The sequence below is a fragment of the Arthrobacter sp. 35W genome, from assembly GCF_000482545.1.
GTDB lineage: Bacteria > Actinomycetota > Actinomycetes > Actinomycetales > Micrococcaceae > Specibacter.
The window spans coordinates 1,880,196-1,937,866 of the sequence record NZ_KI519454.1 but is presented as its reverse complement, the minus strand read 5'-3'; the positions used below and the strand labels follow the sequence as shown (position 1 = coordinate 1,937,866).

Genomic DNA, 57,671 nt, shown 5'->3' with positions numbered 1-57,671 from the left:
GGCCACCGTACTGATGGCGCTGTACTTCCGCACCTGGAAGATGTCGGTCTCCGCCGTCGCCGGCCTGCTGGTGGTCATGTTCGTCACGGCCGGTGTCTACGCGGCCAGCAACTTCGAGGTCACCCCGAGTGCCATCATCGGCTTCCTGACGATTCTGAGCTACTCGCTCTATGACACGGTGGTGGTGTTCGACAAGATCCGCGAGAACACCGCCGACATCACCAACTCCACGCGGCGCACCTTTGCCGAGGAGGTCAACCTGGCCATCAACCAAACCCTGGTGCGCTCCATCAACACCATGATGGTGGCCATCCTGCCGGTTGCGGCCATCCTGTTCATCGGTGCCCTGCTGCTCGGTGCCGGTACGCTGCGCGACCTGTCGCTGGCTCTGTTTGTCGGCATCATCGTCTCCACCTTCTCCACGATCTTCATCGCCGCCCCGCTCTACGCGGCGCTGCGGGCCAAGGAGCCGGAACTGGTCAAACAGGCCAAGAAGGTCGCCTCGCGCCGGGCAAATGAGTCCGCTGCAACGGCCGCCAACGGTGCCGCCGACGGCGCATCGCCGGTGAGCGTCTAACGCTGAAGTCCGGCTGTGGCCGGGTCTGCCTCCCCTGTGGGACGGCGGACCCGGCCACAGCTCTTTAACCGGGCATCCGTGCGGCATCTGTTTGCGGCACTGTTTTGCGGCATGTGCCGCTGAGGTCGACGGCGCACTGGACATGAATTGGGAGGGTCCTTTCACGGGCTTACACTAGAGGAATTCCCTGCCGGGCCTCCGGCAGGAAATCCGTTGGGTGCAAGGTGAGGACAGTGGCAGTGGACGAGCAAGAACCGGCAGCCGGAAAGGTTGCCTCAGTGGCATCCGGCGCACCGGACACCGCCCGGAGCGCTGCAGTTCAGAGCGCCAATGGCACAGCCGTTACTACAAACGGCGGCGCCTCCGTGGCACCGGCCCCCGACACCGTCGTGCGCGCACCCCTGCGCCCCACCTTCCCCGGCCGGCGCGAACGGACGCGTGCCCGGCTGGCGCGGCTCACCGGCTGGTCCACGGGCAGCTACTCGCCGATCCTGGAACCACTGCTGCGGATTGTGCGGGCCAACAACCCCCGCGAAGATTTCGACCTGATCCAGCGTGCCTTCAGCGTTGCCGAGAAGGCCCACGAGGGCCAGAAGCGCAAGAGCGGGGACCCGTACATCACCCACCCGGTGGCCGTGGCCACCATCCTGGCCGAGCTGGGCATGACCGGGCCTACCCTCGCGGCGGCCCTGCTCCACGACACCGTGGAGGACACCTCCTACACGCTGGAACAGCTCAAGGCCGATTTTGGGCCCGAGATCGCGATGCTGGTGGACGGCGTCACCAAGCTGGACAAGGTCACCTTCGGCGAGGCGGCACAGGCCGAAACGGTCCGCAAGATGGTGGTCGCCATGGCCAAGGACATCCGCGTGCTGGTGATCAAGCTGGCGGACCGGCTGCACAACGCCCGCACCTGGCGCTTCGTCTCCGCCGAGTCCTCCGGCAAGAAGGCCCGCGAGACGCTGGAGATCTTTGCTCCGCTGGCCCACCGGCTGGGCATGAACACCATCAAGTGGGAGCTGGAGGATCTCTCCTTCGCGGCGTTGTACCCAAAGGTGTACGAGGAGATCGTGCGGATGGTGGGGGACAGGACCCCCGAACGCGAACGCAGCCTTGCCGTGGTCCGCAAGCAGATCGCCGAGGACCTGCGTGCGGCCAAGATCAAGGCCGCCATTTCCGGCCGGCCCAAGCACTACTACTCCATCTACCAGAAGATGATCGTCCGCGAGAAGGACTTCGATGACATCAACGACCTGATGGGCGTCCGCGTCCTGGTCGACTCGGTGCGCGACTGCTACGCGGCCCTGGGTGCCATGCACACGCGCTGGAACCCGCTGCCCGGGCGGTTCAAAGACTACATCGCCATGCCGAAGTTCAATATGTACCAGTCGCTGCACACCACGGTGATCGGACCCGGCGGCAAACCGGTGGAAATCCAGATCCGCACGCACGAGATGCACCAGCGTGCCGAATACGGTGTGGCCGCCCACTGGAAATACAAGACGGCGCCCAAGGGCGGCCCCGGCGCGGCCATGGGCAACGACGATATGAACTGGCTGCGGACCCTGGTGGACTGGCAGCAGGAAACCCGCGATCCGGCCGAGTTCCTTGACTCGCTGCGCTATGAAATGAACGCCCAGGAGGTGTTCGTCTTCACCCCCAAGGGTGAGGTCATGGCGCTGCCGGCCGGATCCACGCCCGTGGACTTTGCCTACGCCGTGCACACCGAGGTGGGGCACCGGACCATCGGCGCCCGGGTCAACGGCAAGCTGGTTCCACTGAACAGCGTGCTCAACCACGGCGACTCCGTGGAGGTCTTCACCTCCAAGGCCGAAGGTGCCGGCCCCAGCCAGGACTGGCAGAACTTCGTCAAGAGCCCCCGCGCCCGGAACAAGATCCGGCAGTGGTTCTCCAAGGAGCGCCGCGAAGAGGCCATCGAAAAGGGCAAGGAACTGCTCACCCGCGCCATGCGGAAGCAGAACCTGCCGCTGCAGAAGCTGATGACCCATGATGCCCTGCTGGCCGTGGCCCAGGACTTCAAGTACGTGGACATCTCCGGCCTCTACGCCGCCGTTGGCGACGGCCATGCCTCGGCCCAGTCCGTCGTCGAGCGCCTCGCCATCCAACTCGGTGCCAACCAGGATGCCGAAGAGGAAGCTCCGGCGCTGCCGACGCATCCGGCCGCCAACCGTCCGCGCTTCTCCGAATCCGGGGTGATCGTGCACGGCGTGGGCGATGTGCTGGTCAAGCTGGCACGCTGTTGCACGCCGGTGCCGCCGGATGCCATCACAGGTTTTGTCACCAAGGGCGCCGGCGTCTCCGTGCACCGCTCGGACTGTTTGAACCTGGTGAACCTGCGCAAGGAGCCCGAACGCCTGGTGGAGGTGGAGTGGGCGCCGACGCAGACCAGCGTGTTCCTGGTGGAGATCCAGGTGGAGGCGCTGGACCGCAAGAGCCTGCTGTCGGACGTCACACGAGTGCTCAGTGAGAACCACGTGAACATCCTGGCCGCCAGTGTCCACACCTCGCGGGACCGGGTGGCCATGAGCCGCTTCGCCTTCGAGATGGGTGATCCCAAGTACCTGCACCACGTGCTCAATGCGGTGCGCCGCATCGATGGGGTCTTTGACGTCTACCGCACCACCGGGGCCCAGCGCCGCGCCTAGCTAGCGTCTGGGTCTCCGGGAAGCGGCAATGGCCGCCAGCAGCGCCAGTGCCGGCCGCCGGCCGCGGGCGCCGGCGGCAGCATCGACGGCGGAACGCACCAGGCCCAGCGGGCAGTTGAGCACGGCCGTGGTGGTGATCGCCTCCAGAATGGGCCTGGACTCGCGAGGGTCCAGGCACAACGCCACATCCACGGCCGTCCGCAGCGCGGTGGTGACGCGGATGGTACCCAGCAGCGGGGCATCGAACGGCCCCAGTGCCACCTCGTGCAGGCGGCAGCCGCTAAAGAGCGGCAGCGCGCTGCCGCGCTCCCGCCGTCGGATCAGCAGGTCCACCATCTGCGGCGCCGGGGCGCAGCCGTACACCCAGGCCGCCGCCTGCCGGCCCACTGCCGCCTTGGACGCCAGGGCCGCGGGCACTTCTGCCGCCAGTGCCGCCGCACGCAATGCCGGCGTCAGCACTGTTCCAGGGCGGACATAGGCATCCCCATAGACACGCCGGAGCACTCCGTCCAGTGCCATGGACGCCAGCTCCGGGGGAGTGAACAGGACGCCCGCAAGGAACAGCTGTGTCTCGTTTCCGGGGGTGGTGGCGGGCGTCATTCCTCCAGCATGGCCGCGGGGCGGGGTATGCAAAAGGCCCCCGGAACGAATGTGGATAACATCGTTCCGAGGGCCTCTCGTGTTGGGGCCACGCGCCCGAGGACCCCGCTGCGGGCTCGCTAGCGAGCCCGCAGCGGGAGGGCGTGGGGACAGTTAGGCGAAGTCGCTGGCTGCCTTCTGGATCTGCTCCAACCACGCCTCGCGGGCGTCGAGGGCTTCCTGGGCGGCCTTGATCTTGCGCTGGTCGCCTGCCTTCTCGGCAGCGGCCAGATCGTCCTTGAGGCCGGCGATGGTCGCCTCCAGCTGGCTCAGGGCGCTGTTGGTGCGTGCCTTGGCCTCCGGGTCGGTGCGGCGCCAGTTGTCATCCTCGGCCTTGCGGACAGCGTCCTCCACCTGGCGCAGGCCGGCTTCGATGCGGCCCATGTCGGCGCGGGGGACCTTGCCGGCTTCTTCCCAGCGGTCGCGGATGGACTGCAGAGCCTTCTTGGCAGCGGCCAGATCGGTGATCGGCAGCAGCTGTGCGGCCTCGGCCACCAGCGCCTCCTTGACCACCAGGTTGGCACCGAACTCCTCGTCCAGGGCGTCATTGGCGCTCTGGCGGGCGGCGAAGAACTTGTCTTGGGCGCCGCGGAAGCGGGCCCACAGGGCGTCGTCGTCCTTGCGGCTGGCGCGCGGGGAGGCCTTCCAGGCGTCCATCAGACGGCGGTACTCGCCGGCTGCGTAGCCCCAGTCGGTGGAGGTGGAGAGCTCTTCGGCGGCCGTGATCAGGGCCTCCTTGGCAGACTTGGCAGCGGAATTGTTGCTGTCCAGGGCGGAGAAGTACGCGCGGCGGTGGCGGTCGAAGACCGTGCGGGCGCTGCGGAACCGCTTCCAGAGGGCTTCCTCCGTGCTGCGGCCCAGGCGCAGGCCGTTCTTCTGCGCGGTCTTCCACGTCTCGAAGAGCTCGTTCATCCGGGCGCTGCCGGTCTTCCACTGGATCGTGGCGGGGTCCTGGCCGGCAATCTGCTCGGCCTCGGCGACGATGGCCTCGCGGGCGGCAAGCTCAACGTTGCGTGCGGCGTCGTGGGCGGCGCGCTCGACACCTTCCAAACCCTTGATCGCGACGTCGAGGGCATCAAGGCGGGCCAGCGCGGAGTTGATGTCGCCCACGCTGTTGCGCTCGTTCAGCGCCTCGCGCAGGTGCTTGACGGTTTTGTGCATGTCGGTGGTGGGGGCCTTGGCCTCCACGCGCTGCTCCAGCAGCGTCACCTGTGCGGCGATGTCGTCGAACTTGCGGGCAAAGTAGGCCAGAGCCTCATCCTTGCTGGCGCCGGGGTACTGGCCCACCGGGTGCTCGGCACCATCCAGCAGAAGAACCACGTGGCCGTCCTCCTCGGCGCGGCCCCATTTGGCTGCCTCCACCAGGTTGACGGCGGGCGCTGCCACCGGTGCCGGCGCAGGTGCCACAGCGGCAGCCTTGGGCCGGGCGGCAAAGGCCGCCGGTGACGGAGCCTTCGGCGCGGCAGGTGCCGGTGCGCCGATGGGGGCCGTGGTTGAAGTCTCAGTGGTCGGGGCCACTGCCATGTCGTCGGATTGCTGACTATCTGTCACCGCTACAAGTCTTTCGCTGGAGGGACATCGTGGTAATACCTGCATCGTTTCCCGCTGCCCCGAGGGGCCGTAGGTGCCAATGCAATTGGCAATGCAATTAGTTAAGCGTAAATGAGTCTATCGTTACGGCTGTCACAGGCGCCCCATCGGTGGTTCCGCCGGTGACGCCGGCGCCGGCAATGGCCGTGATGGCGTCCAGTCCGCTCGTGACCTTGCCCAGGATGGTGTACCCGCCGCTGGCCTGGTCAAGGTAGGTGTCCTTGTAGACGATGAAGAACTGTGTGCCATTGCTGTACGTGGTGCCCGCACGGGCGACGGCGATGGTGCCGGCCGGGTAGATGCCGTTGGCGGGGGTGTTCTCCACGGGGCCCCACTGGTAGCTGGGATCGCCGATCCCGTCGCCATTGAGGGAGCCGCACTGGAGCACGCCGAAGTTGTCGGCGGTGGTCAGCCGGTGGCAGGTCTTGCCGGTGAAGAAGCCCTGGTCCGCCAGCGACTTGAAGACGGCCGCGGCCTGCGGGGCCGTGGTGCCGTCAACCTCGACGCCGAGCGCGGAGCCGTTCAGGCTCAGCTGGCCGGTGAAGGTCTTGCCCGCGGCCGTCTCCGGAAGCGGGATGTTGGCGCCGTTGGTGGGCGGCGCCGTCGACGTCGGGCTGGCGGAGGCGCTGGGGCTGGCGGTGGAATCCAGCCCGGCCTCGGCAGCGGCCAGATCGGCGGAGCTGGGGTTGTGGCTGAACACGGTGATCTGCAGGACCACGGCCAGGGCCAGGGCGGCGGCAATGGCGATGGCGGCCACCAGGTTGTCACGCTTGCGGCGGGCCACCTGCTTGTGCTGCAGCTGCTGGTTTGCCTGCATTCGTGCCACGCGCTTCTTCGCCTCGCGGGCATCGCGTTTGGTGCTGACCAACGTGTTCTCTCCATCCGTGGTTGGGCTGTGGGCTGCACCACCGCATAAAATGGCAGCCGCAGACAGTGTACCCAGCACCGCTGTGAGAACCTTAGAAGGGCGCTGGAAGCGGCCTATATGTCGCAGCGCCCGCCCCTTTCATGCAGATCCTTGTGGATTCTGCCCTGTTCGATGGCTGTACGCCTCACTGAAGGAGAGCTCCACCCATGGCACGCAACGCCTCCCTGTCCGGTTTCCCCGAGTGGCTTCCTTCGGAACGGCTGGTGGAGTTGCATGTGCTTGACACGCTGCGCCGCACCTTCGAGCTGCACGGCTTCTCCTCCATGGAGACCCGCGCGGTGGAGACCGTCGGACAGCTGCTGCGCAAGGGTGAGATCGACAAGGAGGTCTACGCCTTGTCCCGCCTGCAGGATGAGGACAACGGCGCCGCTGCCAAGGCGGACCCGAACCAGCTGGCCCTGCACTTCGACCTGACGGTGCCCTTTGCCCGGTACGTGGTGGAGAACGCCGGCTACCTGGCCTTCCCGTTCCGCCGCTACCAGATTCAGAAGGTCTGGCGTGGCGAGCGCCCCCAGGAGGGCCGCGCCCGCGAGTTCACCCAGGCGGACATTGATGTGGTGGCCGACGGCGAACTGCCGTTCCGCTACGACGTCGAACTGGCGCTGGTGATCGTGGAGGCGCTCTCCGCCCTGCCCATCCCGGCGTTCAAGCTGCGGGTAAACAACCGCAAGCTGGCCGAGGGCTTCTACCGCGGCATCGGCCTGGAGGACACCGCCGGCGTGCTGCGCAGCATCGACAAGCTGGAAAAGATTGGCACCGACGCCGTCGCCGGCCTGCTCAAGAGCGAACTCGGCGCCACGGACGAGCAGGCCGCCGCCGCCCTGGCCCTGGCCTCCATCCGCACCGAGGACACCTCCTTTGTGGCCCAGGTGCGCGCCCTCGGCGTCACCGACGAGCTGCTGGAGGAAGGCCTGGGCGAGCTGGAGCAGGTCATCGCCGCCGCGTCGCTGCGTGCGCCCGGTTCCGTCGTCGCGGATCTGTCCATCGCCCGCGGCCTGGACTACTACACGGGCACCGTCTACGAAACGGTCCTGGTGGGCCACGAGGCCCTGGGTTCCATCTGCTCCGGCGGCCGCTACGACGCGCTGGCGAGCAAGGGCAGCCGCAAGTTCCCCGGCGTCGGACTCTCCATCGGCGTCACCCGTCTGGTGTCCCGCATCCTCAGCCAGGAGCTGGCCACCGCCTCCCGCAGCGTGCCCACCGCCGTGCTGGTGACGCTGGCCAACGACGATTCCTGGATCCAGGCGCAGGATGTGGCAGCGGCGCTGCGTTCGCGCGGGATCTCCGCCGAGGTGGCCGCCAAGGCGGACAAGTTCGGCAAGCAGATCAAGTACGCGGACCGCCGCGGCATCCCGTTCGTCTGGTTCACCGACGAAGACGGCGCCCACCAGGTCAAGGACATCCGCTCCGGCGAGCAGGTGGCGGCCGATCCGGCCGTCTGGATGCCGCCGTCGGCCGATCTGCACCCCACCATCACCGTCGCCCCCAACTAGGTAGCACTTATCGCACATTCCGCGCCCCGGAACGTGCGATAACTGTCACCCAGTTGGGCTGCCGGGCGGGCGTTGGAGCCCGCCCGGCTAAACTTGACTGCAGATACCTTCGCTGGGCCGCATCCTGGTCCCGGCACCATCACCTTTGAAAGGAATGCTGTGCTGCGCACACATGACCTTGGCTCCCTGCGGGCCGAGCACATCGGACAAACTGTAACCCTCTCCGGTTGGGTTGCCCGACGCCGGGACCACGGCGGTGTGGCCTTCCTCGATCTGCGCGATGCCTCAGGTGTGGCCCAGATTGTGGTCCGCGAGGAGGATGTGTTCCACGGCCTGCGCAACGAGTACGTTCTGCAGATCACCGGCACCGTAGAGCGCCGTCCGGAGGGCAACGAAAACGCCCACCTCGCCACCGGCGAGATCGAGGTCATCGCCGAGAAGGTTGTGGTCCTCAACGAGGCCGCTCCGCTGCCGTTCCAGGTGGACGAGCACGTGGAGGTTGGCGAGGAAGCCCGCCTGAAGCACCGCTACCTGGACCTGCGCCGCCCCACCATGCAGCGCAACCTGCGCCTGCGCAGCGAGGCCAACCGCGTGGCCCGCGAGCTGCTGCACCAGGAGGGCTACATCGAAATCGAGACCCCCACGCTGACGCGCTCCACCCCGGAAGGCGCCCGCGACTTTGTGGTGCCGGCCCGTCTGGCCCCCGGCTCCTGGTACGCGCTGCCGCAGTCCCCGCAGCTGTTCAAGCAGCTCCTGCAGGTCGGAGGATTTGAGAAGTACTACCAGATCGCCCGCTGCTACCGCGATGAGGACTTCCGTGCGGACCGCCAGCCGGAGTTCACCCAGCTCGACATCGAGGCCAGCTTCGTGGACCAGGAAGACATCATCGCCCTGGGCGAGAAGGTTGTCTCCGCCCTGTGGAAGCTGATCGACGTCGAAATCCCGATGCCGATCCAGCGCATGACCTATCTGGACGCCATGGCCCGCTACGGCTCCGACAAGCCGGACCTGCGCTTCGGCCAGGAGCTCACCGAGCTGACGGAATTCTTCAAGGACACCGAGTTCGGCGTCTTCAAGGCACCCTACGTCGGCGCCGTCGTCATGCCCGGTGGAGCCTCCCAGGCCCGCCGCACGCTGGATGCCTGGCAGGAATGGGCCAAGCAGCGCGGCGCCAAGGGTCTGGCCTACGTGCTCTACAAGGAGGACGGCGAGCTCACCGGCCCCGTGGCCAAGAACCTCACCGAGATCGAGCGCGCCGGCCTGGCCGACGCCGTCGGCGCCAAGCCCGGCGACTGCATCTTCTTCGCTGCCGGTGAGAAGAGCGCCTCGCGCGCCCTGCTCGGTGCCGCCCGTGTGGAGATCGGCCACCGCACCGGCCTGATCGACCCCAACGACTGGGCCTTCGTGTGGATCGTTGACGCGCCGATGTTCGAGCCCGCCGCCGCTGCCGTTGCCTCCGGCGACGTCGCCGTCGGCGCCGGTGCCTGGACGGCCGTGCACCACGCGTTCACCTCGCCCAAGCCGGAGTTCATGGACACGTTCGACACGGATCCGGAAACCGCCCTGGCCTACGCCTACGACATCGTCTGCAACGGCAACGAGATCGGCGGCGGTTCCATCCGCATCCACCAGCGCGATGTCCAGGAGCGCGTCTTCGCCGTCATGGGCCTCAGCCACGAGCAGGCCGAGGAGAAGTTCGGCTTCCTGCTCGAGGGCTTCAAGTTCGGCGCCCCGCCGCACGGTGGAATGGCCATCGGCTGGGACCGTGCCGTGTCCCTGCTGGCCGGCGTGGATTCCATCCGCGACGTCATCGCCTTCCCGAAGTCCGGCGGCGGCTACGACCCGCTGACCGCGGCTCCGGCTCCGATCACCGCGCAGCAGCGCAAGGAAGCCGGCGTGGACTTCAAGCCCGAGGCCAAGAAGGCCGAGTCCTAGCCACCACGCGCTAGTCCAGCCCGACGGCGGCACGCACGTGCCGCTGGACGCCCGTGGCCTCCCGGAATTCCCGGGAGGCCACGGGCGTTTCCAGCTGTGTGAACGAAGGAACCGCCATGCCGAGAAACCCCGATGCCGACGTGACCGCCGTGGATCCGCTGCTGCTGGAGGAACTGATGGACGCCGCCTGGCGTTCGCCCGACTACGACGACGCCGGCCCTTGGGTGCTGCGCTCGGCGGGAGGTGTGACGCAGCGGGCCAACTCGCTGTGGCCGCGCCGCAGTGTGGAGGATCCGGCCGAGGAACTGGCCGCAGCGGCGGCATGGTACCGGGCGCGGCGGCAGCCCGTGATCGTCCAGGTGCTGGCCCATGAGCGCCATGCCGCTCTCAACGAACTGCTGGACGGACTGCGGTTCACCCGCAACTCCGAGACTTTGGTGATGGTCCGCACGGTACCGCCCCCGGTGGCCGCATCGGCCAGTTCCCGAGGCCACGCCGTCGAACTTGCCGATCGCCCCAGCGAGGAGTGGCTGCAGCTCTGGTGGAGCGTGGATGGCAGAGGCGGCCCCGCCGAGCGGGTGGTGGCCGAGCGGATCCTGGCGGCCACGCCGTCGCGCTACGCCACGGTGTACGACCACACTGGCGCAGCGATCGGCGTGGGCCGGCTGGCCGTGCCCGGGCAGACAGCCGGCGGAACCTGGGGCGGCGTCTACGCCATGGCCGTCCGCCCGGATGCCCGGCGGACGGGTGTGGGTGCGGCGGTCCTCGACGCGCTGCTGGCCGACGGCGCCGGCCGGGGCGTGGAGGATATATTCCTGCTGGTCATGGCATCCAACGCAGGAGCCCGCGCCCTCTACGAGACGGCGGGGTTCCGCGAGGCGGCCCGCTATCACTACCGCCAGGCACCGCTGCGCCGCCCGACGTCGTCGTGCTGAATCTGTGCGACAGATAACGTCGTTCTGAGCGCTCAGAGCAACATCTGCTGTCTCACAGTTGAGGGGGCGGGTCCGTGATGAGGATCTGGACGGCGGCGAAGTCCGCCGCGGCCTTGGCCAGGACCGCCGCCCGGGGATCCGGGACGTCCAGCAGCCTCAGCCGGGTGCGGCCTGCGTAGTTCTTCAGCGTGGGCTCGGCGAGGACAAGTTCCAGGAGGGCCTTGTCTCCGCCAAGGGCCAGATACTCCACGGCATGGCCGTCGAAGGCGGCCGCCGCGGCAGCTGCGGTTGACTCCACCAGGGCATCGGCCTGGTTGGCGCGCCGCCGGGCAAAACGCTGCTGCGAACCGCCGCCGGCTGCCGTGCGGGATTGCACATACCGGGTGCCAGCTTTGTGCTGGACCAGTTCGGCGCCCGCGGATACCCCGACGGCGAAGCCGCCGCGGCGGACCAGGATCAGCCCCAGAGCACGGGGCTGGGCGGCAAGGGAGGCCAGCCGTTCGACGTCGTCGGCACCTCTGCCGGGCCGCCCGTCCACGGGCCACGGAGCCCGCAGCAGCGCCGTCGCCCCGTCCGTGGCGGTGAGCAGCAGCCCCTCGTCCGTGGTGTCGGAGTCCAGGGAACCGCCGTGGCTGGCCGCAAACCGCTGCACCCAACCCGGCAGTCGTTCGGCTGACACTCGCGTACTGCGGCTCGATTGATTCACGCGCTAAGCCTAGTGCTCGAGGGGCCCCAGCCGAGCGCAGCGAGGCTGGGGAGAGCACGACGGCGCTAGCGGTCGATCTGCTGGTCCACCCGCGGGCGGGCCGCAACGCCGCCGGCGGCTGGCACTGTCGGGGAGGCCCGATAGCCTAGGGGAGTGACTGATCTCTTTGATTCCTCCCTGGCGGACGCCGACGACGGCGAAGGCGACGTCGACGAGGGAACCGGCGCGCCGGCACGCCCGCGCAGCCCGCTGGCCGTGCGGATGCGCCCGCGCAGCCTGGACGAGGTGGTGGGCCAGCAGCAGCTTTTGGGCGCAGGCTCCCCGCTGCGGATGCTCGCTGCAGGTCCGGCCGGAGCCGCCGGTCCCGCCGGTCCCAGCTCCGTGATCCTCTGGGGCCCGCCGGGCACCGGCAAGACGACGCTGGCCCATGTGATTGCGCGCGGCCCGGGCCGGACCTTTGTAGAGCTGTCGGCGATCACCGCCGGCGTCAAGGATGTCCGCAAGGTGATGGACGATGCCCTGACCAACCGGGATCTGCATGGCCGCACCACTGTGCTGTTCCTGGATGAGATCCACCGCTTCAACAAGGCCCAGCAGGATGCACTGCTGCCCGGGGTGGAGAACCGCTGGGTGGTGCTGATTGCCGCCACCACGGAGAACCCCTCATTCTCCGTGGTCTCGCCGCTGCTCTCGCGGTCCATCCTGTTGACTTTGAAACCGCTCACCAATGACGACATCCGCGGCCTGCTGCTGCGGGCGGTGGAGGATCCCCGCGGGCTGGATTCCAAGGTGGTCCTCAGCGAGGAGGCCCTGGACCATCTGGTGCGGCTGGCCGCGGGCGATGCCCGCCGGGCGCTCACCACGCTCGAGGCCGCGGCGGGCGTGGCCCTGTCCGCGCAGCCCGGGGGCAAGGCCAAAGCCAAGGCTGCCCAGGGTGAGGGGCTGCCGGGGCTGGAACTGCCGCCCGCCGTCGTCGAGCTGGCCGACGCCGAGCGCGCCATCGATGCCGCTGCCGTGCGCTACGACCGCGCCGGGGACCAGCACTACGACGTCATCAGCGCGTTCATCAAATCCATCCGCGGATCGGATGTGGATGCGTCGCTGCACTATCTGGCCAGGATGCTGGAGGCGGGGGAGGACCCGCGCTTCATTGCCCGGCGGCTGATGATCTCGGCTTCCGAAGATGTTGGCATGGCCGATCCCACGGCCTTGCAGACCGCCGTGGCCGCAGCGCAGGCCGTGGCGCTGATCGGCATGCCGGAGGGGCGGATCATCCTGGCCGAGGCCGTGGTGCATCTGGCGACTGCGCCCAAATCCAATGCCTCCTACAACGGCATCAACGCCGCCATTGCCGATGTCCGGGCCGGACGGGGCACCACCATTCCGCCGCATCTTCGCGACGCCCACTACCCGGGGGCGGCGCAGCTGGGCCACGGCAAGGGATACTACTACGCCCACGATGCGCCGCATTCGGTGGCCCCGCAGCAGTACCCGCCGGACGATCTGGTGGGGCGGGACTACTACACGCCCACCACCAATGGGGCCGAACGGGACATCGCCACCCGGCTGGCGCGGCTGCGCGCGATCGTCCGCCAGGAGGGCGGCAAGTAGCAGCGCACGGCACGCCAGGCAGCAGGGCTGCAGGGAGCCCGCGGGAAACAAATGCTAGAATTAACGCTGCACTGGCAAGCCTTGGCTCCATACCCGCTGCATTTCCCGGTTTGGCACGGATTTTTCCGCGCCAAAGCGCAGGAGACGGGTATGCCCAGCGGCTGCAGCGATGGGCAGTGGCAGCCCTAACTCTCCATGATGGAGGCCAGTTATTCCACAAAGCCCCTCCGGGGGCTTTTGCCACACGTTTACCGAAAGGACACACAAGTGTCTAACACTCTGCGTGCCCGCCGGCAGACCCGCCTTTCGCGGTCTCTCGGCATTGCTCTGACCCCCAAGGCTGCAAAGTACCTGGAGCGTCGCCCGTACGGTCCCGGCGAGCACGGTCGTGCCCGTAAGAAGCAGGACAGCGACTACGCGGTGCGTCTGCGCGAAAAGCAGCGTCTGCGCGCCCAGTACGGCATCCGCGAAGCACAGATGACCCGTGCCTTCGAGGAAGCCAAGCGCACCAAGGGCCTGACCGGTGAGAACCTGGTTGAGCTGCTGGAAATGCGTCTGGATGCCCTGGTTCTGCGTGCCGGCTTCGCCCGCACCACCGCCCAGGCCCGCCAGCTGGTTGTCCACCGCCACATCATGGTTGACGGCGCCCGCGTGGACCGCCCGTCGTTCCGCGTTGCCGAGGGTCAGCTGATCCACGTACACCCGCGCAGCCAGACCATGGCCCCGCTGCAGGTTGCCGCCGCCGGTGCACACCGCGACGTGCTGCCCGCCGTTCCGGCCTACCTGGACGTCAAGCTGGAAAGCCTCCAGGCTCGCCTGGTGCGCCGCCCGAAGCGCTCCGAGGTCCCCGTGACCTGCGAAGAGCAGCTCGTCGTCGAATTCTACTCGCGCTAAATTCCCTTTAGCCTGAGGGTTTGCCGGCCGCCCCTGGGGCGGCCGGCAGGCCACCACTCAACAGCCCGCGGCACACGCCGCGGGCTGTTTTGTAGGTAAGGTACTAAGGAAGCGTCCCGGGGAAGCCGCCCGGGCCACCCCACCACAGGAAATGAGGCGGCCCGCCATGAGCGGTGGAGATATTGCAGGCCTGGTGGCCGCAGGTGTATTTGCGGTCCTGGTGGCCATTTTGGCCGTTCCCGTGTTGAAGCTCGGCAAGGTCTTTGATGAAATGCGCACCACCATCAAGGCGCTCAGCGACGGCACCACACCCTTGATTGACGAGGTCACGGCCACGGTGTCAACCACCAATGCCCAGCTGGCCAAGGTCGATGGCATTGCCACCAATGTCTCGGACGCCACCGCCAACATTTCCGCTCTGTCGTCGCTGTTTGCCGCCACGCTCGGCCAGCCGCTGATCAAGGTGGCGGCGTTCTCCTACGGCGTGCGCTCGGCCTTTGCCGGCCGCCGCAGCACCCGCACCCGCCCCTCGCGCGGCCGCTAGCCGCACCCCCGTAGATTCAAGGACTGGACAACTATGAAGACCATCTTCTGGCTGGGCACAGGCATCGCCATTGGCGTGGTGTGTGTGCGCAAGTACTCCCAGGTCCGCGGCACCCTGGGCCCGGAGGGCCTCAACCGTGCGGTGGGTAGACTGAGTGACAGCTTTTTAGACTTTGCCGATGCCATCCGCGAGGGCAGCGCCGAGCGCGAGGCCGAGCTGCGCGCCGCCTTGGGCGTTGACGCAGCAGAGGCCCGCGCCTCCCTGTCCTCGCACGCCGCCGGCCGCCGCTAAACGTACGTTTTATCTTTACAACGAAGGGTCCACCAGGATTATGAAGTCCCACGAAATCGCACGCCGCTGGATTGAATTCTTCAGCTCCAAGGGCCATACGCCCGTGGAGTCGGCGTCGCTGGTGTCCTCGGACCCGTCACTGTTGTTCACCGTTGCCGGCATGGTGCCGTTCATTCCGTACCTGACCGCCCGCGAAGAGGCCCCGTTCCCGCGCGCCACCAGCGTGCAGAAGTGCATCCGCACCGGTGACATCGAAGAGGTGGGCAAGACCGCCCGCCACGGCACGTTCTTCCAGATGTGCGGCAATTTCTCCTTCGGCGACTACTTCAAGCGCGAGGCCATCGGCTACGCCTGGGAGCTGCTGACCACCTCCGTACAGGACGGTGGCTATGGCCTGGACAAGAGCCGTCTGTGGGTCACCGTCTACCAGGACGACGACGAGGCCGCCGTCCTCTGGGAAGAGGTTGCCGGCATGCCCGCCGAGCGCATCCAGCGCATGGGCATGAAGGACAACTACTGGTCCACCGGCCAGCCCGGCCCGGCCGGCCCCTGCTCGGAGATCTACTACGACCGCGGCCCGTCCTACGGCCCCGAGGGCGGCCCCGCCGTCGACGATGTGCGCTACATCGAAATCTGGAACCTCGTGTTCATGCAGTTCCAGCGCGGCGAGGGCATCGGCAAGGACAACTTCGAGATTCTGGGCGAACTGCCCAAGAAAAACATCGACACCGGCCTGGGTCTGGAGCGCCTGGCGCTGATCCTGCAGGGCGTGGAGAACTTCTACGAGACGGACCAGGTCCGCCCCGTGCTCGATGTTGCCGCCCAGCTCTCCGGCAAGGAATACACCTCCGCCGAGACCGCCGAGGACCCGCACCACACGGACGACGTCCGCATGCGCGTGGTGGCGGACCACATCCGCTCCGCGCTGATGCTGATCGCCGACGGCGTCACCCCCTCCAACGAGGGCCGCGGCTACGTGCTGCGCCGCCTGATCCGCCGTGCCGTGCGCGCCATGCGCCTGCTCGGCGTCGAACGCGCCTGCCTGCCGGAGCTGCTGACCGCCTCGCGCGACGCCATGAAGGGCGCCTACCCGCAGGTCGCCAGCGACTTCGAGCGCATCAGCCGCATCGCCTATGCCGAAGAGCGTGCCTTCCTGCGCACCATTGCCAGCGGCACCGCCCGCCTGGAGGAGGCCGTCAAGGAATCCAAGGCAGCCAACACCCAGCTCTCCGGCGCGGATGCGTTCGCTCTGCACGACACCTACGGCTTCCCGATCGACCTGACGCTGGAAATGGCCGAAGAGGCCGGACTGGCCGTGGATGAGGCCGGCTTCCGGTCCCTGATGCTCGAGCAGCGCCAGCGCGCCCAGGCCGATGCCCGTGAGAAGAAGAGCGGCCACGCCGATCTGACAGTCTTCCACGAGCTCCTCGCCAAGGGTGAGACTGTCTTCACCGGCTACACCGAGCTTGAGGGCGAATCCCGCGTCCGCTCGATCCTCTCCGGCGGCAAGCCGGTTGGCTTCGCCTCGACCGGTGATGAGATTGAGATCGTCCTGGCGGAGACCCCGTTCTACGCCGAGGCCGGCGGCCAGGCTGCCGACACGGGTCTGATCACCGGTGACGGCTTCGTCGTCGAGGTTCTGGATGTCCAGAAGCCCATCAAGGGCCTGAGCGTGCACAAGGCAGTGGTCCGCGAGGGCGAGCTGCCGGCAGACGCTATGGTGCGCGCCGCTGTGGACAGCGAACGCCGCCACGCCGCGGAGCAGGCACACACCGGCACGCACATTGTGCACGCCGCCCTGCACCAGATCCTCGGCCCGGAAGCGCTGCAGCGCGGTTCCTTCAACAAGGCCGGCTACCTGCGCTTCGACTTCTCCTGGGGCGAAGGCCTCAGCGCCGCCACGCGCTCGGAGATCGAGGAAGTGTCCAACATCGCCATCCGCAACAACTACCAGGTGCAGACCAAGGTCATGGCCCTGGATGAGGCCAAGGCCCTGGGCGCCATGGCACTGTTCGGTGAGAACTACGGTTCCGAGGTCCGCGTGGTGGAGATCGACGGCGCCTGGTCCCGTGAGCTTTGTGGTGGTACGCACGTGGACAGCACATCCCGCATCGGCAGCCTGACCCTGTTGGGCGAAGGCTCCGTGGGCTCCGGCAACCGCCGCGTGGAAGCCTTTGTCGGCATGGATGCGTTCCGCCACCTGGCCGCCGAGCGTGCCCTGGTCAGCGAACTCACCGACATGCTCAAGGTGCCCTCCAACCTGCTGCAGGAGCGCATCGCTGCCACCCTGGCCAAGTTGAAGTCGGCGGAGAAGGAGCTCGAGCGCCTGCGCAAGGAACAGCTCACGGCCGCCGCCGCCAACCTGGTCTCCACGGCCCGCGATGCCCGCGGCGTCAGCGTGATCGCCCACGATGCAGGCCAGATCGGCGGCGCGGAGGATCTGCGCGCGCTGGCCCTGGATCTGCGCAACCGCCTGGGCTCCGCCCCGGCCACCGTGGCAGTTGCCGGCGTGGCCAATGAGCGCCCGATGGTGCTGGTGGCCACGAACGAGGCCGCCCGCGCCGAGGGCGTCAAGGCCGGTGCCCTGGTCAAGCTTGCCGCCGGCATCCTTGGCGGCGGCGGTGGCGGCAAGGACGACGTCGCCCAGGGCGGCGGCAGCGATGCGTCCAAGGTGGGGGCCGCGCTGGCTGCCATCACCGCGGCCATCGACACCCGCTCCTAGGCATGGGCGCGATGGCGTATCCGAAGGGGCCCAAGCTGGGCGTGGACGTGGGAACCGTCCGCGTCGGCCTGGCCGCCTGCGATCCCGATTCCATCCTGGCGACTCCGGTGCGCACCGTGGGCCGGGACGTGAAAAAGAATTCGGACATCGCCATCGTGCTGCGGGAGGCCCGCGAGAGGGCGGTCGTGGAAATTTTTGTTGGCCTTCCGCGAACACTCAAGGGCGCCGAAAAGGCCTCGGCCGAGATGGCCAGAACCTACGCAAACCTGCTGGTTGGCGCGCTGGCGGCGGCCGAAATGGCCGTGCCGGTGCGCCTGGTTGACGAGCGTTTGAGCACCGTTTCCGCCCACCAGGCGCTGCACGCGGCTGGCATGGACAGCCGCGACCACCGTAAAGTGGTGGATCAGGTGGCCGCCGCAGGCATCCTCCAACATGCCATTGACATGGAGAAGTCGCGGGGCACCACTGTGGGAACCCTGGTTCCCGCGCCCACCACCGTGGCTTTGGGGAGCACCGGTGCCCCGGACCGAGGTAAGGATGATCAGATTAGTCCCGTCGCATCCCCAGGAACTGTGCTGTGAGCCATCTCTTTCCGGAGCACCAAGCACCGGAGCGTGGTGAGGGCCGCCGCCGGAACCGCCAGGTGCATCCGGATGCAACCGCCGAGACCGAATACGCGGGCCCGGAGGCCTACGCGGAGCACCAGGTCTACGACGAGCACGCTGCGTACGACGAGCACGCCGAGCACGCTGCGTATGACGAGCACGCCGTCTACGAGGACGAGCCCGTATACATCGAGGAGTCCGCGCCCAGCCGCCGCTCGCGCCGTGTCTCCAAGCGCGTCAAGCGCCGCCGCCGCACGCTGGCCTTCCTGGTGGTCCTTGCCCTCTTCGCCGGCGTCGTATTCTTTGTTGTCCAGGCCGTAACGCCCATGCTGGCCGGCCCCAGCGCCACCGACTATCCGGGCCCCGGCCACGGATCCGTCAGCTTTGTCGTGCCCGAGGGCGCCACCGGCCGCACCGTTGCGACGGCCCTGACCGAGCAGGGTGTGGTGGGCAGCGATGTCGCCTTCCTCAACGCTCTGGCCGCGGCCAATGCCAGCGGCTCGCTGCAGCCGGGAACCTTCACCATGAAGCTGGAGATGAAGGCCGCCGACGCCGTCACCCTGCTGACTGCCGCCGGCGGCGACAAGGTCCACTACGCGGCCATTGACCAGAATCTGCGCCAGAGCGATGTGCTGCCGCTGTTGGCCAAGGCCACAGGCATCGACGTCACCGCCTTCACTGCCTTGGCAGCCACGCCCGCCACCTTCGGTCTGCCGGCCGAGGCCAAGAGCCTGGAAGGGTATCTGGCCCCGGGGGAGTACCGCTTCCCGATCGAGATGACCGCCCAGGAGATCCTGGCCCAGCTGGTGAAGACCACCACCGATGAACTGGTGTCGGCCGGCGTCACAGCCCCGGCCGAACAGTACCGGGTGTTGACAGTGGCCAGCATCATCGAGGCCGAGGGAAATGCGGACAACTACGCGATGATCTCCGGAGCCATCGAGAACCGGCTCAACAAGGCCAACGCCGAGACCGGCGGACGCCTGGAATCTGATGCCACGGTGGCCTACGGACTGGGCATCAAGACCTACAACATCTCCGATGCCCAGAAGGCTGACAAGTCCAACCCGTACAACACCTTCGCCAACCCGGGGCTGCCCGCGGGGCCGATCGGGTCGCCGAAGATGGCCGCCATCACTGCCGGCGCACATCCGCAGGCCAACCCGTACTACTTCTGGGTGACGGTTGATCTGGATACGGGCGAGACGCTGTATGCCACCACCTTCGCAGAGCACTTGAAGAACGTTGCCAAGTACACCGCCTGGTGCACGGCGCATGAAGGGAAATGCACTTAACGTGAGCGTTTTGGCATCCAATGGCTCGCCGGCCTCGCCGGCGGGCCGGGCCGCTTTGCACCGCGGCGCGGTTCTGGGCCACCCGATCGGCCACTCCAAGTCCCCGGCCCTGCATCGTGCCGCCTACCGGCTGCTGGGCCTGGACTACGGGTACACGGCCATCGACGTCGAACAGGATGGCATCGGTGCGCTGGTGGAGTCCGTCCGCAGCGACGGGGATTGGTACGGCCTCTCTGTGACCATGCCCCTGAAGAACGCCGTCATCGACTCCCTTGACGCGCTCAGCGAGACGGCGGCAGTTCTGGGATCGGTCAACACCGTTGTCACGGAGCGCTCCGGTGCCGCCGCGGGGACGCTGACCGGCCACAACACCGATGTGGCAGGCATCGTCAACGCCCTCAAGCACGCCGGGGTGGGTGCGGCGCCGAAGGCCGCGATCCTTGGCGGCGGCGGCACGGCCGTCTCGGCGGTGGCGGCGCTTGCCGCTCTGGGCGCGCCCGGCGTCGACGTCTATGTCCGCGATGTGGCCAAGGCCGCTTCCACTGCCGATGTGGCCGAGGCCGTGTCCCTGCCGTGCCGGCTGGTGCCCTTCGACGGCGCGGCAGCCGCGTTGGGCGGGTATGACGTCGTCATCACCACCCTGCCGCCGCGGGCGGCGGATCCGCTGGCCGAGGCACTGCCCGAGGGCAGCTGCGAGGGGCGCTTCCTGCTGGACGTCGCCTACGATCCGTGGCCCAGCGCCATCGCCGCGGCGTGGTCCGCGCGGGGCGGCAGCATTGTGCCCGGAATCGAGATGCTGCTTTACCAGGCTGTGGAGCAAGTCAAACTTTTCACCCCGGAGGGCACTTTCGCCCCGGCCGGGACCGAAGCGGACGTCATCAATGTGATGTGCGACGCAATCGGCTTGGCCCGGCGCTAGCAGGGCAGGCCACTCATGGCAGGATGGATTCTATGTTGCGTTGGTTGACCGCCGGTGAGTCTCATGGCCCGGCACTCGTGGGAATTATTGAAGGCGTGCCGGCCGGCGTTGAGCTGACCAGCACGGCGATCCAGGAAGCGCTGGCCCGCCGCCGGCTTGGCTATGGCCGCGGCGCTCGGATGAAGTTTGAGCAGGACGTCGTCACGATCCTGGGCGGCGTGCGCCATGGCCTGACCCAGGGCGGCCCGGTGGCCATCCAGATCGCCAACTCCGAATGGCCCAAGTGGGAGCAGATCATGTCTGCCGACCCTGTGGACCCCGCCATTTTGGCCGACCAGGCGCGCAATGCTCCGTTGACGCGCCCGCGTCCGGGCCACGCCGATTTCACCGGCATGCAGAAGTACGGCTTCGACCAGGCCCGCCCCGTGCTGGAGCGCGCCAGTGCCCGCGAAACCGCCGCACGGGTGGCCCTGGGCGCCGTCGCCGCCTCGATCCTGAAGTCGCTGGGCATCGATTTGGTCTCCCACACCGTGGCGATCGCCGCCGTCGAGGTTCCCGAGGGCTCCGACTTGCCGCACCCGGCCGACGTCGCGGCTCTGGACGCCGATCCGCTGCGCTGCTTTGACGAAACCACCTCCGCCGCCATGGTGGCCGAAGTGGACGCCGCCCACAAGGAGGGGGAGACCCTCGGCGGCATTGTCGAGGTGCTTGCCTACGGCCTCCCGCCGGGACTGGGCAGCTACGTGCACTGGGACCGCCGCCTTGACGCACGCCTGGCCGGTGCCCTGATGGGCATCCAGGCCATCAAGGGCGTGGAGATCGGCGACGGCTTCCGCACCGCCGCACGCCGCGGCTCGGCAGCCCACGATGAGATCGAGCGCGACGCCGAGGGCACCATTGTGCGCACCTCCAACCGCGCCGGCGGCATCGAAGGCGGCATGAGCATTGGTGATGTGCTGCGCGTCCGTGCGGCCATGAAGCCGATCGCCACGGTGCCCCGCGCCCTGAAGACCATCGACATCGCCACCGGCGAGCCCGCCAAGGCCCACCACCAGCGCTCCGACGTCTGCGCCGTGCCGGCTGCCGGCGTCGTCGCCGAGGCCATGGTCGCCCTGGTGCTGGCCGACGCCGTTGCCGAGAAGTTCGGCGGTGACTCCATCGCCGAGACCTCGCGCAACCTGGCCAGCTACCTGGCCAACATCCCCTCGGCCCTGGACACCCTGGGGCAGTGACCTCCTCCGAGCGTCCTGCCGGCTCCGCCCCGGCGGCGCAGGCCTTTGTGCCGCGCCGCACCATCGTCCTGATTGGGCCGATGGCCGTTGGCAAGTCTGCCATCGGGGCGGAACTGGCGGCCGCGCTGGGACTGGCGTTCGTCGATTCCGATGCTCTGGTGGTGGCCAAGCATGGCCCGATCCCGGAGATTTTTGCCAGCCGCGGGGAACGGCACTTCCGCCAGCTGGAGGCCAAGGCCATCGCCGGCGTGCTGGATCCGGAGTCCGGTGCCCCGGCCAAACCCCGCGTGCTGTCCCTCGGTGGGGGAGCCGTGCTGGATTCGGGCACCCAGCAATTGCTGGCCCGGGCCACGGTGGTCCACCTCGACGCCGATCTTGAGACAGTGCGCGATCGGATCACCCGCAACACCGGCCGGCCGCTGCTGGCGGAGGATCCGCTGAGCCGCTGGCAGGAGCTCGCCGCGGTCCGCACCCCCGTCTACGAGCGGCTCGCGGACATCACCCTGGACGTCCGCCACGGCACCGTCCCTGAATTGGTGGCCGCCCTGGCCACCGCCCTGAACACACACCCGCACCATCAGATCGGACCATCGTGAGCAGCAGTTCCACCATCATCCAGGTCACCGGTTCCGCCCCCGCGGACAACTACGACGTCGTCGTCGGCCGCGGACTGCTGGCCCAGCTCCCGGCGCTGCTGGGCGAGCGCGTCCGCCGCGTCCTGGTGGTCCACCCGCGCGCCCTGCGCCTGACGGGCGACACCGTCCGCGACGAGCTGGCCGCGGCCGGCTTCACCGCCCTGACGGCGGAGATCCCCGACGCCGAGGAGGGCAAGCACATCCAGGTTGCCGCCTTCTGCTGGCAGGTGCTGGGACAGAACGATTTCACCCGCTCGGACGCCATCGTGGCCGTTGGCGGCGGTGCCGTGACGGACCTGGCGGGCTTTGTCGCGGCCACCTGGCTGCGCGGCGTCAAGGTTATCCACATGCCCACCTCGCTGCTGGGCATGGTTGACGCTGCCGTGGGCGGCAAGACCGGCATCAATACCGCCGAGGGCAAGAACCTCGTGGGTGCGTTCCATCCGCCGGCTGCCGTGTTGGCCGATCTGGACACCCTCGCCACGCTGCCGCCGAATGAGCTGATCTCCGGCATGGCCGAGGTGGTCAAGTGCGGCTTCATCGCGGACCCCGCGATCCTGGAGATCATCGAATCCCAGCCCGAGGCCGTGAAGGACCCCGGCTCCGCCGCCGTCCGCGAGCTGATCGAGCGCGCCATCGCCGTCAAGGCCAAGGTGGTCTCCGAGGACCTGAAGGAAGCGGGCCTGCGCGAGATCCTCAACTACGGCCACACTCTGGGCCACGCCATCGAGCTTGTGGAGCGCTACTCCTGGCGCCACGGTGCCGCCGTCTCCGTGGGCATGATGTTCGCCGCCGAGCTGTCCCGCAGCGTGGGACGCCTCGCCGACGACGTCGCCGACCGCCACCGCACGGTGCTCGAGGGCCTGGGGCTGCCGACCACCTACCGCAGGGACCGCTGGCAGGGCCTGCTGGACGGCATGCGCCGGGACAAGAAGTCCCGCGGCGACCTGCTGCGCTTCGTGGTGCTGGACGACGTCGCCAAGCCCGGAATGCTCGACGTGCCTGACACGTCGCTGCTCTTTGCCGCCTATCAGGAAATAGCCTCCTAGCCATGGCGCTGAAGGATTGGCCGTACGCAGGGTTCCCGGGCATCGCCGTCAACCCCCGCACCCTGGTGCCGGAGGTTGTCGACGAGGAGGAGTGCGCTGCAGCTCTGGCGCAGTCCACGGACCCGGCGGATGAGGTCTTTGTGCTGCTGGCCCAGGGCCGCGTCGCGGAGGCCGCCGAAGCGGCCGCGGAGGCACGGCTGAAGGACCCCGATTCCTTCCGGCTGCAGGTGTACGACGCGGACATCCTGCGTGCCACCAAGCAGACGGCGTTGGCCCTGCAGCGGCTGAAGGCCCTCGGTGCACGGGTGGCCAACACGCCCGATGAATCCTGGGTGCACCACCAGATGGGCAAGGTCCACTTCGGCGCCGGCAACTACGAGGCCGCGGCCCGGTCCTTCGCCACCGCACTGGAGCAAAGGGTCGCCGCCGGGGCCGATGCTGCGGCCATCTACTCCTCCACGGTGTCCCTGCGCCGGGCCCGGGATCTGGCCGAACAGTAGCCTGAACAGAGGCTTTGGCCGGGTGCCGCCGTCGCGCATTCGGCTCTGCTGGCTGGAGCAGGTAGAATGGACAATGGATTTTTGATATTTCATCCCCGCACCAGCCCAGGTTCCGCATTATGCGGTTCCCGGAGGCCGGACAACAGGGGTCAATAGCCTTCTCCTGCGGGCAGCGGCACTACAAAAGAGGAAACCAGTGGCAACAACTAACGACATCAAGAACGGCACGGTTCTCAAGCTCGAGGGCCAGCTCTGGAACATCATTGAGTTCCAGCACGTCAAGCCGGGCAAGGGTGGCGCGTTTGTGCGCACCAAGATGCGCAACGTCATGTCGGGCAAGGTTGTTGACAAGACGTTCAACGCCGGCCTGAAGATCGAGACCGCCACGGTTGACCGCCGCGACTTCCAGTACCTGTACCAGGACGGCGCCGACTACGTCTTCATGGACACCCAGGACTACGACCAGATCACGGTTCCGGCCGAGACCGTGGGCGACGCAGTGAACTTCATGCTGGAAAACCAGAACGTGAACATCGCCATCCACGAGGGTGCTCCGCTGTACATCGAACTGCCGGCCTCCGTGATCCTGCAGATCACCTACACCGAGCCGGGCCTCCAGGGCGACCGCTCCTCCGCTGGCACCAAGCCGGCCACGCTGGAAACCGGCTACGAGATCCAGGTTCCGCTGTTCGTCGAGAACAACACCCGCGTCAAGGTCGACACCCGCGACGGCAGCTACCAGGGACGTGTCAGCGAATAGTGGCAGCCGATCCATCACGGTCGACTTCGGCCAGAAGCAAGGCGCGCCGCCGGGCTTTGGACCTCTTGTTTGAATCCGAGCAGCGCTCCGTCTCCGTCTCCAGCGCGCTGAAGCAGCGCCGCGAGAGCACCGACCAGATCATCAACGTGTACACCGTTGATGTCATCGAAGGTGTCACGGAAATGCAGGAAACCATTGATGAGTTCCTGCAGACATACTCCCAGGGCTGGACCCTGGACCGTATGCCCGCTGTGGACCGCATCATCCTGCGCATCGGTGCCTGGGAACTCCTCTACAACGACGACGTTCCCGACGGCGTGGCGGTGAGCGAGGCCGTTGAACTGGCCAAGATGCTCTCCACCGACGAGTCGCCCCAGTTCATCAACGGACTGTTGGGCCGCTTGCAGCAGCTCAAGCCCACGCTGCTGGCCTAAGGCCCAGCACGGCTTACGACGACGGCGGTGGTGCCGGGACACGTTCCCGGCACCACCGCCGTCGTTCGTTTAACGCCTCCCGGGACGCCCCACTGCTGCCGGGACGCAGTTCCCCTTCCAGGATGCGTCTACGACTGCGTCCTGGAAGGGATGGTGCGTCGCCAGCGATCGTTGGCCGGGGATGCGTTCCTCGCGCGTGGTTCCAACGGGCTCAGCCACCGGGGTGCGGGGGCTGTGATGCGTAGCGGGCCATCATGGCTTGCTGGGCGGCGGCCTGTTGGCGGGCAAGGACCGTGGCACGGGCGTCGGTGGTGCGGCGGAGCAGGATGAGTTCGCTGCTGATGGCCTCATGGGTCCGGGCCGCTGCGGCGGGGGACTGGCGCTGCCGCGAGCCGACGAGGATCCGCTGCCGGTTGAACGCTAGCCTGGTGGCCAGCATGATGAGGCGGCGCATGTCCTTGGCTGCGCCGAAGGTGCCCGCCCAGGCCAGGGCGCGACGGCGGCCGGCACCTGTGCCGAGCATCGGCACCTCCTGGGGGTGGATCCAGCCGGAGGGCACGTAGTCCGAGAGCCTGTTGCGCGTCAGTTTGGCCTCCGAGCGGCGCAGCATGATGATGCCCACCACGTAGATCACGAAGATCGGCATCTGCAGCGCACCATAGACCAGGAAGAAGTTCTCGTTGATCAGCGAGCTCGCATTCCACAGCCCGTGCAGGAACATGGCCGGGACCAGGCCCACAAACCACGCACCGACCACCAGCGGGGTTCCGCCGTAGCGGGCCGCGTAGCCCACCACGGCACCCAGCGTGGCGGTGAACATCACATGCGCAAAGGGGCTCATCAGGCCGCGGACCAGGAAGATCAGCACCAGGCCCACGGCGGCGTCGGCCTCTTCCGCCACCAGCGTGGAGCTGAAGTAGAGGATGTTCTCGGTGAAGGCGAAGCCGGCGGCGATGGTGCCGGCGTAGACCACGCCGTCGATGGGTCCGTCAAAGGTGCGCCGGCGCAGAAAGAACAGCAGCAGCACGCCCAGGCCCTTGGAAGTCTCCTCCACCAGCGGTGCCTGGAGAACGGCGCCCACGGTTTCCGGATCGGTCATGGCGGCACCCTCCAGGAGCAGCGGCTGCACCCACTGGCCCACCACCAGCGAGGTGATGATGCTCATGCCCGCGCCCCAGCAGAACGCGAACAGCAGGGCGCCCTTGGGCTCCGGCTCCCAGCGGTCCACCCAGTACAGCGTCAGCAGGCAGATGGTCAGTGGAATCAGTGCCAGAGCGCCACAGATGAGGAACACGCTGGCGCCCAGCGAGGCAGCGAAGAAGGCCAGGGTGATGGCCGTGACCAGCGCCACAGCAACTATCAGAATGATGTTGATCACGCGGCCGGGCCGCCGGGGCTTGCGTCCCGGTCCGCCGGGGGTGGTGGGCTGGTGCCAATACTGCAGCGGTGCCGCCCGGCCCGGGACGACGGCGCCGCCGGCCACGCCGCGCTCGGCCGGGCTCAGCGGTGTCTGGGCATAGGTGGGCTGCTGCTGCGGCGCCCCCGGTGGAGGGGTCTGCCAGGAGCCGGGATCAGTCATGGAACCCACACTAGGGCCGGGCCGGGGCGGCGCCAAGACACTATTGCTGCGCGGCGGGCCGTGGCGCGCCTATGGTACTTTTGGAAGGCAATAATCCTTTTAATTCCGTCCAGTGAGGCGGGGAAAGGGGACGCGAGGCATGAGCAGCAATGCAGCACCGGCCAACGCGCCGCGGGTGGTACTTTCCGCGGCGGACATCGACCGTGCACTTACTCGTATCGCCTATGAAATCCTTGAGGCCAACAAAGGCTCCAAGGACCTTCTTCTGTTGGGCATCCCCCGCCGCGGCTTCCCGCTGGCGCAGCGCCTGGCCCGCAAGATCGCCGCCACGGACCCCACTGTGGACGCCGCGGCCATCGTCGGCCAGCTGGATGTGACAATGTTCCGCGATGATCTGGCCCACCAGCCCACCCGCGCCCCCCAACGCACGGCCCTCCCCGCCTCCGGCATTGACGAGAAGATCGTTGTCCTTGTTGACGACGTCCTCTACTCCGGACGCACCATCCGCGCCGCCCTTGACGCCCTCGTCGACGTCGGCCGCCCCCGCGCCGTGCGGCTCGCCGTCCTCGTTGACCGCGGCCACCGCGAGCTCCCCATCCGCGCCGACCACGTCGGCAAGAACCTCCCCACCTCCTCGTCCGAAAAGGTGCGCGTGCGCCTGGATGAGATCGACGCCGTTGCCGGCCAGGAAGGCACTGTGGATTCCGTCATCATTGAGGCAGGCGCATGAGGCACCTGCTGTCCACCGAGGACCTCTCGCTGGAAAACGCCGTGCGCATCCTCGACACCGCCGAGGAAATGGCCGCGGTGGGGGAGCGGGAGGTCAAGAAGCTCCCCGCCCTGCGCGGCCGCACCGTGGTGAACCTCTTCTTTGAGGACTCAACGCGCACCCGCATCTCCTTCGAGGCCGCCGCCAAGCGCCTCTCGGCCGATGTCATCAACTTCGCGGCCAAGGGCTCCTCGGTGTCCAAGGGCGAGTCGTTGAAGGACACCGCCCAGACGCTGGAAGCCATGAGCGCCGACGCCGTCGTCATCCGCCACTGGGCCTCCGGCGCCCCGGCGCAGCTGGCCAACTCCGGCTGGATCGACGCCGCCGTCATCAATGCGGGCGACGGCACGCACGCCCACCCCACCCAGGCGCTGCTGGATGCCTTCACCATGCGCCGCCACCTGGCCAAGCTGGCCGGGACCTCCTCCATCGGCGCGGACCTGACCGGCATGCGCGTGGTGATCGCCGGAGACGTGCTGCACTCCCGCGTGGCCCGCTCCAATGTGTGGCTGCTGAAGACCCTCGGCGCCGAGGTCACGCTGGTGGCCCCGCCCACGCTGCTGCCCATTGGCGTCGAATACTGGCCGTGCAAGGTCAGCTACGACCTGGACTCCGTGCTGGCCTCCGGTGTGGACGCCGTGATGATGCTGCGCGTCCAGGCCGAGCGCATGAACGATTCCTTCTTCCCCTCCACCCGTGAGTACTCCCGTCGCTGGGGCTTCGACGACGCCCGGCTGGCCAAGCTGGACACGCTGGGCCTGAAGGACACCATCATCATGCACCCGGGCCCGATGAACCGCGGCCTGGAGATCTCCTCCGCCGCCGCCGATTCCCCCCGCTCCACGGTGCTGGCCCAGGTGCGCAATGGTGTGTCCGTGCGCATGGCCACCCTCTATCTGCTGATGTCCGGGGAACTGCGCGAGAACGCCCCCGCCGCCGGGACCACCCCGAACGAGACCACCCTGAACGGGACAACACTGAAGGAATTCGCATGAGCACCGCCACACCCACCACGGGCACCTACCTCATCCGCCAGGCCTCGGTGCTGGGCGGCGACGCCGCCGATCTGCTGATCCGCGAAGGCGTCATTGCCGAGATCGGTGCGGACCTGCTGGGCACCCCCGCCGCAGCGGGCGCCACAGTCATCGAGGCCGAGGGCCTGGTTGCCCTGCCCGGGATGGTGGATCTGCACACCCACCTGCGCGAGCCCGGCCGCGAGGACGCCGAGACCGTTGAAACCGGCACCCGCGCCGCGGCCCTGGGCGGCTTCACCTCCGTGCACGCCATGGCCAACAGCTCGCCCGTGGCGGACACCGCCGGCGTGGTGGAGCAGGTCTACTCGCTGGGCAAGGAATCCGGCTGGGTGGACGTCCGCCCGGTGGGCGCCGTGACGGTGGGTCTGGCCGGCAAGCAGCTGGCCGAACTCGGTGCGATGGCCGATTCCCGTGCCCGCGTGCGCGTCTTCTCCGACGACGGCATCTGCGTCTCGGACCCGGTGCTGATGCGCCGCGCCCTGGAATACGTCAAGGCGTTCGACGGCGTCATCGCCCAGCACGCCCAGGAACCGCGCCTCACCGAGGGCGCCCAGATGAACGAGGGCAAGGTCTCCTCGGTGCTCGGCCTGGCCGGCTGGCCCGCCGTCGCCGAGGAAAGCATCATCGCCCGCGATGTGCTGCTCGCCCAGCACGTGGGCTCGCGCCTGCACGTCTGCCATGTCTCCACTGCCGGGTCGGTGGAGATCATCCGCTGGGCCAAGGCCCGCGGCATCAACGTCACCGCCGAGGTCACCCCGCACCACCTGTGGCTGACCGAGGAACTGGTGCGCTCGTACAACCCGGTCTACAAGGTCAACCCGCCGCTGCGTGCGGATGAGGACGTCCAGGCGCTGCGTGCGGCCCTGGCTGACGGCACCATCGACATCATCGGCACGGACCACGCGCCGCACCCGGACGAGGCCAAGGCCTGCGAATGGGCCCAGGCCGCCATGGGCATGACGGGTCTGGAAACGGCCCTCTCCGTGGTGCAGCACACCATGATCGAAACCGGTCTGATGAGCTGGGCCGACTTTGCCCGCGTCACCTCCTTCGCCCCCGCTGCCATCGGCCGCCTGGCGGACCAGGGCCGGCCGCTGGAGGTGGGCGAGCCCGCCAACCTGGTGCTGGTGGACCCGGCCGCCCGCTGGACGGTTGACCCGGCGAAGATGGCCACGAAGGGCCGCAACTCGCCCTTCGCCGGCCGCGAACTGCCCGGCGCCGTCAAGGCCACCTTCTTCCGCGGCCACCCCACGGTGCTCGACGGCGTGCTGAACACCCCCTACCCGGGCAGCGCCTCCTGATGGGGGACCGCCTCCTGCCCACCGTGCTGACGGCGCTGCTGGTTGTGGTGGTCTTCGCCCTGATCGGTCTGGGCTGGCGCAACCGGCTCAAGCGCCAGCAGACGGTGGCGGGGCTGCCGGAGGTTCCTGCCGGGCTGGGCGAGCCGCTGCTGGCTGTGGCCGGCACCTATGTGGCCACCACCTCCGCGGGGGACTGGCTGGACCGGATCGCCGTCCACGCGCTCGGCATCCGGACCACCGCCACGGTGGAGGTCCACCCGGCCGCGGTGCTGATCCGCCGCTCCGGAGCCCCGGACCTCTACATCGACGCACAGTCGCTGACGGAGGTCCGGCTGGAGAGCGGCATGGCCGGCAAGTTCGTCGAAAAGGACGGGCTGGTGGTGCTGGGCTGGACGCTGGGGGAGACTCCGGTGGACACCGGATTCCGCACCAGGGCCGCCGCCGAGAAGACCCCGCTGCTGCACTCCCTTGAAAATTTGGTGCCACCCCATGGCACAACGACTGAATCCACACAGGCATGAACGGAAAGAATAAGTCCATGACACAAGAGTCCACGACACAAGAATCGGCTGAATCCACCACGCCTGTGCACGCACCGAGCAGTGCTGCACTGCTGGTCCTGGAGGACGGGCGGATCTTCCGCGGCACCAGCTACGGTGCCCAGGGCACCGCGTTGGGCGAGGCCGTCTTCGCCACCGGCATGACCGGCTACCAGGAGACCATCACGGACCCCTCCTACGCCCGCCAGCTGGTGGTCCAGACCGCTCCGCACATCGGCAACACCGGTGTGAACGCCGAGGACGCCGAGTCCCGCCGCATCTGGGTGGCCGGCTACATCGTCCGCGACGCCGCCCGCCGCCCCTCCAACTGGCGCTCCGAGCGCAGCCTCGATGACGAGCTGGTGGCCCAGGGCATCATCGGCATCCAGGGTGTCGACACCCGCGCCATCACCCGCCACCTGCGCGAGCGCGGCGCCATGCGCGCCGGCATCTTCTCCGGTGCGGACGCCAAGGCCACCGAGGCGGAACTGCTGGCCATCGTGGCCGCCAGCGCCCCGATGGAAGGCGCCCGCCTGGCCGAAGAGGTCTCCGTGACCCAGTCCTACGTCGTCGAGCCCGCCGACTACGGCTGGGAGGGTGAGGCGAAGTTCGCCATCGCCGCCATCGACCTGGGCATCAAGGCCATGACCCCGCAGCGCTTCGCCGAGCGCGGCGTGCGCGTGCACGTGCTGCCGGCCACCGCCACCCTCGAGGACATCCAGGCCGTCAACCCCGACGGCGTGTTCCTCTCCAACGGCCCCGGCGACCCCGCCACGGCCGACGCCCAGGTGTCGCTGCTGCGCAAGGTGCTCGATTCCGGCACGCCGTTCTTCGGCATCTGCTTCGGCAACCAGATCCTGGGCCGCGCCCTGGGCTTTGGCACCTACAAGCTGCGCTACGGCCACCGCGGCATCAACCAGCCTGTGCTGGACCGCAAGACCGGCAAGGTGGAGATCACCAGCCAGAACCACGGCTTCGCCGTTGACGCCCCCAAGGACGGGCCTGTCACGGCTCCGGAGGAGCGCTTCGGCCGTGTCGAGGTCAGCCACGTCTCCCTGAACGACGACGTCGTCGAGGGTCTGGCCTGCCTGGACATCCCGGCCTTCTCGGTCCAGTACCACCCCGAAGCCGCCGCCGGTCCGCACGATTCCGCGTACCTCTTCGACCGCTTCATTGACCTGATGGCTGACACCGCAGCCAAGACCCAGACTGAGGATAAGAACTAATGCCCAAGAGAGAAGACCTGAAGAGCGTTCTGGTCATTGGCTCCGGTCCCATTGTGATCGGCCAGGCTGCGGAGTTTGACTACTCCGGAACGCAGGCACTGCGCGTGCTCAAGGAGGAGGGCCTGCGGGTCATCCTGGTCAATTCCAACCCGGCCACCATCATGACCGACCCGGAGTTCGCCGACGCCACCTACGTGGAGCCGATCACCCCCGAGGTCGTTGAGAAGATCATCGCCAAGGAGCGCCCCGACGCCGTCCTGCCCACCCTGGGTGGCCAGACCGCGCTGAACACCGCCATTGCGCTGGACAAGAACGGCGTGCTGGCCAAGTACAATGTTGAGCTGATCGGCGCCAACATCGCCGCCATCGAGCTCGGCGAAGACCGTGAGAAGTTCAAGGGCGTCGTGGAGCGCTGCGGTGCCGAGAGCGCCCGCAGCCACATCATCCACACCATCGACGAGGCACTCGTCGCGGCCGAGGACCTGGGCTACCCGATGGTGGTCCGCCCGTCCTTCACCATGGGCGGCCTGGGCTCCGGCCTGGCGTACAACGAGGATGACCTGCGCCGCATTGTCGGCCAGGGCCTGCAGTACAGCCCCACCACCGAGGTTCTGCTCGAAGAGAGCATCCTGGGCTGGAAGGAGTACGAGCTGGAGATGATGCGCGACAAGAACGACAACGTCGTCGTCGTGTGCTCCATCGAAAACTTCGACCCAGTGGGCGTCCACACGGGCGACTCCATCACGGTGGCCCCGGCCCTGACCCTGACGGACCGCGAGTACCAGCGCCTGCGCGACATCTCCATCGCCGTCATCCGCGAGGTTGGCGTGGACACCGGTGGCTGCAACATCCAGTTCGCCATCGAGCCGGACACCGGCCGCGTCGTCGTCATCGAGATGAACCCGCGCGTGTCCCGTTCCTCCGCGCTGGCCTCCAAGGCCACCGGCTTCGCCATCGCCAAGATCGCCACCAAGCTCTCCCTGGGCTACACGCTGGACGAGATCCCGAACGACATCACGCAGAAGACGCCGGCCTCCTTCGAACCGACGCTGGACTACGTTGTCGTCAAGGTTCCGCGCTTCGCCTTCGAGAAGTTCCCGGCGGCGGACCCCACGCTGACCACCACCATGAAGAGCGTCGGCGAGGCCATGGCCATGGGCCGCAACTTCACCGAGGCCCTGCAGAAGGCCCTGCGCTCCCTGGAGCAGAAGGGTGCCAGCCTGGACTTCAGCTCCGTCAACGAGCTCGATGTGCCGGATCTGATCGAGGCCGCCAAGCGCCCGACGACGGACCGCCTCTCCCAGGTCCAGCGCGCCCTGCTGGGCGGCGCCACCGTGGAGCAGCTCTACGCCGCCACCGGCATCGACCCCTGGTTCCTGGACCAGCTGGTGCTGCTGAACGAGATCGCCGTCGAGATCCGCCACTCCACCGCCCTGACCCCGGAGATGCTCCGCCGCGCCAAGCGCCACGGCTTCTCCGATGAGCAGATCGGCGCGCTGACGCACAACTCGGAGTCCGTGGTCCGCGGCGTCCGCCAGGCCCTGGGCATCCGCCCGGTCTACAAGACGGTTGACACCTGCGCCGCCGAGTTCGCCGCGTACACCCCGTACCACTATTCCTCCTACGACGAGGAGGACGAGGTTGCGCTGCACGCCAAGCCGTCCGTGATCATCCTCGGCTCCGGCCCGAACCGCATCGGCCAGGGCATCGAGTTCGACTACTCCTGCGTCCACGCCTCCATGGCGCTGCGCAAGGCCGGCTACGAGACCGTCATGGTCAACTGCAACCCGGAAACCGTCTCCACCGACTACGACGTCTCCACCCGCCTGTACTTCGAGCCGCTGACGCTCGAGGACGTGCTGGAGGTCATCGCGGCCGAGGAGCGCACCGGCGGTGTCATGGGCGTCTTCGTCCAGCTCGGCGGCCAGACCCCGCTGAAGCTGGCCCAGGCCCTGGCCGACGCCGGTGTCCCGATCCTGGGCACCTCCCCGGAGGCCATCGACCTGGCCGAGCACCGCGGCATGTTCTCCCGCGTGCTGGACAAGGCCGGCCTGATCGCCCCGAAGAACGGCACCGCCGTCTCCTTCGAGGACGCCAAGAAGATCGCCGATGAGATCGGCTACCCCGTGCTGGTCCGCCCGTCCTACGTGCTCGGCGGCCGCGGCATGGAGATCGTCTACGACGAGGCCAACCTGTCCCGCTACATCAAGAACGCCACCGAGATCACCGAGGACCACCCGGTGCTGATCGACCGCTTCCTGGAAGACGCCATCGAGATCGACGTCGACGCGCTCTTCGACGGCAAGGACATGTACCTTGGCGGCATCATGGAGCACATTGAAGAGGCCGGCATCCACTCGGGCGACTCTGCCTGCGTGCTGCCTCCCATCACCCTGGGCAAGGACGTGCAGGACCGTGTCCGCACGGCCACCCGTGCCATCGCCGAGGGCGTGGGCGTGCGCGGCCTGATCAACATCCAGTTCGCCCTGGCCTCCGACGTCCTCTACGTGCTCGAGGCCAACCCGCGTGCCTCCCGCACGGTGCCGTTCGTCTCCAAGGCAACCGGCGTGCAGATGGCCAAGGCTGCCGCACTGATCGGCGTGGGCGTCTCCATCGCCCACCTGCGCAGCGTGCACCACATCCTCCCCGAAGAGGGCGACGGCGGCTCGCTGCCGGACCACGCCCCGGTGGCCGTGAAGGAGGCAGTGCTTCCCTTCAGCCGCTTCCGCACCCCCGAGGGCACGGTTGTCGACTCCCTGCTCGGCCCGGAAATGCGCTCCACGGGCGAGGTCATGGGCATCGACAAGCACTTCGACACCGCCTTTGCCAAGAGCCAGTCCGCTGCCAACAATGCCCTGCCGACCTCCGGCAAGGTGTTTGTCTCCGTGGCCAACCGCGACAAGCGTGCGGTGATCATGGGCGTCAAGCGTCTGGCAGACCTCGGCTTCGAGATCATCTCCACCGGTGGCACCGCCGATGTCCTGCGCCGCAACGGCATCCAGGCCACCACGGTCCGCAAGGTCACCGAGGGAACCTCCGCCGACGGCGAGGGCACCATCACCGATCTGATCAACAACGGCGAGATCGACATGGTCTTCAACACGCCCTCCGGCGGAGACGCCCGCAGCGATGGCTACGAGATCCGCGCCGCAGCCACCTCCCACGGCAAGCCCTGCATTACCACGGTTGCCGAGTTCAACGTGGCGGTGCAGGCGATCGAGGCCATGCGCTCCTACGAGTGGTCCGTGACCTCCCTGCAGGAGCACGCTGCTGCACTCAAGGCCGGCCCGGTGGCAGCGGATGCCTAGCGATCCCGCTGGTCGAGCTCGTCGAGACCCGTTCGACGGCGCCGGTGCCCCCGGCGCCGTCGGGCGGACGCCCTTCGGTGAGCGCCTCTCCGCAGCCATGGAGCGGCTTGGCCCGCTGTGTGTGGGCATTGACCCGCACCCGGCGCTGCTGGCCTCCTGGGGCCTGGCGGACAACGCCGAGGGCCTGCGCACCTTCTCCCAGACCGTGCTGGAGGCCGTGGCACCATTGGCCGCTGCCATCAAGCCGCAGGTGGCGCTCTACGAGCGCCACGGCTCGGCCGGTCTGGCCGCGCTGGAGGAGCTGCTGGCTTCCTCGGCCGACGCCGGTGTGCTCACCATTGCCGACGCCAAGCGTGGAGACATTGGCTCCACCATGGCCGGCTATGCCGATGCCTGGCTGCGTGACGGCTCGGCCCTGGCTGCGGACTCGGTGACCCTGAGCCCGTACCTGGGCTTCGAATCCCTCCGCCCGGCACTGGACCTTGCGGCCGAGGCCGGCCGCGGCGTGTTTGTGCTCGCGCTGACCTCCAACCCGGAGGGTGCGTCGGTCCAGCATGTGGGCGGCGCCGAATCCGTGGCCAAGCGCATTGTGCAGGCCGCCGCGGCGGAGAATCTGCGCTACGCCGGCAGCATGGGGTCCGTGGGCCTCGTGGTGGGTGCCACGGTGGGCACCGCGCTGGTGGATCTGGGCATTGACCTGGCCGCCGTGAAGGGGCCCATCCTGGCTCCCGGACTGGGTGCCCAGGGTGCGACAGGTGCCGATATGCGGGCCACTTTTGGCGACGCATACCCGCTGGTTCTTGGGACCTCCAGCCGCGGCATTCTGGCCGCGGGACCCTCTGTGGCGGGCCTGCGCGCCGCCACGGTGGAGACACTGGCCACACTGGCCCTCTAAAGGACCATCTGCGCACCGGGGTGGATTGATTTTGCCGCCCCGGTGCGGATAGGTTCTAAAGCACGCCCTAAGAAGCTTGCCCCAAACACCAGTGCACCGCGCGTGCCCCGAGGAGGACCTTGTGAGTTTGCGCCCCCTGAGCGCTGAAGAGCGCTCAGCAGCCCTGGCCAAGGCCGCCGCTGCACGTACGGTGCGGGCCGAGCTGAAGGAACGTCTCAAGACGGGCCAGAACACTGTGGCACAGGTCCTTGAGGCCGCCGACAGCGATCCGGCCGTAAGCCGGTTGAAAGTCACCGAATTATTGGAAGCCCTGCCGGGCATTGGAAAGGTACGTGCCACTGTGATCATGAATGAGCTGGGCATTGCGTCAACGCGCAGGCTCAGGGGATTGGGTGTGCACCAGCGCAAGGCCCTGGTCAACTTTGTGGAGCGCACCGCGTGACCTCCTCTGTGAACCCCGCCGCGAAGCCGTACATGGGCCTGACGGTTCTGGCCGGGCCCACCGCCGTCGGCAAGGGCACCGTCTCCACCTTCATCCGTGACAACTACCCCGAGGTGTGGCTGTCCGTTTCGGCCACCACCCGCGCGGCCCGTCCGGGCGAGGTCGAAGGGGTCCACTACTTCTTCAAGTCCGCCGAAGAATTTGATTCCCTGATCGCCGACGGCGACTTCCTGGAGTGGGCAGTGGTCCACGGCCAGAACCGCTACGGCACGCTGCGCTCCACGGTGGAGAACGCCGTCGCCGAGGGCAAACACGTGCTGCTGGAGATCGATCTGCAGGGTGCCCGCCAGGTGAAGGAGGCCCTCCCGGGGGCCCAGTTTGTCTTCCTGGCTCCGCCCAGCTGGGACGAATTGGTGCGCCGGCTTGTGGGCCGCGGCACGGAAACTGCCGAAGAACAGCAGCGTCGGCTGGAAACCGCTAAACTGGAACTTGCTGCCGAGCCGGAGTTTGACCACACCATCGTCAACGATGAAGTGCGCCGCGCGGCAGCCGAGCTTGTTACATTGATGGGGCTGACCCCCAATCACGCCGATTGAGAGTCAGCCTTCCCCACAAATTTTGGAGAAATAGTGTCGAACCAACTCGAAGGCATCATCAACCCGCCGATCGATTCCCTGCTGGAAGCAGCGGACTCGAAGTACGGGCTGGTCATCTTCGGTGCCAAGCGTGCCCGCCAGATCAACGCCTACTACGCCCAGCTGCACGAGGGCCTCTTTGAGTACGTTGGCCCGCTGGTGGACACCAAGCTGAACGAGAAGCCCCTCTCCATCGCGCTGCGCGAAATCAACGAGGGCCTGCTGGTTTCCACGCCCATCGTCGAAGAGGCTAAGTAAGTCCACGTGGTCTCCCACACGATTGTCCTGGGGGTGGGCGGCGGCATCGCCGCCTACAAGGCGGCATCCCTGCTTCGGCTTTTCACCGAGGCCGGGCATTCCGTCACAGTGGTTCCCACGGAGGCTGCAACCCGCTTTGTCGGTGTGGCCACCTGGGAGGCACTCTCCGGGCATAGTGTGACCAACAGCGTTTTTGACCTCGTGGAGAAGGTCAACCATGTGCATCTTGGCCAGACGGCGGATCTGATCGTGGTGGCTCCGGCCACCGCGGATCTGCTGGCCAAGGCCGCCGCCGGGCGTGCCGATGATCTGCTGACCACCACGCTGCTGATGGCGCGTGGCCCGGTGCTGTTCTCCCCTGCGATGCACACGGAAATGTGGCGCCACCCCGCCACGCAGGACAACGTGGCCACGCTGCGCCGCCACGGCGCGCATGTGCTAGACCCGGTGGTCGGCCGGCTGACCGGGCCGGATTCCGGCCCCGGCCGGCTGCCCGAGCCGTTGGAAATCTTTGAAGCGGCCATGGAGCTGCTCGCCGGCTTGTCCGACGACGGCGCCCCTGCCCGGACGCTGGCCGGCCGGCGCGTGGTGATCACCGCCGGCGGCACCCGCGAGCCGCTGGACCCGGTGCGCTTCCTGGGCAACAGGTCCTCAGGCAAGCAGGGCGTCGCCCTGGCCGCCGCGGCACTGGCCGCCGGCGCCGAGGTCACCCTCGTGGCAGCGCATCTGGAGGTGCCCGCCCCGGCCGGTGCCGGCGTCGTCGCTGTTGAAACGGCGCTGGAGCTGCGCGAGGCGACCCTGAAGGCCGCGGTTGACGCGGATGTGGTCATCATGGCCGCGGCAGTGGCGGACTTCCGCCCCTCGGTGAACGCCACCACGAAGATCAAGAAGCGCGACGACGTCGCCGATCCCGTCATCACCCTGGTCCGCAACCCGGACATCCTCGCCGAGCTCGGCGCCACCCGCTCCGACCGCAAGCCCGGCCAGTTGATTGTCGGCTTTGCCGCCGAAACGGGCGACGACGGTGGCACGGTGCTGGACTACGCAACCGCCAAGCTTGAACGCAAGGGGGCGGACCTCCTGGTGGTCAACGAGGTGGGCGGCGGCAAGGTGTTTGGCCAGGACGAGAACCAGGTCACCATTTTGGCCCGCGGCTCCACCAGCCAGGTGAAGGCCGGCGGTTCCAAGGACGAGGTGGCAGTCGCCGTCGTCGCCCTGGTGGCCACCCGGCTTGCCGGAACCTGACCAGCCGGAACCTGGCCGTCCGGAACCTCACCGGCCGGGCCCACTGGCGGCGTGCAACTTCGTATGACCATCCGTGTCCTGCCCCAGGGGTTGGCACGCAAGAACAAAGTAGAGTGTCTAAGTGACTAACACCAACCCCCGAATGCGCCTCTTTACGTCTGAATCCGTAACGGAAGGCCACCCGGACAAGATCTGCGACCAGATCAGCGACGCCATTTTGGACGCGCTGCTGGCCGAAGACCCCAATTCCCGTGTTGCCGTGGAGACCATGGCCACCACGGGTCTGGTGCATGTGGCCGGTGAGGTCACCACCGACGCCTATGTGGAAATCCCGCAGATTGTCCGCAACACGATTTTGAACATTGGCTACGATTCCTCGGCCAATGGCTTCGACGGCGCCCGATGCGGCGTGTCCGTCTCGATCGGCCAGCAGTCCCCGGACATCTTCGACGGCGTCTTCAACGCCCTCGAGGTCCGCGAGGGAACCGCCGTTGACGAGTACGACCACCAGGGCGCCGGCGACCAGGGCATCATGTTTGGCTATGCCAGCAATGAGACAGCCTCCTACATGCCCACCCCGATCTTCCTGGCGCACCGCCTCTCCGAGCGCTTGACCGAGGTCCGCAAGTCCGGCGAGCTCGCCTACCTGCGCCCCGATGGGAAGACCCAGGTCACCGTGGGCTACGACGGCGACCGCCCCGTCTCCGTGGAAACCGTCGTCATCTCCAGCCAGCACTCCGAGGAAACCTCTCTGGAGCAGCTGCGCGAGGACCTGGCCCGTTTCGTGATCGACCCGGTGCTGGCCCAGTCCGATCTGGACATCTCGCACGTGAAGAACATCCTCAACCCGGCCGGCGCCTTCGTCGTGGGCGGCCCGGTGGGCGACGCCGGCCTGACCGGCCGCAAGATCATCGTTGACACCTACGGCGGCATGGCCCGCCACGGTGGCGGCGCCTTCTCCGGCAAGGACCCGTCAAAGGTGGACCGTTCCGCGGCCTACGCCATGCGTTGGGTAGCCAAGAACGTCGTCGCCGCCGGGCTCGCCAGCCGCGCCGAAATCCAGATCGCGTACGCGATCGGCAAGGCCCGCCCCGTGGGCACCTACGTGGAGACCTTCGGCACCGAGACGGTGGATCCGGACCGCATTTCCGATGCCATCGCGGAGATCTTCGACCTCCGCCCGCAGGCCATCATCAACGATCTGCAGCTCAAGCGCCCGATCTACGCCAAGACGGCCGCACACGGCCACTTCGGCCGCGACGATCCCGATTTCACCTGGGAGAACCTGGACCGCGTGGATGCGCTGAAGTCCTTCTTCAACGCCTAGGCAGTTCCAAGGGGCCCGTGCACGCAGTGTGCACGGGCCCCTTGGGCGTTAAGGCCATCTGCTGGCGTGGCCGGTTTGTCGGTGGCATGTGGTTGGCTTGAAGGTGGCAGCAGACGGGCTGCCTGGTTTGTTGTGTTTGGCGGAATTCTTGAGGTTCGGGAGGAGGAGCTGTGGACGTAGAGGACGGCGTGCAGTTGTCGCTGCTCAGCGGCTTTGTGCCTCGTGAACGCACCCCAGACCCCCACAGCGGCGTAGTGCTGGCCACCCAGCTGCCCGTGGCGCGGGTGCTGATTGAATCCTCTCTGCCGCATCTGGACCGCATCTTTGACTACAGCGTGCCCGCCGAGCTCGACGCCGAGGCCCTGCCGGGCGTGCGGGTCAAGGTCCGCTTCTCCGGGCAGGAGCTCAACGGCTACCTCACTGAGCGGGTGGCCGAATCCGACACCGCGCGGCTGACACCGCTGTCCAAGGTGTTCTCCGCCGTCCCTGTGCTTGCCCCCGAGGTGCTGGCGCTGGCCCGCGCCGTGGCCGAGCGCTGTGCCGGCAGTGTCAGCGACGTGCTCCGGGTGGCCATTCCGCCGCGTGTGGCCAAGCTGGACAAGGAATACCTGGAGCGGCTGGCCGCCGGGGGAGGGGCCCCCGAAGAGGAGCCGGCCACTCCAGGCCCCAGCCTGCTGGCGGGATACCAGAACGGCGCACCCTTCTTGACCCATCTGGCTGCCGGTGGATCGCCCCGCGGCGTGCTCAACGCGCTCCAGGGCTTTGGCCCGGTGTCGTGGCACCACCAATTGGCCCAGGCAATAGCCCATTGCTTCGCCTCCGGACGCGGCGCCGTGGCGGTGGTGCCCGACCAACGGGACCTCCTGCTGCTGGAGGACGCCGTGGGTGCCGTGCTGCCCGTGGGAAGCTTCGTCCGGCTGACGGCCGAGGACGGCCAGAACAGCCGCTACGGCAACTACCTCCGTGTGCTTTCCGGCGAGGTCCGCGTGGTGCTGGGCACCCGTTCGGCGGCGTATGCACCCGTCGCCAACCCCGGTCTGTTCTGCCTGTGGGACGACGGCGACGACAACCATGTGGAGCGCCGCGCGCCCTACCAGCACAGCCGCGACGTGCTGCTGCTGCGGGCCGAGGCGCAGGGTGCGGCCATGCTGCTCGCCGCCCACAGCCGCAGCACCGAGTCCCAGCGGCTGCTCAACACCGGATGGGCCCAGCCCCTCCACCCGGAGCGCAGCGTGGCCCGACAGCTGACCGCCAGAGTCATCAGCACCGCCGACTCCTACGAGACTGGTCTGGATCCGCTGGCCCGCGTGGCCCGCCTGCCGGAGCGGGCCTGGTCCACGGCGAAAGAGGCGCTCACGCGCGGCCCCGTACTGGTCCAGGTGGCCCGCACCGGCTATGCACCCTCGCTGGCCTGCCAGCGCTGCCGCGAGATTGCCCGCTGCAAGGTCTGCAGTGGGCCGCTGATGCAGTCCACCCACGGCTCAGGTCTGGAGCCGCTGACCGCGTGCCGCTGGTGCAGCACGCCGGAGACGGACTTCCAGTGCAGCACCTGCGGCGGCCACGACCTGCGCCGCGTGGTGGTGGGTGCCACCCGCACCGCCGAGGAACTGGGCAAGGCGTTCCCGCAGTTCCCGGTGATCTCCTCCTCCGGAGACCACGTCAAGGCCAGCATCCCGGACAAGCCCGCCGTCGTCGTGGCCACCGTGGGGGCCGAGCCCTTGGCGCCTTCCGGCTACGCTGCCGCTCTGCTGCTCGACGGAGATGCCCAGATGCGCCGCGAATCCCTGCGCGCGGAGGAAGGCACCCTGCGCCGCTGGTTCAATGCCGCAGCCCTCGTGCGCCCCGCGCGTGAAGGAGGAGTGGTGGTGGTGACGGCCGACGAATCCTCCGCCGTGGCCGCGCTTGTCCGGTGGGATCCCGCCGGCTATGCCGAGCGCGAGCTGTCCCTCCGTGCAGAGCTTGGTCTGCCGCCGGCCGTGCGCATCGCCTCGATCACCGGCCCCCAGTCTGCAGTGTCGTCCTTCGTTGCCGCACTGGACCTGCCGGACTCCGTCCGCACCGTGGGTCCTGCGCCGCTCAACGGGGACGAGGACTACCGCACCCTGCTGTTCTTCCCCTTCGGCCAGGCCCGCCAGGTGACGGCCAGGCTGCGTTCCCTCAAGGCCGCCAACGCCGCGAAGAAACTGCCCGGCGTCCAGGTCCGCTGCGATGGGCTGGACGTGCTCTAGGGTGAACGGAATCCTACAACGCCATGGCGCCCCCGGCCTTGGCCGGAGGCGCCATGGCGTTGCCCAGGTGCTAGCCAGCGAGAACCTGGCAGACCTCAAGCCTTGTGCCGGAGCCCGCGAGGGGCGTCTTTTCCGAAAAATCGGGGTTGAGTGCAAAAGTCCAGGTGCCCGTCGTGAGGGACAACCCAGAGGGGTGTCCGTTGGCCGCGGGGACGAGGTTGAGGTTCCGCCCCGTTGCGATGTAGTTCTGGCTACCATCGGCATTGAACGTGATGTGGAGCGCTCCGGTGATGACGTAGCTGGCGGAGTGCCCGTTGGGCGCCGTCGCCGTCACCCTCAGGTTGGGGCTAGCACCGATCGCCCCGCCGCCCGGAAGGTTGATCGTCTTCGACTTGCCGGTGAGAACCAGCGTGACGTTCTGGGTGAACTGCGGGCAGGGCCAGCTGATTGTTGTTCCGTCGATGTTCGTGGGCGGGGCGGCAACGGCCGGACCGGCGCCGGCGACGAGTAGGCCTGTGACTGCCATGGGTGCGAGCCAGCGTTTCATGAAAATCCTCCTTGCATCTTGTGAAGGGTTCCCCAATTGCACGGGACAAGTCCCTGACACACGCATGTTTGGACCGTAGCACCGCGAAGCAGCCCCAATGCGGCTGCGGACTACCTGTCTTCAGGCAGACAGCGGGCCCCACCAGCCGTTGGCTGGTCCAAGTAGTCGGACGGCTCGAGACAGGCTTCGACGGCGCCTTTGTGACAAAAATTGTCCAACAGGGCCCGGAATTCAGCTGCCACGGGGGGAGCCGCGATGGGTTGTTACCCAGCGTCAGCGGCGCGCAGCCGTGATGAAGTCCCTGATCAGCTGCGGGTCCTTGACGCCGCGGCTGGATTCGACGCCGCTGGATACGTCGACGCCGCTGGGCCGCAGGGCTGCGGCCAGCTGGGCAACATTGTGGGGTGCGAGTCCGCCGGCCAGCAGCCAGAAGCCCGGCGGCGTCGCACCGTGGAGCACGCTGGCATCAAAGGCCACACCGGCGCCGGGTTCGACGGCGTCCAGCAGAATCCGCTCGGAATCCCAGGCCAGCTTCTCCGCAGCGTCCAGCGCGCCGTAGGCGGGCGCCGAAAAGGCCCGCATGGTGCCAAACCCCTCCGCACGCAGGCGCTCGATGTCGGCCAACGGTTCGCTGCCGTGCAGCTGGACGGTGGTCAGTGCCGCCAGGTGTGCGGTGCGCACCACCTCGTCGATGGGCTGGTTGCGGAACACCCCCACCGTCTCGATGCCCTGGGGCACGCCGCGGCCAAGGAGGAGAGCCAGCTCTGCGCTGATGAGGCGGGGACTGCCGGGGGCAAAGACGAAGCCGACGGCGTTGGCCCCGGCTTCGGTGGCGGCGGCAACGGTTTCGACGGTCTGCAGACCGCAGATCTTGACGTACATTTCTGGCTTCAGTCCTGACTCGTTGGCTTCCCGCGGATCGCCTCGTGCCGTCCGGGAACATCCTTGCCATGTTAACAGGCGGCGTGCCGGCGGTTGTGTGCGGGCTCGGCCGGCCCGCGCCCTGACGGTGAGCCAGGCGCCGGTTGGCGAAGCCCAAACGCCTCATCCACGAGGGCGTGGTGACCCGCGGTCCGCACCCAGTCCTTGCGGGCTGTTTCCGCGGAGGCGCCCGGACCCGAGCTCATCGAACGCCTGCGGCAGCACGGAATCAGCGTCCCCGGGGATCGGTTCAGTCTGACGAGTGGCTCAGCCCTTGCTCTGCGCCCGGTAGCGCAGCGCCGTGGTGCCGTGCACGCTGCGGAACTGCCGCGAGAAGTAGAAGGCGTCCGGGTAGCCGACGGCTGCGGCAATGCCGGCGACGGACAGATCTGTGGTGTCCAGCAGCTCCCGCGCCCGCGACATGCGCAATTGCGTCTGGTAAGCCAGCACCGGGAGCCCGACCTGGCTGCGGAACAGTGCGGCAAAGTGCGATGGACTCAGCCGGGCCATCGCGGCGAGCTCCGCGACGCTGGCCCGCTCGGCGATGTGTGTCTGCAGATAGGCCTTGGCCCGGTCGATGGTGCCGCTGCGCGGGCCCGCGGCTTCCGTTCCCGAGGCAAGGACTGCCAGGAAGTGCCAGGCGCCCGCCGTCGCGGCAAACAGGCTGGTTTGGCTCACGTCGCGCTCCATCTGTCCGACAATCTCCTCCAGGAGCGCGACGGCCCGGTACAGATCGGGAAGGGTCCGCACCGGAGCCGGGCCGACGGCGCCGCCGGGTCCCAGCAGATCCTCCAGTTCCGCGCCGTCGAGGTGCATCCACCACAGCGTCCACGGATTATCCTGATCGCTGCCGTACGAGTGCGGCACGCCTGGGCGGACCAGAACCACCTGGCCGGCGTGCACCCGGTGGTCGACGCCGTCGACGCTGCACCAGCCGCTGCCGTCCGTGCAGAGCAGGACGACCGCCTGCTGGATCGGCTCCACGCGCTTGATGCCGTGCGCCCTGGCGCGGGGAAAGTAGCCGCAGTCGGTGACGAGGAGCGCCCGTGTGCCCGGCCGGGCCAGGGCCGTGCGCACCAGCGGCCGCGGCAGGACGAGCAGGCGCTGGCCGGGGAATCCTTCTTCTACAACCACCCGTTTACTTTCGTTCAGAATAGTTGTTTTGTCCAGTTTCTCCGGTGGAATGGTGCTTTCGGCGGGACTCAGCCTTTTCTAGGCTTGTCCCATGACTATCGATACTTCCCGTGTTTCACGCATTGAGCTGCCCCCTGTGCCGTCAGGGCTGCGTGGACGCGGCGTGGCCTGCTGGTCCGAGCCGCTGGTGATCGACACGTACATGCCGCTGGCCCCGGACACCAAGCCGGCCTTCTTCGAGCAAAGGGTCTACCAGGGCTCCACCGGCGGCATCTTCCCCTTGCCGTTCCACGAGCGGGTCAGCCAGGAGAAGGCGCCCCACGCCTGGACGGCCGTGCACCTGGAGAACAAGTGGCTGCGGGTGGTGGTCCTGCCCGAGCTTGGCGGACGCATCCACATTGGCTACGACAAGGTGGCCGGCTACGACTTCTTCTACCGCAACAACGTCATCAAGCCCGCCCTCGTCGGCCTGGCCGGCCCGTGGATCTCCGGCGGCGTCGAGTTCAACTGGCCGCAGCACCACCGCCCGGCCACCTTCCTGCCCACCGACTTCGAGATCGAGCACGAGGACGACGGCGCTGTGACGGTGTGGTGCTCCGACCACGATCCGTTCACCCGGATGAAGGGGATGCACGGCATCCGCCTGCGGCCGGACAGCGCCGCCATCGAGGCGCGCGTGCGGCTGTACAACCGCACCGAAGAGACGCAGACGTTCCTCTGGTGGGCCAATGTCGCCGCCGCCGTGGATGAGAACTACCAGGCGTTCTTCCCCACCGATGTGGACCAGGTGGCCGACCACGCCAAGCGGGCAACGGCCAGCTACCCGGCCGTCACCGGCAGCTACTACGGCGTCGACTACCCCGCGCAGCGCACCGAGGAGGTTCCCGATGGCGACCGCCTCGACTGGTACCGCAACATCCCGGTGCCGACGTCGTACATGGTCACCCAGACCGAGGACGACTTCTTCGGCGGCTACGACCACGGCCGCGGCGCGGGGTTTGTGCACTGGGCCGACAAGCACTTCGCGCCCGGCAAGAAGATGTGGACCTGGGGCGATGCGCCGTTCGGCCACGCCTGGGATGCCGCACTGACCGACGGCGACGGGCCGTACATCGAGCTCATGGCCGGCATGTTCACCGACAACCAGCCCGATTTCTCCTTCCTTGCCCCGGGCGAGACCAAGACCTTCAGCCAGTTCTGGTACCCGATCCACCAGATCGGCCCGGCGCACCAGGCCACCACTCAGCTTGCGGTGCGTCTGGAGGTGGAACCGGGGGAGGCCGGCACCGCCGTCGTCCTCGGCATCAGTGCCGCCGAGCAGCTGCCCGGCAGCGTCGTCGAGCTGCACAGTGCGGACGGGGACCTGCTGTACACCCAGAAGCTGGACCTGGCCCCCGGCGCACCCCTGGTGCACACCCTGGCCCTGGCCGGGCGGTTCGAGGCGACCGGGCTGGTGCTGACGGTTCGCCAGGAGGACTCCACGCTCATCTCCTGGCAGCCGCGGGCCCAGACCAGCGCCGACGGCGAGATTGCCGACGCCGCCACCGAGCCACCGGCCCCGGAAGAGGTTGGTTCCGTTGATGAGTTGTTCTTCATCGGACAGTACCTGCGCCAGTACCGCCACGCGACACGGCTGCCCGAGCCGTACTGGCGCGAAGCGCTGCGCCGCGACCCCGGCGATGTACGCTCCAACATTGCCCTGGCGGAACGCGCCACGTGGGCGGGCGATTTTGCCCAGGCGGAAGGCCTGCTGCGCACCGCCATTGCCCGCATCACCGGCCATGTCTCCAACCCCGCCGACGGGGAGGCGCACTACCGGCTCGGCATCATCCTTACTCGGACGGGGCGCGACGGCGAGGCCGAGCGCTTCCTTGCGAAGGCGAGCTGGAATTCGGCGTGGCGGGTGCCGGCCCGGTTCGCCCTGGCCCGGCTGAAGGCCCGTGCGGGGAAGTTCGACGCCGCCGCCGTCGAACTGCGCGAGGTGCTGTCCCTGGATGGCGAGCACCTGCAGGCGGCCGATCTGCTGGCCCGGGTGCTGCGTGCCCAGGGACGCACGGCCGCGGCTGAAGGCCGCATTGCCGCGACCCTCCACCGCGACCCGCTGGACCAGTGGGCGCGCGACCTGGCCGGACTGCCGTTGACCGCGGATGCCCCCACGCTCCTCGATGTTGCCCTGGAGTACGCGAGTGCCGGATTCAGCGAGGATGCCCTGCGGGTGCTCGCCCTCGCCGCCTCCGCGGCGCAGCACAACGCTTTGGGCCAGGTGCAGGTGGCGCCGCTGGTGCACTACCACCGCGCCGCGCTGCTCGACGCGGCCGGTCAGGGTGATGATGCCCAGATGGCAAGAAGCTTGGCGCAGTCCGTGGACCGCACCCTGTGCCAGCCCTCCCGCCCCGCCGACATTGCCGCCCTCCAAGCCGCCCTCGGCCAGGACGACGGCGACGCCCTGGCGGCCATGCTGCTGGGCAATTGGCACTACGACAAGCGCCGCTACGCCGAGGCGATCGAACTGTGGCAGCATGCAGCGGCGAACCTGCCTGCCGCAGCTGTCGAGGGGCTCACCAGCCAGGACCGGGACTCCGTGGTGATCCTGCTGCGCAACCTTGGCATCGCCGCCTACAACGTGGAGGGCGACGGCGGCCGCGCCCTGGAATGCTACGAACGTGCGCGGGTGCTGGCCCCGGAGGATGCGAAGCTGCTCTTTGAATACGACGAGCTCACCGCCCGCCTCGGCGCCTCGGCGCAGTCGCGGCTGCAGCTTTTGGAGGAGCATGGAAATCTGGTTTCCTCGCGAGATGACCTCAGCATCGTCCAAGCCGGCCTGCTCACGGACTCCGGCCGGGCTGCCGATGCCCGCGGCGTGCTGCTCGCACGTGTCTTCCAACCGTGGGAGGGTGGCGAGGGCCAGGCACTGGAGGCCTGGGATGCCGCCAACACCGCCCTTGCCGAAGCGGCACTGGAAGCCGGGGACGCAGCGGCCGCTCTCGGGTGGTTGAATTCGGCGATCGAGAGTCCCGCTTCCCTTGGCGAGGCGCGGCATCCGCTGGCCAATTCGGCAAGACTGCAGCTCCTGCGCGGCGATGCCCTCGCCGCACTGGGCCGCACAGCTGAGGCCGCTGCGGCGTGGGAGCACTCCGCGTCCTTCCGCGGGGATTTCCAGGCGATGAACGTCCAGAGCTACAGCGAACAAAGCTACTACTCCGCGCTGGCCCTGCAGAACCTTGGCCGCACACAGGAGGCACGGCAGATGGCCGATGGCATTGCCGGCTACATCGATGAACTGTCTGGAACGCCGGCCACGATCGATTTCTTTGCCACGTCTCTGCCGACCATGCTGCTCTTCACCGAGGATCCGCAGGATGGGCGCGACCGCCTGATTGCGCAATTGCGCGCGCAGCTGGCCGTGCTCCGAGGCCTGCCTGGATGAGTGTGCTGGTGAGCGGCCCCGGTCTGCGCTGCGAAGTGCAGCCGGACCGGGGCGCCCGCATCGTGAGCCTGCGCGGCGACGACGGCCGCGAGTGGCTGGCTGCCTCCGAACGGACCGCCGTGCCCGGGTCCGGCCAAAGCTTTGTGCGGGAGGGCATGGGCGGCTGGGACGAGGTGGCGCCGACGGTTCAGACGGACCCCGGCCTGGTGGACGCCGCCGGGAACCAACTGGCGGAACTGCCCGACCACGGCGACGTGTGGAATGTACCGTGGACGGTTGACGCGGCCTCATCTTCCCGGCTGGCAACCTCGGTGGAGCTGTCCAGCCTGCCGATCCTGCTGGAGCGCACCATCGCGGCCAGCGCCACGGGGCTGGTCTTCAGCTACCGTGCCAGCACGACGGCGGCAGGCCCGGTGCCGCTGCTGTGGTGTGCGCATCCGCAATTCGCTGCCGGCGAGGGCGCGGCAGTTTCCCTGGAATCGGGCGGCATGCCGATCGCGCCGGCGCTGGTGGAGATGCATCCGCGGCTGGGGGAGGCCCGCGCCTTCCCCAGCAGTCCGCTGCACCGGGTTTTGACGCCGAGTACGTCGATGAAGGCCTTTGTCGATCCCGAGGTCCGGGCGGACGCCGCCGTGCTGCACGACGGCGCCGGCCGCGCCCTGAGGATTGACTGGGACGCTTCCCAGCTGCCGTATCTTGGCCTGTTCTGGGACAACGGAGAGTTTGCCGCCGGGCCAGTGCTCGCGATCGAGCCCTCCACGGGCTGGGGCGAGCTGCTCTCCACCGCGGTGGGGCAGCAGCGGGTGCTCACGGTGTCGAGCGGGCGTCCGCTCGAGTGGGCCCTGCACCTCTCGGTGGGGACAATCCCGTCCTAATAGATGTGGTGCGCGCACCGTGGTCAGCCGCTGCCTATCTGGCAAGCCACGCTCCGGCTCCACCGCCGGAATGTCCCTGGCCGTTGACGGCGGCCATAGCCGTTCTGGTGGCTTTTCTGTCCATCACCCGGGCGGACCTGCAGAGGGAACCCTAGAGCGCCGGGCCGCCAAGGCACGAAGCAGGTGTCCGCGCTGCCCGAGCACTATGCGCCCCCGGCCCGCCGGGGTCGGGTTTGTGGCAGCGCTTGATCTGCCGGAGTCCGTCCGCACCGTCGGCCCCGCGCCGCTCAACGGGAACAAGGGCTACCGCACCTGCTGTTCTTCCCTTTCGGCCAGGCCCGCCAGATGACAGCCCGCCTACGGACGCTGAAGGCCGCCAACGCCGCCAAGAAGCTGCCCGGCGTCCAGGTCCGCTGTGATGGGCTGGACGTGCTGCAGGCGCAGTCCCCGGAGGCTCTTTTCGGAGGCGGTTCTTGGCGGGAATTTTACTCGCACACCTGTTCTAATCAGCAAATATGGAATAGAATAAGATCATGAGCGTTCCGGTCGGCACTTCCGGTGGCGCCGCCACCACGGCAGGGCCGACGATGGCGGAGCAATTGGCCGCGCTGAGGCTCCCCACCCTGCCACCGGCCGCCCCCGGCACCCGTGGCGAAGCCCTTGCCGGCACCCCCGGCGAAGCCCTTGCCGGCACCCCCGGCGAAGCCCTTGCCGGCACCCTTGATGGAACACGTGACGCCCTTGGGGCGGTGCGGGCGGACTATGGCGCCTGTGTTGACGCCCTCGCCGAGGTCGCAGCCCTCGAAGCCCGGACCGCGGCCTGCAAGGCCGCCCTGATTGACAGGCTCGCCGCCGCCGGCACCGCCGAAGCAGCGGCCCTCGGCTTCGACACCCGGCAGCAGGGCATCGGCGACGCCTCCACCACGGCCGAACTGGCCGCCGTGTTGTGCATCCCGGAACGGAGCGCCGCGAACCTGCGGGCCCAGTGCGTGGCGCTCGTACGCGAGCACCCCCACACCCTTCAGGCGCTGGGGGCGGGCAGGTTCTCTTGGCAGCACGCCCTCGCCATCCTGGACCAGGTCCTCTCCGTCCAGAACGTGCCCGAGATGCCGCGGGACGTGGTCGACGCGTTCGAACGCGACCTGGTCGAGGCCGCCTGCGGGGTGACCGTGTCGAAGTTCACCGCCGCGGCCAACCGCCGCCGTGAACGCCTGCACCCCGGGAGCATCCAGACCCGGGCCGCGGCGGCGCGTGAGGGCAGGTGCCTGGACCTGCAGCCGGGCCGGGACGGCATGTCCTACCTGGGCCTGTACCTGCCCGCCGAAACGGCCCAGGCCGTGTGGAACCACGCCACCGCCGCCGCCAGGGCCCTGCAGGGCCCCGCCGAGCCGCGCACCCTGGCCCAGCTGCGCCTGGACGTCGCCGCGGCCCTGCTCCTGGGCCAGGACTGCGCCGACGCCGCCGCCGGGCACCCGGCACCCCGGGCCCAGATCCTTCTCACCGTGCCCATCCTGTCCCTGCTGGGCGTCTCCGACGGGCCGGCCGAGCTGGAGGGGTGCGGGCCCGTCCCGGCCTCGATCGCCCGCCGGCTGGCCGCGCAGGCCCCCTCGTTCCAACGCCTGCTCACGGACCCGCACAGCGGGGAGCCGGTGGCGCTCTCACCGGGCACCTACCGGGTGAGCGAGGCCATGCGGGCCTGGCTGCGGGCCAGGGACAGGACCTGCACGTTCCCCGGCTGCACCACCGTCACCGCCGACACCCAGCTGGACCACCTGCTGGCCTGGGAACACGGCGGAAAAACCCGCGAGGACAACCTGGCCAGCGAATGCCCCAAGCACCACCTCGTCAAACACCATAAGGACGGCAAAACCCGCACCGGCCCCACAAAGACAAACCCCCAGAAAACAAAACAGGGAGGAAGCGGTCCCGCCGGGCCCGGGATCCGGGGCTGGACACCGCAGATGACCGAGACCGGGCGCCCGGGCTGGACCTCACCCGCGGGCCGCTACTACCCGCCCGAACCGCTGGACACCACCCCGCCCGAGTATCCGGACTGGCTTCAGGACGGCATCACCCTGCGGACGGGTGCCGCGGACTACAGCATCCTCGAGCACGCCCTCACCGTACGCCTCACCCGGTGAAGCGGGCCGCCAGTGGTGCCGGTCCCCGGAGGTACAGGAGACCGCGGCACGGGAGCCGGCAGCGGTGATTGCCCTGGAGGACCTGCCCTTCGGTGGCTCGCCGTTGCGGAGCACCCAGCGGGAGCTGCGGTTCCGGCCCGCGGAGCTTGAGGGATAGTGCACGCCAATGTGGTTCCTGTCCGTCACAGGGCAAGCGCTTTCGCTGTCGTCCGCAGGTTTCGAGACCGGATCGACCATAATGGACTGTTATGACTGACGCGCGAGTTTCCGAACTGCCCGAGGGGCGTTTGCAGCAATCCGGGAAGAAAGCCCGGTCGCCTGCAGGCTCGGCCAAGCTCTCCGAGGTGGCCGCATTGGCAGGCGTCAGCGAGGCGACCGTGAGCCGCGTGCTCAACCGCAAGTACGGCGTCTCGCAGCGGACGCGGGAGCAGGTTGAGGATGCCCTTCGGGAGATCGGCTATGAACGCACCCTCAAGGGAGAGATCGTTCTGGTCCTGGTGCCGGGTCTGAAGACCCCGTTCTTCGGCGAGATGTGCAACGCCATCGAGGCCGAATTGAGCCCGCATGGCCTGCGTGCCGTGATCGGTCCGGTCCTGCCTGGCTCCGTCTATGAACGGGACTATGTGGAGGCCTTCGTCGATACGGGCATTGTGGCCGCCATCTTCCTGTCATCGAGCAATACTCTGGTGAACGCCGACGATTCTGCCCGGGCGCTGCTGGAATCCCGCGGCATTCCCTACCTCTGCGTCAACGGGGGATTCGCGGAGGGTGAATCCCCCGTGGTCTCCACTGATGACTGGCGCGCGGCCGAACTTGCCGTTGACCACCTCTACACGCTGGGGCACCGCCGGATCGGCATGTGTGCCGGGCCTGTCGGCAACATCCCCGCGGACCGGAGGGTGGAGGGTTTCCTGAACTCGATGGATGGCCACAACATCGAGAGCGCGGAGGATTTTGTGCTGCGGCAGCACTTCAGCGTCGACGGCGGCAGGCACGCCGCCGATGCGCTGCTCGACCTGGACGTCACAGCGATTGTGGCTTCGAGCGATGACATGGCGCTCGGTGCCATTCGGGCAATCAAGCGGCGGGGGATGCGCGTTCCCGAGGACGTCTCGGTGATTGGCTACAACGATTCGTTCATTCTGGAGTTCACCGACCCGCCGTTGACAAGTGTCAGCCAGCCCGTGGAGCACCTCTCCCAGGCGATCACCCGCACCGTGGTCAGCATGGTCCACAACCGCAAGGTGAGCACCGCCGAGCTCTTCATGGAGCCGTCGCTGACAGTGCGGCAGTCCACCGCCCCGGTGCGCGCCGTTTAAGGCGCGCACCGGGGCGGTTCAACCGGCCACCGCAGGCGAAGCAGTCCAAATGCTCATGGCATTGGCAGAGAACGGCGTTCACCTGGCGCAAGGGTCACTGCGAAGGTGCCCGTGCCCGACACGTCGAGGTGGGGGTCCTGGAACCCGGGCTGCGACCCCGCAACTATCTGCCACTGAAGCGGATGTCCGGTGCCGTTCCTCAGCCACAGCGCGCCGTTGGCAGTCCCGGCGTCGATGGTGCCTTCGCCGAACGGGATGTCAAAGACCTCCAGCCGGGTGACGCCGGCGGGCAGGATGGTGCGGGTCGTAACCGTGCGTCCGGCCGCGTTGGGCTGCACGCCGAGCATTCCGGCGACAATCTGGGACACGAGCGTAAAGGACACCTCCGGGTAGGAACCGTTCAGCCGCTGCTGCGGCACCTCATGCGCGTCGTTCCGTCGGCTGTAGATTTCACGCATCCAGCGCCACGCGGTGTCCGCGTCCCCATGGCGCAGGTAGAGATCGGGCACGTAGGTCAACGCCTCGATGTTGGCCGGTGCACCGATGGGGTCGGAGCACAGTCTGTCGATCTCCGCCAACAGCGGTGCCGAGCGCGGATCGCCGTCAAACAGCCCCTTGAGCGGCATGAACCAGGTGGTCTCCCGGCCCCACTGGGTGACAGCTTCGCCGTCGACGGTCCAACCATTGACGACGGCGTCGTCGGTGCCGTTGCGGCTCCATGAGCTGCGGAAATACTCCGCCAACGTCCGCCCCGTCTGCTCGAATTGCGTGGCGGCGTCGGGATCGCCGCACGCCCGCTCCAGCGCTGCGGCATGCAGGGTGGCTGCATACTGCGCGCCGAAGGCATCCCCTGCCTCGCGGAAACGTGCGGTGGGGTGCTCGTTGTAGCTGGCCGCCCCCTGGAAGATGCCCAGGCCGCTGCCCTCGGCCACACCGTTGGGACGGTGCGTATCGTGGGCCGCAACGAAGGCGCCCAAGGTGTTGCGCCAGAAGCCCCGGTGTTCCAGCAGCTGCGCATCGCCCGTCCAGCGGTACAGCACATGCACCAGCTCCACCATTTCGAAGATGGCGGGCACCTCGCGGACAAACTCGACGGGGGAGCGGTAGTCGATCGCCAGCGGTGTCTCGCCGTCGAAGTTCAGCGCCCACACCGGCCAGCCGCCATGCTCGGCCGTGGCCGTGGCCAGCAAGGCGTTGAGCATGCCGGTGTTGTGGCGCCGCCAGCCCAGCAATTGCGCCCCCACCGCCTGGTGGACGAAGTCGCGCAGGTAGTAGCCGCTGCGGTGGGCATACCCGGCCCGGTAGCTGGCGCGGTACGGCGCCTGCCTGGGGGGTCCGGAGTTTGCCTCGGAGACATCGAGCGGGCCGACGGCGCCGTCGTCGACCACCGACTCGGCGGCGGTGCGCTGGGCCCACTCGAAGATCTCCTCAAGTTCAGCGCTGTCGGATTCCAGCCGCACGGCACTCATGTCTCGCGCACCTCGATGAGGGCCGCTTCCTGCGGGCGCAGAGTGGGCATGGGCAGGCCGAGCTTGACCAGGGTGGAGCCAAGGGAAACGAACTCTTCATTCCACCAGGCCGGCTGGGGGCGGGTGGAGATCGTGTCGACGGCTCCGTCGATGCGCACGCGGGCAACGCGGTACCGGCGCTCGGGATCCAGGCCGGCCAGGCGGAGCGCCGGTCCGGGGATGTGCGGCGGGGAGTCGATCGCTGCGAGGGTGACGATGGCATGGCTCGCATCGGCGGAGACAACGCTCTGCGCGATGTGCGCGTTCTCGGTCTCCAGGCGGTGGAGGGTGCCGCGTTCCACCAGGGGAGCGAGGCGCTTGACCTCCCGGATCCAGGCGGTGAGTTCGGCCAGCTCCTCCTCGGAGGCCTCGCGCAGATCCCACTCGATGCCAAAGCTGCCCATCAGAGCGGTGATAGCCCGGAAGCTGAGCAGGCTGTGGCGGCCGGTGACGTGTGCGCGTGCAGCACCAACGTGCGATCCGAGAAGCTCGGGCGGCATCAGCAGGCTGGTCCAGCGCTGGATGCGCTGGCGTTCGAGGGGGTCGTTGGAGTCGGAGGTCCAAAAGCGGTCCACATGCTCGACGATGCCGAGGTCGATGCGCCCGCCGCCCGCCGAGCAGGATTCAATCTCCAGCCAGGGGCAGGCGGCCTTGATCTCGTCGATGAGCCGGTAGGTGGCAAGCGTCTGCTCATGAACGCCGGCGACGCCGGTGGTCCGGTTGACGGGCTCCAGCAGATCACGGTTGTGGTCCCACTTGATGTAGTCGATGCGGTGGGCCGTGACCAGCTCGACGATCCGATCACGCAGGTAGGCGTAGGCATCGGGGTGGGCGGTGTTGACCACCAGCTGCTGGCGGGCCAGAGGGGCATCCCGGTGCACCGGCGAGAGGATCCAGTCCGGGTGGTTGCGGGCCATCTCCGAATCCGGATTCACCATCTCGGGTTCGAACCAGATGCCGAACTGCATCCCGAGGGAGCGCACATGGTCCACAAGCGGCGTGAGCCCGTCGGTCCAGACGCTGGGGTCGACCAGCCAGTCGCCCAGGCCGGCGCGGTCGTGGCGGCGGCCGAGGAACCAGCCGTCGTCCAGAACAAAGCGTTCGACGCCGACGCGGTGGGCGAGGTCGGCGAGCTCAACGAGCGGCGGCAGTGAGTGGTCGAAGTACACTGCCTCCCAGGTGTTCAGGGTGATGGGCCGGCCGACGGCGGGGTGTCCGGGCCGGGCGCGCAGCGTGGCGTGGATGCGGGCGGACGCCTCGTCCAGGCCTTCGCCGTAGCTGGCGTAGAGCCACGGGCTTTCATACTCCCCGCCCGGCTGCAGCACGAGTTCGCCGGTGTGCAGCAGCTCGCCGGCGCCGAGGAAGCTGCGCCCGCCATTGGTGCGTTCGGCCCACATGCGCTGGTTTCCCGACCAGGCGCTGTGGATCGCCCATACTTCACCGCGCGCGAAGTCGAAGCCTGGGGTGCCGGCGAACAGCAGGGTGGCGGCGTCCGGGCCGGTGCGTCCGCGGCGGTTCTCCCGCAGGTGTGTGCCGTCAACCAGGGAGCGGCGCTGCGGACGCCGTTCGCCATTGTGGCGGCCGGAAAGGTCAAGCAGTTCCGTGGCCCGGCCGGGGATGGGCAGGGCGAGGTCGAGGCCCTCCAGGCGGTACTCGGTTCCGCCGTCGTTGCGCAGGGAGGCGCGGGTGCGCAGCAGGCCGCTGGGCAGCAGTTCGATCTCCAGCGTTGCCTGGACCTGGCCCGAAACATCCAGTCCACGGGCGACGAGGCGCTGGGCGGCCCCGGGGGTTGTGCCTGGCGTGTGCTCGTAGCTGACGCCGCAGACGTCGGAGAAGGAGCCCCGTCCGCCGCGGTGTCCGGCGATGCCGGGGAAGCCCATCCAGCCCTGCTTGGCCTCCGGCAGAATGCCAATCGGCCGCGGGGCATCGGGTTCGCTCGTGGCGCGCACCGGCCGGACGTCGTCCAGGATGCGCTGTTCGGTGGCCTCGTCCAGCTGCCCCAGGGCCGAGCCCCAATAGGCGACGACGGGCAGTGAATCGGGTTCAGCCACAAGGACCACGCTCACTCCGGCGGATGTCAGGTGCACAAGCGAGGACTTCATTTCACTCCTTTGTAATTTTGCAGAAATTGTCTGCATAGTTACTTTTATCATGCTATTGTCATGTGACCAGCTTCACTACGAAAGGTTCTTTGGACAATGAAGTTCTCCACGCCAATGCCGGGACGTCGCGCCGTCCTGACGTCCTTTGCAGCAGCCACTGTTGTTGCACTCGTCGGATGCTCCACCCAGACCGGCCAGTCGGCGGCGAAGGGGGAAATCGGCGGCAAGATCACCGTTTGGACCTGGAACGCTCCCGGCTCGGGCCTCAAGGCCGCCATCCCCGCATTCCAGAAGCTCCACCCCGGCGTCGAGGTTGACGTCCAGGATGTCGGCAACCCCGCCATCTGGGAAAAGATCACCACCGGCATGGCCGCCGGCGGCAGCGGTCTGGCCGACATCCTCAACATCGGCATCGACTACATGGGCAACTACTCGGAGAAGTTCCCGAAGCAGCTTGTCGACCTTCGCGACCTGGGTGCCGACAAGCTCGCCACCCAGTTCCCCGCCGGCGCCTGGAAGAGCGGCCAGGGCCCCAAGGGCCAGGTCTTCGGTGTCCCGTACGAGGTCAACGCAGCAGGCTTCTTCTTCCGCCAGGACCTCTTCAAGGAGGCCGGCATCGACTACTCCGGCCTCAAGACCTGGGATGAGCTGCTCGCAGCAGGCACCACCCTGAAGGAAAAGACCGGCGCTTCGCTGTTCAGCATGGACAAGGCCGGCACCGTCGGCGACTCCGCAGGCCTCTTCGAACTGCTGATGGGCCTGCAGGGAGCGTTCTACTTCAACGCCGCCGGCGACATCACCCTGAACGGCCCCGAGGCTGTGCAGTCACTGGAGATCATCAAGAAGGCCAACGACCTCGGGCTCGTCGAGGATGTGCCGGGCAGCTGGGAGAACCTCCTGGTCACCCTGCGCGGTGAGCGCAAGGTTGCCACCACCTCCTCAGGTGGATGGTTGGCCGGCGTGATCGAGGAAGAGGCCCCCGATATGGCCGGCAAGTGGAGCGTCAGCCTGCCCCCGGCCGTCAAGACCGGCGGCCTGACAGGTGCCGTCAACGGTGGCACCTACCTCTCCATACCGAGCTCGAGCAAGAACCAGGCGACCGCCTATGCCTTCATCGACTTCGCCCTCGGAACGCTCGAAGGCCAGAAGCTGGTGTACGACGGCGGTGGCATGTTCCCCGGCTTCAAGCCGATGCTGGACTCCGATGGCTTCGTCGCCCCCAACGCCTTCTTCGGCGGCGAGAAGGTCAACCAGATCTTCATCGACGAGCTGAACCAGGACACCCCCGCGGTGAACTACACGAGCGACTACGCCCGCGCACTGAAGGCCTACGTCGACGTTCAGACGCGCGTTGTGCTCAAGGGCGCCGATCCCAAGACGGAGCTGGACGAGGCCGCGAAGCAGGTCGCACAGCAGACCGGCCGCAAGCTGGCCACCAACTAGCAGTCGAACCAGGGTGCGCCGGCCACCGGCCGGCGCACCCATGAAAAGGCCCTCACCATGAATACTCTTGTCCAATCATCGACGCCGGCAACGGCCGAGAAGCCTGTGGCGCCGCGGCGCCGCCGGTCGTCAGTCGGGTACCCCAGAATCACGCCGTACCTGTTCTTGATGCCCATGATCCTGCTGTTTGTCGGGTTCAAGCTCTACCCCTACATCTCGGCGTTCTGGCTGAGTTTGACCAAGAACGTTGGTGGTGAGGTCGAGTTCGCCGGTTTGGAGAACTACACCCGGCTCATTGCGGACCCGCTCTTCTACAAGGCGTTGGCCAACACCGGCATCATTCTGCTCGTGCAGGTGCCGATCATGCTGGTGCTCGCGATCGTGCTGGCCGTTGCCTTCAACTCCGTGCTCCTGAAGATCCGTTCCTTCTGGCGCACCGCCTATTTTGTGCCAATCGTGATGGGCCTCGTCGCCTACGGCATCCTGTTCCGCGCCCTGTTCAACACGA

The 57,671-nt window shown here is 68.0% G+C and carries 48 protein-coding genes (2 of these 48 cut by a window edge); 38 read left to right on the top strand and 10 right to left on the bottom strand.

Features of this window, described 5'->3' with window-relative positions:
- Window positions 1-577 carry the 3' portion of a protein translocase subunit SecF gene (gene secF / locus K254_RS0108510; RefSeq protein ID WP_026555004.1) on the top strand. Its footprint begins 458 nt before the window's first position, so 577 of the gene's 1,035 nt are visible here — the last part of the coding sequence; its start codon lies off the left edge, out of view; the stop codon is at window positions 575-577.
- Between the two features lie 365 nt (window positions 578-942).
- On the top strand, window positions 943-3,243 hold the full coding sequence (locus tag K254_RS0108505; protein WP_026555003.1) for a RelA/SpoT family protein: 2,301 nt from the start codon (window positions 943-945) through the stop codon (window positions 3,241-3,243).
- On the opposite strand, the gene K254_RS22495 is transcribed toward K254_RS0108505, so the two are convergent.
- The 3 genes from K254_RS22495 to K254_RS0108490 form a co-directional block, all read right to left on the bottom strand.
- Window positions 3,244-3,843, bottom strand: a complete 600-nt coding sequence (locus K254_RS22495; protein WP_035749147.1) for a hypothetical protein — start codon at window positions 3,841-3,843, stop codon at window positions 3,244-3,246. It abuts the gene before it with no gap.
- A 153-nt stretch (window positions 3,844-3,996) separates the two neighbouring features.
- On the bottom strand, window positions 3,997-5,406 hold the full coding sequence (locus K254_RS22490; RefSeq protein ID WP_231391856.1) for a DUF349 domain-containing protein: 1,410 nt from the start codon (window positions 5,404-5,406) through the stop codon (window positions 3,997-3,999).
- A gap of 124 nt (window positions 5,407-5,530) precedes the next feature.
- Complete coding sequence (locus tag K254_RS0108490) at window positions 5,531-6,340, bottom strand: peptidylprolyl isomerase (RefSeq protein WP_026555002.1); 810 nt, start codon at window positions 6,338-6,340, stop codon at window positions 5,531-5,533.
- A 206-nt stretch (window positions 6,341-6,546) separates the two neighbouring features.
- Here K254_RS0108490 and hisS point away from each other — a divergent pair, with 206 nt between their 5' ends.
- The 3 genes from hisS (at window position 6,547) to K254_RS0108470 (ending at window position 10,763) form a co-directional block, all read left to right on the top strand.
- Complete coding sequence (hisS, locus tag K254_RS0108485) at window positions 6,547-7,893, top strand: histidine--tRNA ligase (protein ID WP_026555001.1); 1,347 nt, start codon at window positions 6,547-6,549, stop codon at window positions 7,891-7,893.
- Window positions 7,894-8,052: 159 nt separating this feature from the next.
- Window positions 8,053-9,828 carry an aspartate--tRNA ligase gene (gene aspS, locus K254_RS0108480; RefSeq protein ID WP_026555000.1) on the top strand — a complete coding sequence of 592 codons (1,776 nt, stop codon included), beginning with the start codon at window positions 8,053-8,055 and terminating at the stop codon, window positions 9,826-9,828.
- A 116-nt stretch (window positions 9,829-9,944) separates the two neighbouring features.
- Window positions 9,945-10,763, top strand: a complete 819-nt coding sequence (locus tag K254_RS0108470) for a GNAT family N-acetyltransferase (protein ID WP_035749146.1) — start codon at window positions 9,945-9,947, stop codon at window positions 10,761-10,763.
- A 52-nt stretch (window positions 10,764-10,815) separates the two neighbouring features.
- Here K254_RS0108470 and K254_RS0108465 read toward each other — a convergent pair whose 3' ends face one another.
- The gene (locus tag K254_RS0108465; protein ID WP_081709970.1) at window positions 10,816-11,442 is read right to left on the bottom strand and encodes an acVLRF1 family peptidyl-tRNA hydrolase; all 627 of its coding nucleotides are present in this window, start codon (window positions 11,440-11,442) and stop codon (window positions 10,816-10,818) included.
- 288 nt (window positions 11,443-11,730) lie between these two features.
- Between K254_RS0108465 and K254_RS0108460 the strand changes: the two genes are divergently transcribed.
- From K254_RS0108460 to nusB, 14 genes are all read left to right on the top strand, one after another.
- On the top strand, window positions 11,731-13,080 hold the full coding sequence (locus K254_RS0108460) for a replication-associated recombination protein A (protein WP_442853054.1): 1,350 nt from the start codon (window positions 11,731-11,733) through the stop codon (window positions 13,078-13,080).
- Window positions 13,081-13,347: 267 nt separating this feature from the next.
- The gene (rpsD, locus tag K254_RS0108455; protein ID WP_026554996.1) at window positions 13,348-13,974 is read left to right on the top strand and encodes a 30S ribosomal protein S4; all 627 of its coding nucleotides are present in this window, start codon (window positions 13,348-13,350) and stop codon (window positions 13,972-13,974) included.
- Between the two features lie 166 nt (window positions 13,975-14,140).
- The gene (locus tag K254_RS0108450; protein ID WP_026554995.1) at window positions 14,141-14,518 is read left to right on the top strand and encodes a DUF948 domain-containing protein; all 378 of its coding nucleotides are present in this window, start codon (window positions 14,141-14,143) and stop codon (window positions 14,516-14,518) included.
- 33 nt (window positions 14,519-14,551) lie between these two features.
- A complete protein-coding gene (locus tag K254_RS0108445) occupies window positions 14,552-14,809 on the top strand; it encodes a hypothetical protein (protein WP_196810896.1) in 258 nt (85 codons plus the stop codon).
- Between the two features lie 40 nt (window positions 14,810-14,849).
- The gene (alaS, locus tag K254_RS0108440; RefSeq protein ID WP_026554993.1) at window positions 14,850-17,531 is read left to right on the top strand and encodes an alanine--tRNA ligase; all 2,682 of its coding nucleotides are present in this window, start codon (window positions 14,850-14,852) and stop codon (window positions 17,529-17,531) included.
- 11 nt (window positions 17,532-17,542) lie between these two features.
- Window positions 17,543-18,112 carry a Holliday junction resolvase RuvX gene (gene ruvX, locus K254_RS22485; RefSeq protein WP_231391790.1) on the top strand — a complete coding sequence of 190 codons (570 nt, stop codon included), beginning with the start codon at window positions 17,543-17,545 and terminating at the stop codon, window positions 18,110-18,112.
- Window positions 18,109-19,431, top strand: coding sequence for an endolytic transglycosylase MltG (locus K254_RS22480; RefSeq protein WP_051388988.1), 1,323 nt, complete (start codon window positions 18,109-18,111; stop codon window positions 19,429-19,431). Before ruvX ends, K254_RS22480 begins: the two co-directional genes overlap by 4 nt.
- A gap of 1 nt (window position 19,432) precedes the next feature.
- Window positions 19,433-20,350, top strand: coding sequence for a shikimate dehydrogenase (locus K254_RS0108425; RefSeq protein ID WP_231391789.1), 918 nt, complete (start codon window positions 19,433-19,435; stop codon window positions 20,348-20,350).
- A 32-nt stretch (window positions 20,351-20,382) separates the two neighbouring features.
- Window positions 20,383-21,582, top strand: a complete 1,200-nt coding sequence (aroC, locus tag K254_RS0108420) for a chorismate synthase (protein ID WP_026554991.1) — start codon at window positions 20,383-20,385, stop codon at window positions 21,580-21,582.
- 80 nt (window positions 21,583-21,662) lie between these two features.
- Entirely contained in the window at window positions 21,663-22,178 is a 516-nt protein-coding gene (locus K254_RS22475) for a shikimate kinase (RefSeq protein ID WP_081710090.1), read from the top strand.
- Window positions 22,175-23,266, top strand: a complete 1,092-nt coding sequence (gene aroB, locus K254_RS0108410) for a 3-dehydroquinate synthase (protein ID WP_026554990.1) — start codon at window positions 22,175-22,177, stop codon at window positions 23,264-23,266. The genes K254_RS22475 and aroB overlap by 4 nt, the downstream gene beginning before the upstream one ends.
- 2 nt (window positions 23,267-23,268) lie before the next feature.
- Window positions 23,269-23,766, top strand: coding sequence for a hypothetical protein (locus K254_RS0108405; RefSeq protein WP_026554989.1), 498 nt, complete (start codon window positions 23,269-23,271; stop codon window positions 23,764-23,766).
- 196 nt (window positions 23,767-23,962) lie between these two features.
- Window positions 23,963-24,526, top strand: coding sequence for an elongation factor P (efp, locus tag K254_RS0108400; protein WP_026554988.1), 564 nt, complete (start codon window positions 23,963-23,965; stop codon window positions 24,524-24,526).
- Window positions 24,526-24,960 carry a transcription antitermination factor NusB gene (gene nusB, locus K254_RS0108395; protein WP_035749144.1) on the top strand — a complete coding sequence of 145 codons (435 nt, stop codon included), beginning with the start codon at window positions 24,526-24,528 and terminating at the stop codon, window positions 24,958-24,960. The genes efp and nusB overlap by 1 nt, the downstream gene beginning before the upstream one ends.
- Before the next feature lie 211 nt (window positions 24,961-25,171).
- On the opposite strand, the gene K254_RS22470 is transcribed toward nusB, so the two are convergent.
- A complete protein-coding gene (locus K254_RS22470; protein ID WP_051388986.1) occupies window positions 25,172-26,539 on the bottom strand; it encodes a PrsW family intramembrane metalloprotease in 1,368 nt (455 codons plus the stop codon).
- 139 nt (window positions 26,540-26,678) lie between these two features.
- Here K254_RS22470 and pyrR point away from each other — a divergent pair, with 139 nt between their 5' ends.
- From pyrR to K254_RS0108325, 13 genes are all read left to right on the top strand, one after another.
- Entirely contained in the window at window positions 26,679-27,269 is a 591-nt protein-coding gene (gene pyrR, locus K254_RS0108385) for a bifunctional pyr operon transcriptional regulator/uracil phosphoribosyltransferase PyrR (RefSeq protein WP_026554986.1), read from the top strand.
- Window positions 27,266-28,303: an aspartate carbamoyltransferase catalytic subunit gene (locus tag K254_RS22465; protein ID WP_051388985.1), complete on the top strand. Its 1,038-nt coding sequence runs from the start codon at window positions 27,266-27,268 to the stop codon at window positions 28,301-28,303. The genes pyrR and K254_RS22465 overlap by 4 nt, the downstream gene beginning before the upstream one ends.
- Window positions 28,300-29,643: a dihydroorotase gene (locus K254_RS0108375; protein WP_026554985.1), complete on the top strand. Its 1,344-nt coding sequence runs from the start codon at window positions 28,300-28,302 to the stop codon at window positions 29,641-29,643. The genes K254_RS22465 and K254_RS0108375 overlap by 4 nt, the downstream gene beginning before the upstream one ends.
- The gene (locus K254_RS0108370) at window positions 29,643-30,164 is read left to right on the top strand and encodes a PH-like domain-containing protein (protein ID WP_026554984.1); all 522 of its coding nucleotides are present in this window, start codon (window positions 29,643-29,645) and stop codon (window positions 30,162-30,164) included. Before K254_RS0108375 ends, K254_RS0108370 begins: the two co-directional genes overlap by 1 nt.
- Before the next feature lie 17 nt (window positions 30,165-30,181).
- Complete coding sequence (carA, locus tag K254_RS0108365; protein WP_035749142.1) at window positions 30,182-31,408, top strand: glutamine-hydrolyzing carbamoyl-phosphate synthase small subunit; 1,227 nt, start codon at window positions 30,182-30,184, stop codon at window positions 31,406-31,408.
- On the top strand, window positions 31,408-34,716 hold the full coding sequence (gene carB / locus K254_RS0108360) for a carbamoyl-phosphate synthase large subunit (RefSeq protein ID WP_026554982.1): 3,309 nt from the start codon (window positions 31,408-31,410) through the stop codon (window positions 34,714-34,716). Before carA ends, carB begins: the two co-directional genes overlap by 1 nt.
- Window positions 34,709-35,611: an orotidine-5'-phosphate decarboxylase gene (gene pyrF / locus K254_RS22460; RefSeq protein WP_051388984.1), complete on the top strand. Its 903-nt coding sequence runs from the start codon at window positions 34,709-34,711 to the stop codon at window positions 35,609-35,611. The genes carB and pyrF overlap by 8 nt, the downstream gene beginning before the upstream one ends.
- A gap of 121 nt (window positions 35,612-35,732) precedes the next feature.
- Entirely contained in the window at window positions 35,733-36,053 is a 321-nt protein-coding gene (gene mihF, locus K254_RS0108350) for an integration host factor, actinobacterial type (protein ID WP_026554981.1), read from the top strand.
- A 32-nt stretch (window positions 36,054-36,085) separates the two neighbouring features.
- On the top strand, window positions 36,086-36,649 hold the full coding sequence (gene gmk / locus K254_RS0108345; protein ID WP_035749813.1) for a guanylate kinase: 564 nt from the start codon (window positions 36,086-36,088) through the stop codon (window positions 36,647-36,649).
- 33 nt (window positions 36,650-36,682) lie between these two features.
- Complete coding sequence (gene rpoZ, locus K254_RS0108340) at window positions 36,683-36,946, top strand: DNA-directed RNA polymerase subunit omega (protein WP_026554979.1); 264 nt, start codon at window positions 36,683-36,685, stop codon at window positions 36,944-36,946.
- A 6-nt stretch (window positions 36,947-36,952) separates the two neighbouring features.
- Window positions 36,953-38,191, top strand: coding sequence for a bifunctional phosphopantothenoylcysteine decarboxylase/phosphopantothenate--cysteine ligase CoaBC (coaBC, locus tag K254_RS0108335; RefSeq protein WP_026554978.1), 1,239 nt, complete (start codon window positions 36,953-36,955; stop codon window positions 38,189-38,191).
- 142 nt (window positions 38,192-38,333) lie between these two features.
- Complete coding sequence (metK, locus tag K254_RS0108330) at window positions 38,334-39,518, top strand: methionine adenosyltransferase (protein WP_051388983.1); 1,185 nt, start codon at window positions 38,334-38,336, stop codon at window positions 39,516-39,518.
- 170 nt (window positions 39,519-39,688) lie between these two features.
- Window positions 39,689-41,746: a primosomal protein N' gene (locus tag K254_RS0108325; RefSeq protein ID WP_026554976.1), complete on the top strand. Its 2,058-nt coding sequence runs from the start codon at window positions 39,689-39,691 to the stop codon at window positions 41,744-41,746.
- Between the two features lie 70 nt (window positions 41,747-41,816).
- Here the strand turns inward: K254_RS0108325 and K254_RS0108320 are convergent, their stop codons facing one another.
- The 3 genes from K254_RS0108320 to K254_RS0108310 all read right to left on the bottom strand — a co-directional run bounded on the left by K254_RS0108320 (window position 41,817) and on the right by K254_RS0108310 (window position 44,348).
- Window positions 41,817-42,293 carry a hypothetical protein gene (locus K254_RS0108320; protein WP_026554975.1) on the bottom strand — a complete coding sequence of 159 codons (477 nt, stop codon included), beginning with the start codon at window positions 42,291-42,293 and terminating at the stop codon, window positions 41,817-41,819.
- A 273-nt stretch (window positions 42,294-42,566) separates the two neighbouring features.
- Window positions 42,567-43,175 carry a phosphoribosylanthranilate isomerase gene (locus tag K254_RS0108315; RefSeq protein ID WP_026554974.1) on the bottom strand — a complete coding sequence of 203 codons (609 nt, stop codon included), beginning with the start codon at window positions 43,173-43,175 and terminating at the stop codon, window positions 42,567-42,569.
- Window positions 43,176-43,481: 306 nt separating this feature from the next.
- Window positions 43,482-44,348 (bottom strand): AraC family transcriptional regulator, encoded by an 867-nt coding sequence (locus K254_RS0108310; protein WP_051388982.1) that lies wholly within the window; start codon window positions 44,346-44,348, stop codon window positions 43,482-43,484.
- A gap of 91 nt (window positions 44,349-44,439) precedes the next feature.
- On the opposite strand from K254_RS0108310, the gene K254_RS22455 reads away from it, so the two are divergent.
- The 4 genes from K254_RS22455 to K254_RS0108285 all read left to right on the top strand — a co-directional run bounded on the left by K254_RS22455 (window position 44,440) and on the right by K254_RS0108285 (window position 52,110).
- The gene (locus tag K254_RS22455) at window positions 44,440-47,775 is read left to right on the top strand and encodes a DUF5107 domain-containing protein (protein WP_081709968.1); all 3,336 of its coding nucleotides are present in this window, start codon (window positions 44,440-44,442) and stop codon (window positions 47,773-47,775) included.
- Window positions 47,776-47,783: 8 nt separating this feature from the next.
- Window positions 47,784-48,650 carry a hypothetical protein gene (locus K254_RS0108300; RefSeq protein ID WP_155848480.1) on the top strand — a complete coding sequence of 289 codons (867 nt, stop codon included), beginning with the start codon at window positions 47,784-47,786 and terminating at the stop codon, window positions 48,648-48,650.
- 533 nt (window positions 48,651-49,183) lie between these two features.
- Window positions 49,184-50,791 (top strand): HNH endonuclease signature motif containing protein, encoded by a 1,608-nt coding sequence (locus K254_RS22450; RefSeq protein ID WP_051388980.1) that lies wholly within the window; start codon window positions 49,184-49,186, stop codon window positions 50,789-50,791.
- 248 nt (window positions 50,792-51,039) lie between these two features.
- Entirely contained in the window at window positions 51,040-52,110 is a 1,071-nt protein-coding gene (locus tag K254_RS0108285) for a LacI family DNA-binding transcriptional regulator (RefSeq protein ID WP_081709967.1), read from the top strand.
- Between the two features lie 53 nt (window positions 52,111-52,163).
- On the opposite strand, the gene K254_RS22445 is transcribed toward K254_RS0108285, so the two are convergent.
- Window positions 52,164-53,579 (bottom strand): hypothetical protein, encoded by a 1,416-nt coding sequence (locus K254_RS22445; protein ID WP_051388979.1) that lies wholly within the window; start codon window positions 53,577-53,579, stop codon window positions 52,164-52,166.
- On the bottom strand, window positions 53,576-55,720 hold the full coding sequence (locus tag K254_RS0108275; protein ID WP_026554970.1) for an alpha-galactosidase: 2,145 nt from the start codon (window positions 55,718-55,720) through the stop codon (window positions 53,576-53,578). The genes K254_RS22445 and K254_RS0108275 overlap by 4 nt, the downstream gene beginning before the upstream one ends.
- Window positions 55,721-55,816: 96 nt before the next feature.
- Between K254_RS0108275 and K254_RS0108270 the strand changes: the two genes are divergently transcribed.
- Entirely contained in the window at window positions 55,817-57,163 is a 1,347-nt protein-coding gene (locus K254_RS0108270) for an ABC transporter substrate-binding protein (RefSeq protein ID WP_081709966.1), read from the top strand.
- A 57-nt stretch (window positions 57,164-57,220) separates the two neighbouring features.
- Window positions 57,221-57,671 carry the start of a carbohydrate ABC transporter permease gene (locus tag K254_RS0108260; RefSeq protein ID WP_035749137.1) on the top strand. 482 nt of this gene lie beyond the right edge of the window, so 451 of the gene's 933 nt are visible here — the first part of the coding sequence; the start codon lies at window positions 57,221-57,223; the stop codon falls past the right edge of the window.

Coding starts and splice junctions, on each gene's coding strand:
- K254_RS22495 (WP_035749147.1), bottom strand. CDS start 3,843: ATGACGCCCGCCACCACCCCCGGAAACGAGACACAGCTGTTCCTTGCG.
- K254_RS22490 (WP_231391856.1), bottom strand. CDS start 5,406: ATGGCAGTGGCCCCGACCACTGAGACTTCAACCACGGCCCCCATCGGC.
- hisS (WP_026555001.1), top strand. CDS start 6,547: ATGGCACGCAACGCCTCCCTGTCCGGTTTCCCCGAGTGGCTTCCTTCG.
- K254_RS0108470 (WP_035749146.1), top strand. CDS start 9,945: ATGCCGAGAAACCCCGATGCCGACGTGACCGCCGTGGATCCGCTGCTG.
- K254_RS0108460 (WP_442853054.1), top strand. CDS start 11,731: ATGCGCCCGCGCAGCCTGGACGAGGTGGTGGGCCAGCAGCAGCTTTTG.
- K254_RS0108450 (WP_026554995.1), top strand. CDS start 14,141: ATGAGCGGTGGAGATATTGCAGGCCTGGTGGCCGCAGGTGTATTTGCG.
- K254_RS0108445 (WP_196810896.1), top strand. CDS start 14,552: ATGAAGACCATCTTCTGGCTGGGCACAGGCATCGCCATTGGCGTGGTG.
- alaS (WP_026554993.1), top strand. CDS start 14,850: ATGAAGTCCCACGAAATCGCACGCCGCTGGATTGAATTCTTCAGCTCC.
- ruvX (WP_231391790.1), top strand. CDS start 17,543: ATGGCGTATCCGAAGGGGCCCAAGCTGGGCGTGGACGTGGGAACCGTC.
- aroC (WP_026554991.1), top strand. CDS start 20,383: ATGTTGCGTTGGTTGACCGCCGGTGAGTCTCATGGCCCGGCACTCGTG.
- K254_RS22475 (WP_081710090.1), top strand. CDS start 21,663: ATGGCCGTTGGCAAGTCTGCCATCGGGGCGGAACTGGCGGCCGCGCTG.
- K254_RS0108405 (WP_026554989.1), top strand. CDS start 23,269: ATGGCGCTGAAGGATTGGCCGTACGCAGGGTTCCCGGGCATCGCCGTC.
- K254_RS22470 (WP_051388986.1), bottom strand. CDS start 26,539: ATGACTGATCCCGGCTCCTGGCAGACCCCTCCACCGGGGGCGCCGCAG.
- pyrR (WP_026554986.1), top strand. CDS start 26,679: ATGAGCAGCAATGCAGCACCGGCCAACGCGCCGCGGGTGGTACTTTCC.
- K254_RS22465 (WP_051388985.1), top strand. CDS start 27,266: ATGAGGCACCTGCTGTCCACCGAGGACCTCTCGCTGGAAAACGCCGTG.
- K254_RS0108375 (WP_026554985.1), top strand. CDS start 28,300: ATGAGCACCGCCACACCCACCACGGGCACCTACCTCATCCGCCAGGCC.
- K254_RS0108370 (WP_026554984.1), top strand. CDS start 29,643: ATGGGGGACCGCCTCCTGCCCACCGTGCTGACGGCGCTGCTGGTTGTG.
- carA (WP_035749142.1), top strand. CDS start 30,182: ATGACACAAGAGTCCACGACACAAGAATCGGCTGAATCCACCACGCCT.
- carB (WP_026554982.1), top strand. CDS start 31,408: ATGCCCAAGAGAGAAGACCTGAAGAGCGTTCTGGTCATTGGCTCCGGT.
- pyrF (WP_051388984.1), top strand. CDS start 34,709: ATGCCTAGCGATCCCGCTGGTCGAGCTCGTCGAGACCCGTTCGACGGC.
- gmk (WP_035749813.1), top strand. CDS start 36,086: ATGGGCCTGACGGTTCTGGCCGGGCCCACCGCCGTCGGCAAGGGCACC.
- metK (WP_051388983.1), top strand. CDS start 38,334: ATGCGCCTCTTTACGTCTGAATCCGTAACGGAAGGCCACCCGGACAAG.
- K254_RS0108320 (WP_026554975.1), bottom strand. CDS start 42,293: ATGAAACGCTGGCTCGCACCCATGGCAGTCACAGGCCTACTCGTCGCC.
- K254_RS0108315 (WP_026554974.1), bottom strand. CDS start 43,175: ATGTACGTCAAGATCTGCGGTCTGCAGACCGTCGAAACCGTTGCCGCC.
- K254_RS22455 (WP_081709968.1), top strand. CDS start 44,440: ATGACTATCGATACTTCCCGTGTTTCACGCATTGAGCTGCCCCCTGTG.
- K254_RS22450 (WP_051388980.1), top strand. CDS start 49,184: ATGAGCGTTCCGGTCGGCACTTCCGGTGGCGCCGCCACCACGGCAGGG.
- K254_RS0108285 (WP_081709967.1), top strand. CDS start 51,040: ATGACTGACGCGCGAGTTTCCGAACTGCCCGAGGGGCGTTTGCAGCAA.
- K254_RS22445 (WP_051388979.1), bottom strand. CDS start 53,579: ATGAGTGCCGTGCGGCTGGAATCCGACAGCGCTGAACTTGAGGAGATC.
- K254_RS0108275 (WP_026554970.1), bottom strand. CDS start 55,720: ATGAAGTCCTCGCTTGTGCACCTGACATCCGCCGGAGTGAGCGTGGTC.
- K254_RS0108270 (WP_081709966.1), top strand. CDS start 55,817: ATGAAGTTCTCCACGCCAATGCCGGGACGTCGCGCCGTCCTGACGTCC.